Source organism: Pseudoalteromonas sp. N1230-9 (assembly GCF_032716425.1).
In the GTDB taxonomy this organism is placed as follows: Bacteria; Pseudomonadota; Gammaproteobacteria; order Enterobacterales; family Alteromonadaceae; genus Pseudoalteromonas.
On the sequence record NZ_CP090419.1, the window covers coordinates 135001 to 192671 of the forward strand.

Sequence of the window (57671 nt, forward strand, 5' to 3'; positions counted from 1 at the left end):
ACAGATGATTGTTAGTTAGCTAAACCGCTTGGTTTACCTAATTAATATGCTCTTTAAAAATTTGGAAAGCTGATATTAAAATTCTTATAGATAACATTGTTATTTATAAAGAGTTTTCAAAAGTAAAAAATATGCCATTAATCGACAGATTAATTGGTATCTACTTTAGTATTCTCATCATTATTTGATGAATTAACTTCTGGCGAAGTTAACAGCTGTCACTAACAAAGACCCGTTTGGGTTGTATGGTTAAGTGACTAAGCGTACACGGTGGATGCCTTGGCAGTTGGAGGCGATGAAGGACGTATTAACTTGCGATAAGCCTAGTCAAGCTAGTAAAAAGCGCTTGAGACTAGGATTTCCGAATGGGGAAACCCACCTGCTTGCAGGTATCTTGCACTGAATACATAGGTGTAAGAGGCGAACGCGGAGAACTGAAACATCTAAGTACCCGTAGGAACAGAAATCAACCGAGATTCCGGAAGTAGCGGCGAGCGAAACCGGACCAGCCCTTAAGCTTATTTTGTGTTAGTGAAACATTCTGGAAAGTTTGACGATACAGGGTGATAGTCCCGTACACGAAAATGCAATCTAAGTGAAATCGAGTAGGTCGGAGCACGTGAAACTTTGACTGAATATAGGTGGACCATCATCTAAGGCTAAATACTCCCAACTGACCGATAGTGAACCAGTACCGTGAGGGAAAGGCGAAAAGAACCCCTGTGAGGGGAGTGAAATAGAACCTGAAACCGTGTACGTACAAGCAGTAGGAGCCCTTCGAGGGTGACTGCGTACCTTTTGTATAATGGGTCAGCGACTTATATTTTGTAGCGAGGTTAACCGATTAGGGTAGCCGTAGTGAAAGCGAGCGTTAACTGCGCGTTGAGTTGCAAGGTATAGACCCGAAACCCGGTGATCTAGCCATGGGCAGGTTGAAGGTTGAGTAACATCAACTGGAGGACCGAACCCACTAACGTTGAAAAGTTAGGGGATGACCTGTGGCTAGGAGTGAAAGGCTAATCAAACCGGGAGATAGCTGGTTCTCCCCGAAATCTATTTAGGTAGAGCCTCGGACGAATACTTACGGGGGTAGAGCACTGTTAAGGCTAGGGGGTCATCCCGACTTACCAACCCTTTGCAAACTCCGAATACCGTAAAGTACTATCCGGGAGACACACGGCGGGTGCTAACGTCCGTCGTGAAGAGGGAAACAACCCAGACCGCCAGCTAAGGTCCCAAAGTCATAGTTAAGTGGGAAACGATGTGGAAAGGCCCAGACAGCCAGGAGGTTGGCTTAGAAGCAGCCATCCTTTAAAGAAAGCGTAATAGCTCACTGGTCGAGTCGGTCTGCGCGGAAGATGTAACGGGGCTAAACTATGCACCGAAGCTGCGGATTCAAACTTTGTTTGAGTGGTAGGGGAGCGTTCTGTAAGCCGTTGAAGGTGAACCGGGAGGTTTGCTGGAGGTATCAGAAGTGCGAATGCTGACATGAGTAACGATAATGCGGGTGAAAAACCCGCACGCCGGAAGACCAAGGGTTCCTATCCCATGTTAATCAGGGTAGGGTAAGTCGACCCCTAAGGCGAGGCCGAAAGGCGTAGTCGATGGGAAACGGGTTAATATTCCCGTACTTGGTATAATTGCGATGGGGGGACGGAGCAGGCTAAGCAAGCATGGCGTTGGTTGTCCATGTGAAAGTAAGTAGGTTGAGAGTTTAGGAAAATCCGGACTCTTAAGACTGAGATACGAGACGAGCACCCAAGGGTGTGAAGTTGCTGATGCCATACTTCCAGGAAAAGCCTCTAAGCTTCAGATTATACCGAATCGTACCCCAAACCGACACAGGTGGTCAGGTAGAGAATACTAAGGCGCTTGAGAGAACTCGGGTGAAGGAACTAGGCAAAATTGTACCGTAACTTCGGGAGAAGGTACGCTCCTATCTGTGATGAGATTTACTCTCTAAGCGGACGGGAGCCGCAGTGACCAGGTGGCTGGGACTGTTTATTAAAAACACAGCACTGTGCAAAATCGCAAGATGACGTATACGGTGTGACACCTGCCCGGTGCCGGAAGGTTAATTGATGGGGTTAGTTTTCGGACGAAGCTCTTGATCGAAGCCCCGGTAAACGGCGGCCGTAACTATAACGGTCCTAAGGTAGCGAAATTCCTTGTCGGGTAAGTTCCGACCTGCACGAATGGTGTAACCATGGCCACGCTGTCTCCACCCGAGACTCAGTGAAATTGAAATCGCAGTGAAGATGCTGTGTACCCGCGGCTAGACGGAAAGACCCCGTGAACCTTTACTACAGCTTGGCACTGAACATTGACCCTACATGTGTAGGATAGGTGGGAGGCTTTGAAGCAGAGACGCTAGTCTTTGTGGAGCCGTCCTTGAAATACCACCCTTGTAGTGTTGATGTTCTAACGTTGGTCCCTGATCGGGATTACGGACAGTGCCTGGTGGGTAGTTTGACTGGGGCGGTCTCCTCCCAAAGAGTAACGGAGGAGCACGAAGGTTGGCTAAGTACGGTCGGACATCGTACGGTTAGTGTAATGGTAGAAGCCAGCTTAACTGCGAGACAGACACGTCGAGCAGGTACGAAAGTAGGTCATAGTGATCCGGTGGTTCTGAATGGAAGGGCCATCGCTCAACGGATAAAAGGTACTCCGGGGATAACAGGCTGATACCGCCCAAGAGTTCATATCGACGGCGGTGTTTGGCACCTCGATGTCGGCTCATCACATCCTGGGGCTGAAGTCGGTCCCAAGGGTATGGCTGTTCGCCATTTAAAGTGGTACGCGAGCTGGGTTTAGAACGTCGTGAGACAGTTCGGTCCCTATCTGCCGTGGGCGTTTGAGAATTGAGAGGGGTTGCTCCTAGTACGAGAGGACCGGAGTGAACGAACCGCTGGTGTTCGGGTTGTCATGCCAATGGCACTGCCCGGTAGCTACGTTCGGAACTGATAAGCGCTGAAAGCATCTAAGCGCGAAGCAGGCCTCGAGATGAGTTCTCACTAGACTTTTAAAGTCTCTGAAGGGCCGTTGAAGACTACAACGTTGATAGGCAGGATGTGGAAGTGGTGTGAGCCATTAAGCTAACCTGTACTAATTACCCGTGAGGCTTAACCATACAACGCCAAACGCGTTTTGTGGCAGCGTAACAACGCAAAACAGAAGTTAAATTACTAAAGTAGAATTTACTTACAATCAGCATTCCGAATTTAGTAGTCGCGATTTTATATCGCGTTTACAACACATTTTGCTTGGTGACAATAGCGTTTTGGACCCACCTGACCCCATGCCGAACTCAGTAGTGAAACGAAACAGCGCCGATGATAGTGTGGCATTTGCCATGTGAAAGTAGGACATCGCCAGGCTCCTAATTAAAGAAACCCGTTGCAGCAATGCAGCGGGTTTTTTGCGTGTTTGTCTTCGCGCGCTATCCGCGAACAGACAACCCATGACGCGGGATAAACCCACTGCTATGCTCTAGTATTTTGATAGTGAAATGGCATATACCGTCCACCTCTGCCATTAAGGTCACTAAAATAAGCCGTAGGCCTCAGTTTCTTCCTCTTCTTGGTTGCTTAGATGTTCTGGGCGGAATATAGCGCTTGGGTCAATGAGTAACGTATGCTTATTTTTCATTTTTATTAAACCGCGCATCATATTTTTGGTTTGTGGGTCTACATCAAAGCCGACGGACGTTAACTTATCTAAGGGTTTAATATCCTCTTTTTTAACGTTGATGTTGTCTTCTACTTTATCAACCAGTAATCCTATATGTGGTGTGATGCCATCTTTAGTAGTGAAAATAATAATCGGTTTATAGTCGAGGATTATCTGTTCTCTAGCAGACTCAAATAAACGTATTAGTTGGTTAAAGATGTGCCTCTTTTTTTCTTCAAATATATGGATTAACTTATCTTTAGGAAGGTTCTTTTGTAATTCGAGTAACTCACCAGCCATTGCATGTAGTGCTCTGTGGGGAGTATCAAATTTGTTAAGAATGTTTTGCAAGTCTTCATTGTCTGTTTTGAAGCTATTATACCACCGGCCAAAAGCGCATTTGTCAGGATCGGTTGATTGTGTAAACGCAGCACCAGTGAGCAGGCTCTCTTCTAGTGCATTTAACCAGAGTTGGTGCTCTTTTTCTTTCTCAGCTAATAAATCTGTTAACGCAGCATTTGTTTTATGAGTCGATTGGTTATTAAGTACAATTCCTAAGTCAAATATAGGAGTGGGTGTATCCATGTAGTCTTTAACGCCAATAAAGCTTTTATTTTCATTAGGTAGGGACGTAAGGTTATTTTCGTAACGTTCCGTTAGAAGAATATCGAGTATTTTAAGTGAAATGGTTTTATGCCCAACACGAAAATTAATCAGATCCATATTTCCCTCAAAGCCTTATTAAGTCTTTAAAGCATAGAACATTATTCTGATTTAGCAGTAGTTAATCTTGATTACTTTTAAAATATGAGCGATAAATTTTTTTATCACTATTACCAGTCTGCTCACTAAATAACTTTGCGAAGTCAGTATCTTCATCAAATAGTGCATTTAACTTGGAAATTAAGCATTGATTATTTAAAGGGGGAGAGCACTTTTGAGCAGCATTAACCAGTGCAACTGCATTTAGATAACCTTCAAAAATTATGCGATTTGCCTTCCTTTGGTAGGGCTTAATGTCTTCATTGAATTGCACGCACCAAGCGTTATCACACCGATTAGGATCGGGGACGACTTCGGTGACCATAATATTGCTTGGATGCTTAATTCGCTTGTATAGTTCATGGCTTGATGCAAAAGAAACGGCGGTGTAGTCGGGTGTGAAACCCTGCTGATAGCCTGTATTGATAAACTCAGCTAACGGTTTGTATGTGCCTACCATACAGATTGCAGTCGCTTTACTTTGTTTAAGTTGCGTTAGTGCCTTTGCAATATCTTCGCTATTACGTTTAAATCGGGCAACTTCAATAGGTTTTATTTCATATTTTTCTAAAGCTAAAATTAAATTGCTTTCAACAACATAACCAAATTCGTCAGCTTGAATCATTAATGCAATTTTCTCATGCTGACGTTCTTTTACTAAATAATCGACTTGTTCAGACGCTTCATCTTGATAGCTTGCACGTAGGTTAAATACATTCGGCATTGAATTATTATGTAGGAAATCTGCGCCTGTAAAAGGCATCAGAAAGGGTGTACGATGCCTATCAAGCAAAGGTTTAATGGCATGTGCAGTCGGTGTTCCCATTGAACCAAAGATTGCGTGGATGTTGTCGCTAAATAAAAATTGCCGTGTATTTACAACCGTATTTTTTGGCTCATAACCATCGTCAGCAATTATCAGCTTGATATTTTGACCATTAATACCGCTATCAGCATTTATCTTATCGAAATAAATATTGCTGCCGAAAGCTAATTGCTCGCCAATTTCTTTTGCTGGCCCTGATAGTGCTGTAGACATACCTAATTTTATAGGGGGGAGAGTGTCTTCGGCATGACCCAAAGTGGATAAAAGTGAAAGAGATAACAATATGCTCTTAATTGTCGATATTATTGAGTAGTTTAAAGTGAGCATACCAACCTTGCACTGCGGCTTTGAATTGTGTGTTTAATTCTTTTTTTCCGGACAGATTTGCTTCACTAATGAAGTGATCGGTACAGGATTGTTGTAATATTAGCCGAATAAGTATGAATTTTGTATCTTGATTGAGCAAGTTTAGACTAATTGGTGTATGCCAGATCAGTTGCCACAGTAAGGGTTGAGCATTAAATAACGAAAATTCAGAATTTATAAGGCGCTCAGCCCTGCTTAATAATACAGTTGGACATTCGCTTTGTGGAAAATGGGGTAATAATTCAGCAATCAGTTGCCAAGGTAAGTGACTAAAGTGGCCTAAAAGTTGTAACGAGAAGTCGTGTTTAAACTCACCAATGAGCAGTGTGGCTGAATGTTTCGCTTGGCGGGTAAGTGGCTTTATAACTAAAGCCGAATGTTCCGCAGTTGCTTTGTCGTGGCTAAAACCCAACTTAATGACCTTAAAACCATTACTTTGCCAAAACTTAACTAGGGATGCATTTGCGCCAAAGCTCGCACCGAAATAGTCGCAATAATCTAGTTGTTTTTCGCAGTAATTTAATAGGGCTGAACCTATACCTTGTTGATGACACTCTGGTGCGACAGCTATTCTCACAACTCTTGCAGAGCGTTTACATAAATCTTCTGTACTCTGGCTCAGTTGAGTAATGGTTTGTGCCATTAAATGGCCATGTGGTCTGCGCTTACCTATTTTAACTTGTTCTGCGATCTTAGCCGTTAAACCACCCTCAACAGCCACCAAACAAACTGCTTTTAGTGCATTTTCTTGCTTACAGATAGACAGCTGTAACTCGGGCGCATCAAGCAGTTGGCGTAAATCATTCACTGTGGTTTGGTAATGAGCCAGCGCCAGTAATGCCATTATTTGGCTAAGTAGTTGCTCATCATCAACGAGTTGTTCTTTGCTTATGTTTGCAAATTGGAATGGCTCACTACTTTGCGTGCCTGGGTACTTTGCATCGAGTAATAATAGTTTGCGTAGGCTATTTTCTAAAGGATCATGTTTGGCAAAGCGAACTGGCTCATCCAAAGTGATAGTCTTTAGTGATTTAAATTGGCTACGTAAGTAATGTAGAAAACGTAACGTGTAACCTCGGCCATTTCCTTCATAACCAACCATAGTGCTAGCAAATACGATTCGCGGATAGCTTTTCAGGATCTGTAATAGCATAGGAACAGGAATCGCCGCTGCTTCGTCGACAAATAACAGATCGCAGTCAGGTTTTTCATGTAGGAGTGTATCTGGCGCAATATAGCTAAGGTTAGCTAGTTGCTTACAATTTTGCTCTTTAGTTATACCAAGCTCAGATGCTAAATGTTTAAAGCTTGTTTGTACGGCCTTGGCTTGCGTGGCACAAATAAGGATTTTTTTATCTTGAAGATTTGCTGCTGCAAGCCCTAAAGCAGCTGACTTACCACGACCCCGGTCTGCACTGATCACAAATGGGCGATTAGCGCGCCCTGTTGCGGTTTTAATAATTTGCTCAACACATGCTTGTTGTTGCTGATAATTTATCTCAGCAGTTGCTGGCGAAATGGATTGGTAAGTAGGAAGCGAGTGCTCAGTAAAATAATGTGGCTGCAATTTTAGCTTGGCGAAAAAACGCTGATTAAAAAAGCTGTGTTGAATCACTTCGCCATAAGAGGTAATACTTGTGAGTGCTGGGTCTTGCCACTTATCGTCATCGGGCAGCAAAAGTATCAGTACACCACCTGCTTTTACGGTACCTGCAAGCGCGGCTAGTTTATCGGCATATAAGCCGCTAAAACCATCAAAAATAGCGTGTTGAAACTCTTGGCCAAGAATTTGATGAGCATGTTTTGGAAACTTACTATTCGCTAATAGTGAGCTAGCGCTTAAAACATAGGTATTGTTAAGCGCTAATTGGTTTGCAAACTGATGGCACCAAGTTTCGCTGCCTTGCACAATGACAAGCTGGCGATGCTTTGCAATCACCAGCTCATTACACAGTGCTGTTATATACTCATTATAAGGCTTGAAGTCTTGCATACTGTGTTACAAGCCATTTGCTGCCTAGGTCATCAAAGTTCACTTGAATACGTGACTGTGCGCCACTACCTTCGTAATTGAGTACGGTTCCTGCACCGAACTTGGCGTGTAAGACGCGTTGTCCTAAGTTAAAGCCACTATCTTCAAATGCAGCATGGGTTACTGATGGACTAAAACGACCTGCAGCAGGCGGTCTTGAAACTTGTGTTTTAATTCGGATTTCTTCGATGCAGTCTTCAGGCATTTCACGTAAAAAGCGTGATGGGCTGTGGTATTTTTCTTGTCCGTATAAACGGCGACTTTCTGCATGGCTAATGTATAGTTTTTCCATCGCGCGAGTCATACCAACATAACATAGGCGGCGTTCTTCTTCTAAACGGCCAGACTCTTCATTACTTTGTTGTGACGGGAACATGCCCTCTTCAACACCAACCATAAATACCAGTGGGAATTCTAGGCCTTTTGCTGAGTGCAGAGTCATCATTTGCACCGCGTCTTCGTGCTCATCGGCTTGACCTTCGCCAGACTCTAGTGAGGTATAGGCCAAAAAGCCCTGTAGTGGCGAGCTGAACTCTTCATCTTCAGGGAGTTCATATTGACCACAAGCACTAATAAGCTCTTCTAAGTTTTCTACGCGGGCACGGCCTTTTTCACCTTTTTCAGCTTGATACATTGCCATTAACCCTGAGGTTTGAATGGCGTATTTCGCTTGCTCTTCTAAGGTGAGATCGCTGATCTTATCTTCGATATGCTCAACAAGTTCTAAGAATTTAGTGACAGCACTCGCCGCACGGCCAGATAAGTGCTGCTGCTCGATAATAGCTTTTGCGGCATACCAAAGTGGCAATGATTCATTGCGCGCGCAATCACGGATATGGCTTAGCGTTTTATCACCAATGCCGCGGGCAGGGGTGTTAATAACGCGCTCGAAAGCAGCATCATCTTGACGATTGCCCACTAAACGTAAATATGAAAGTGCATCTTTGATCTCTTGGCGCTCGAAGAAGCGCATACCGCCGTAAATACGGTATTTTAAACCTTCTTGTAGCATTGCTTCTTCGAGTACACGAGATTGCGCATTGTTACGGTATAAAATTGCGGCGTCTTGTAATGCATTACCCGCATTGAGCCAGCTGCGTAGTTTACTACTAACAAAGCGGGCTTCGTCTAATTCATTAAACGCAGCGTAAACAGAAATAGGCTCACCATCATTGCCATCTGTCCAAAGGCTCTTGCCCATGCGTTCAGCATTGTTTTTGATCAGCGCATTTGATGCTTTCAAGATTGTTGCCGTTGAGCGGTAATTTTGCTCAAGGCGAATGGTTTCGGCTTCGAAGTCGGTCAAAAAGCGTTTGATATTCTCAATTTTTGCGCCACGCCAGCCATAAATGCTTTGGTCATCATCACCCACGATCATAATACTATTCGTATTACCTGCAAGTAGCTTTAACCAAGCGTACTGAATTGTATTGGTATCTTGGAACTCGTCTACCAGCATGTGAGCAAAGCGCTGCTGATAATGACGTAAAAGTGTCGGGTTATTTTTAAGTACTTCGTAGCAACGCAGTAATATTTCAGCAAAGTCGATTAAACCAGCACGGTCGCACGCTTCTTGATATGCAGCATAGACTTTTAGCATCATCTGTTCATTAACATCGTAGGCTTGAATGTCTTTCGGGCGTAAGCCTTCGTCTTTTTTAGCGCTGATATACCAACCAAATTGTTTTGCAGGCCACTTTTTGTCATCGATGTTCATCGCTTTAAGTAAGCGTTTGATCATACGTTGTTGATCGTCAGAATCTAAGATTTGAAAGCTTTCAGGCAAGTTCGCTTCGCGATGGTGGGCACGCAAAATACGGTGAGATAAACCATGGAAAGTACCAATCCACATGCCACCAACTGGTGCTTTTAGCGTTTCTTCTACACGAGTACGCATTTCTTTCGCGGCTTTGTTAGTGAAGGTTACCGCAAAGATACTGTATGCTGAAGCTTGCTCAACTTGCATGAGCCATGCGATGCGATGAACAAGTACTCGAGTTTTACCAGAACCTGCACCTGCAAGTACTAGCATATTTTGCAATGGGGCTGCGACTGCATCCCGTTGTTTGTCATTTAAGCCATCGAGTAATTCAGAAACGTCCATCGTTACGCCTTTTCAATCTATAATGGGTGGAGTATAACAGGTGTTTATGCAAGGCTAAATAAAATACTGTTTTTATAAACAGCTATTTTGGCAAGTCATTAAAATCGTAAATAAAAATTGTGAATTTGACCGATTTTTAGCAAAAAGAACTAAAATCAAAATAACGGTATTTTTTAACACTTTGATTTGTAAGTCATAATAAGTTGGCATAAAGTGTGTTTATAAAAAGTATAATCATTAAAAACTACAGAGGTTAGTATGGCAGAGCAAGGTTCTGGCGGTAATGTAATCGCAGCAATATGTAATATCTTTTTTCCTGGTTTAGGACAATTGGTACAAGGTCGTTTAATGGCGGCGATTGCATTCTTTTTAGCATGGGTTATCAGTGGCGCGCTAATTTATGTTGCGATCGGTTTTGTATTACTGCCGATTGTCTATTTATGGGCAATTATTGATGCTGCTCGTTTTAAATCACGACTCTAGCTGTTTTACATAGCATAAACACGAGCGCCACTATGGCGCTCGTGTTGTTTAAGGCTGCAAAACTCGCCACGTTTAGCTGCAAACGGTATAATTAGCGCAATAACGTATTACGAGTACTCTTCATGGAATATCAATTTATCCGCGACCCAATTAGCGGTTTACGCATTAAAATCTCTTCTGAGCACGGTGTTATTGGCCGCTGGCTGAATGAAGAAATCGGTAAAGAAAAAGTCGCAATGGTGCAAGCTTTAATTGCTGCAGTGAAGAGCAGTCATGAGCCTTTAACCTTGCAAGGCCAAGAAATTGATTTGATTTTAAGTAAAGACGAAGCATTATTTGAAGCCCATGCACTACATCAAGACAACGAAGACTTAGTCGCCTACCAAGATGATGATTTAATGCTTGAAGAAGAAGGCTTATGCAGTGGCTGTGGTTTTGAAGACTTTGTTGATTTAATTGAATCTTGGCAAGAGTTTACGCAAGGGCGATAAGCAGAAACAGGTTCTGCTTATCAGTGGCTAGTTTATTGTTCATTGACTGATTTAACAGCTGCAAGTAATAAGTCTTCAGTTAAACGTACTTTATAATTTGGATTAGCATACTGAAAGTGAATTAACCCTTTTGTGTCAACCACAAAAACAGCAGGTACAGGTAAAGCCACCTTTGCTTCGCCATCTAGCGACACAAAGTTAACGCCAAGTTTATTACGATAGATTTTTGCGGTTTTATCATCCAGATAAAATGCCAATCCTAGTTGTTGGCTCAATGCCAAACTATCATCAGATAAAAGTTGATAGTTTGGGGAAGATATTTTGCTTTCCGCTAGCTTTTCTGGGCTATCTGGCGATATCGCGATAATTTGTGCATTGAGGCTTGCTAATTGCTTTTCAATTTTTTGCACACTGGCTAATTGCCTTGAACAATATGGGCACCAACCGCCACGATAAACAATTAATACCGTGGTTTTTTCTTTAAAACGTTCACCTAAAGAAACGCTTTTTCCAAACTGATCTTTTAAGTCAACACTTGGCATAGTTAAGCCTGGCAGTAATGGACTAACTTGCTCAGCTGAGTTTGCAATATTCGTTGCTGTAGCTGCAATTGCTTGGCTAGATAGTACAAGTAATGCAGTAATAAGTAGTGATCTAAACATTAGGATCCTTCATGATTCTTTCTCGATTTTACAAACGACCTGTTTATAAGTGTTTTTATTTCATCAATGCCAAATTTAACTGTAGTATATAGGCAAATAAAGAATGCAAGTTGGGATAAAAAATGTCTGCTAATTTACAAAAACTCGTTGTTATGCTCGAAATGCAAAATGCGATGAATACCAAAGTTCATGAGCAATGGTTTAGCCAAGGTTTTGAATGGTATCGTGCAATTTGGGTTGAGTGTGCTGAAATGCTTGATCACTATGGTTGGAAGTGGTGGAAAAAACAAACTCCAGATACCGAACAAGTTATTTTAGAGTTAGTTGATATTTTCCATTTTGGTTTATCTTTGCGCATTGATGGTGAAACCAGCTATGAGCAATTAGCCGCGCAACTTGAAGCGGAATTAAGTGCGCCAGTTCAAGCGGATGACTTTAAACAAACACTAGAGCAATTAGCTGCGTCAGCAGTCGCTGAAAAGAGTTTTAATGCCGCTGCATTTGCAGGTTGTATGGCGCAAATCGGTATGGATATTGATGATTTATACCGCGGCTACGTTGGTAAAAATACCTTGAACTTCTTCCGCCAAGACCATGGCTACAAAGACGGTAGTTATATCAAAGTGTGGAACGGCCAAGAAGATAACGAACACTTAGTTGAAGTAGTTAAAAGCCTAGATACAGAGCATGCTGATTTCGCCAAGCTTGTTTATCAAGGCTTGGAGCAGCGTTACCCGAAGTAATACCAATCCGCAATAATACTTAATCATCTTGAGGGATAAAACCTGTCGCTAGCTGCGTTAAAAATTTCTGATTTAGAACAACTAAATAACGAAATTTTTGCCTTGCTATCAACAAGGTTTTATTGCCTCAAAATAGACTACTTAATTAAGCGAATTGGTATTATTCAACGGGTATAAACTCGCGAAAATCGATGGTCGATAAAAAGCCATCGAACTGCTTATGCGGTTGTTGACTATCAGGGTTGGCAACTGCAAGTATATGGCCGATACCAAACTCTTTTGCCGCATCGAGCACGGCAGGGCTGTCATCCACAAATAAAGTCCGTTCCTTATCAAACTTCCACTCTTGATGTACTTGTTGCCATAATGGCTGATGCTCTTTACTCACGCCATATTGGTGAGTTGAAATTACCCCATCTAAGTAATTATCGATAGCCGTGTGTTCAAACTTTAACATGGCACAATCTGGGTGCGCGTTAGTGAGCATGATCAATTGCTTACCAGCTTTTCTAAGCTCAGTTAGAAATGGCGGTACGTCATCACGCACTTTTATTAAATGTTGAATGTCACGTTTTAGCGACATTATTGGCAAATCGAGTTGTTGTTGCCAATAGTCTAAGCAGTACCAATTAATTTGCCCATGAACTTGTTGATAACGATGCAAAATGTCAGCTTTTGCTGCGTCTAAACTGATTTTATGTTTACGTGCATATTGCTCGGGAATAACAGTAAGCCAGAAATAATTATCAAAATGCAAATCGAGTAGGGTGCCATCCATATCTAACAACACAGTATCGATTTTTGACCAATTTAACATAGGCAATTCACTTTAAAAGATTTATGATGAGCATAACTGCCATGATAGCAAATTAATGCCAATGACACAGAAAAAGCATCCTACACCACCGCAAATTTTGTCTAATGAAGTTGTCGCTAAGAGTCGACTGTTCACCGTTGAATCCCTTGAGCTGAAGTTCTCAAATAACGAGCAAAGGCAATACGAACGAATTCGTGGTGGTGGAAGAGGTGCCGTCATGATCGTGCCTGTAACGGCTGATAACGAGCTGTTATTGGTGCGAGAATATTGTGCTGGCACTAATGATTATCAACTGGGCTTTCCAAAAGGCTTAATTGATCCAGGTGAAACTCCCGAACAAGCAGCAAATCGTGAGCTTAAAGAAGAAGTAGGCTTTGGTGCTAACTATTTTGCCGCCCTTAAAAAAGTCAGCATGGCACCAAGTTACTTTAATGCCACTATGCATATTTTGTACGCCGAAGACCTCTACCCTGAAATCTTACCAGGTGATGAACCTGAGCCACTTGTTGTTGTGAAGTGGCCGATGAGTGATTGGCCGTCTTTATTGCAACAGGAGGACTTTACAGAAGCACGAAGTGTTGCAGCTTTGCTATTATTAACAAAGTACTTAGAGTCGGGAGCTACCAATGAGTAATTTTTTAGAGCCTTGCATTCGTCTAGCTGAACAAGCAGGTGATGCCATTATGGCTATTTATCAGCAAGATGATATTGGTGCCGAGCAAAAGTCCGATCATACGCCCGTAACTAAAGCTGATTTAGCATCAAATGAAGTATTGATGGCAGGATTAAAAGCGTTGGCGCCAGATATTCCTATTATGTCAGAGGAAACGCCAATCCCTGCACTTGCTGACAGAAAGCATTGGCAGCAATATTGGTTGCTAGATCCCATGGATGGTACGGGGGAGTTTATTTTAGAAAGTGGTGATTTTGCGGTTAATATCGCACTGATTGAAAATAATCGTCCAGTATTAGGTGTTATCCATTGGCCAGCGAAGCACGTTACTTATTTTGCAACTTATCAGCAAGGCGCGTTTAAGCGTGAAAATGGCCAAGATCAGAAAATTTCGGTTGCAACACCTGATAATTTAACTTTAGCAGTGAGTCGTCGACAAAAAATTGAAGCGGTAAGTCAGTATTTAAATACCCAATTCGCAACGGTCGCATTAGGCTCATGCTCATTAAAAGCGTGTATTATTGCAGAAGGTAAAGCGGATTGTTTTTTACGCATAGGGCCAACAGGTGAGTGGGATACAGGCGCATCTCAAGTGATTGTTGAAGAAGCGGGTGGCTGCATTACGGATGCTGAATTTAATCCTTTAACTTACAATCAACGAGAAAGCACAGAAAACCCAGATTTTATCGTTATGGGCCACCCTGATTGGGAGTGGCAAAAAATGATAAGTCCTCACCAACGAGCTTTTTAACAGCACTTTGTGTGCTTTTTGTTCGTTTGGTGGTGTTTTATTACTATAACTCTTGATTTCTAATCTTATTGCTATATGATAGCGCTCTCTTCGAAACAAGGCATCAATAACATGCTGTTGTTACTTAGAGATTACAGGCGTGGGATGGAGCAGAATGATAAATCATTCGTCGGACTCGCAAATACCTGAAGTCGAAGGTCGTCGGTTCAAATCCGGCTTCTGGGACTCTAAACATACAGGCGCGGGATGGAGCAGCCTGGTAGCTCGTCGGGCTCATAACCCGAAGGTCGTCGGTTCAAATCCGGCTCCCGCAACCACTTCTTAAATTAAGTGAGAAGTAAAACAAACTTAATATTCAGGCGCGGGATGGAGCAGCCTGGTAGCTCGTCGGGCTCATAACCCGAAGGTCGTCGGTTCAAATCCGGCTCCCGCAACCAATTTTCTTAATTGGCTGACTTCTTAAATTAAGTGAGAAGTAAAATAAACTTAATAATTTCAGGCGCGGGATGGAGCAGCCTGGTAGCTCGTCGGGCTCATAACCCGAAGGTCGTCGGTTCAAATCCGGCTCCCGCAACCAACTGAAATTAAAATTAATATGTAATACTAGACACGCTAAAGCGTGTTTTTTTATGCCTAAAATTCAGATTTATAGCCCAAAGGTCGTCGGTTCGCCCTCAAAGTTCACAGCTCCCGCAACCAACTGAAATTACATAATAGGCACGTGAAAGCGTGTTTTTTTACGCCTAAAATTCAGATTCATGACCCAAAGGTCGTCGGTTAGCTCTCAAAATTCACAGCTCCCGCAACCAACTGAAATTAAAATTAATATGTAATACTAGACACGCTAAAGCGTGTTTTTTATGCCTATAAAAAAGTGAAGATGCTCTTGAGGATCGAAAAAATCTTTTTATCTCATCATAATGTTTGTACTAATAGGCAATAATACGAAGTCATTGCCTATTAATAATATGGTTTCTTGCTTCAAAATAGTTCTCTTTATTAAACAGATTAATATTTTCCTTCTGCTACGTTTAGTGACTTGCATAATCTTCTCTTAAAAGATTGAAAAGTTTATGTTACAAGGTAGGTAAAATTACTTTTTAGTTACAAGTATGACTGAACTTTACCACTGGTTTGACTTAATTGGCGTGGCTGTATTTGCTGTATCAGGTACGCTGCTGGCCTATGATAAAAAAATGGATGGCTTTGGGGTTGTTGTACTTGCCACTGTAACGGCAATTGGTGGTGGTACGTTACGTGATTTAATCCTAGATGTTCCTGTTTTTTGGTTACATGATCAAAGCTATTTTTGGGCTATTTTATTTTCGGTATTTGTTACTACACGTTTAATTAATAAGCAGCGTTCGATTGAATTTAATACGCTACAGATAGCAGATGCATTTGGCCTAGCATTTTTTGCTGTTATGGGTGCTCAAAAAGCAATGTTGGCAGGTATGCCTGATACAACGGCTATTATAATGGGCGTTATTACAGGTTGCTTCGGCGGCATGATCCGTGATGTGCTCGCAGGTAATATGCCTATGCTATTAAAAGGTGAGTTATACGCAATTACCTGTATTGCAGGCGGAGTCGCTTATACGCTGGGTATTTCTTTTGGTTTTGTAACAGAGCTTGCGATGGTGATTGCAATGCTAGTGACGCTTGTTTTACGACTGGCGGCGATGAAATGGCGGCTAACGTTGCATATTTTTAAATATTCTGATTAAACTATAACTTAGGACTTGTTATAGGGACAGATTAAACGTGTCATTAGCTCGTATTTTTTCTCGTGCACAAATAGGCGTACAAGCACCTGAAGTTATAGTTGAAGTGCATTTAGGTAATGGTTTACCGGCTTTTCATATAGTTGGTCTACCCGAAACATCTGTGAAGGAAGCGAAAGATCGCGTAAGAAGCGCACTTGAAAACTCACAGTTTGGCTTTCCTGATCAGCGGATCACTGTTAATTTAGCGCCCGCAGACTTGCCTAAAGAGGGAGGGCGCTTTGATTTAGCCATCGCCGTAGGCATCTTGGTGGCATCAGGGCAGATTAGTTGTCCCGATATTCATCGTTATGAATTTTATGGTGAGCTTGCCTTAAATGGGGAAGTAAGAGGTGTGAATGCGATTTTGCCTTCCGTGCTCGGTGCTAAAGACAAAGGCCGTTGTTGCTTTCTTCCTGCCGATAATGACTCCTTGGCGAGTCTTGTTTCAGGGGTCGCACGAAAAGCAGTATATTCTATTCAGGATGTCTGGAACGATTTACTTAACCAGCAACCCCTTCCTTTGAATATTGAATACCCAGAGCAGGAATTAGATAGGGAATCTCTTCTCGATTTAAGCGATGTTAAAGGGCAACCAGGCGCGAAACGAGTATTAGAAATTGCAGCTGCTGGTGGGCATAATTTGCTATTTTTAGGCCCTCCAGGGACAGGTAAATCTATGCTCGCACAGCGTATGCCGACAATTATGCCTGCAATGTCTGACGATGAAGCGATTAGTACCGCAGCCCTCTATTCAATTATTGGTCAATCAGTCGATTTAGCGAATTGGCGGGAGCGTCCCTTTCGCAATCCTCATCATACGTGTTCAGCGGTCGCGCTTGTTGGTGGTTCGTCAAACCCAAAGCCAGGGGAAATTTCATTAGCCCACAATGGAGTGCTTTTCTTGGATGAGCTGCCTGAATTTGAGAGAAAAGTACTCGACTCATTGCGTGAACCTATGGAAACGGGCGTAGTAACGATATCAAGAGCTGCGAGGCAAATGGAGTTCCCTTCGCAATTTCAGTTGATTGCAGCCCTTAACCCAAGCCCAACAGGTAGCCACACAGATAAGCGAGCAACGCCTGATCAAGTGCTACGTTACTTATCTCGGGTGTCTGGGCCATTTATCGATCGTATTGATTTACAAATTGAGTTGCCAAGATTGACCAGTAGCCAACTACAAAGTATTGAAATAGAAGAAAGCAGTGAGCAAGTTCGCTCACGTGTTGAGCGTGCCTACGCAATTCAGCTTGAAAGACAAGGCAAAGTGAATGCGCGCTTGAATAATAAAGAAATGAATCGGTACTGTATTTTAGCACCTGCAGAACTTCAGTTTTTAGCTAAAGCCAGTGAAAAACTGGCTTTATCGCCTCGCTCTTATCATCGGGTGATTAAAGTGGCACGCACCATCAGCGATTTAAAAGCTCAGCCAAATATAACCTTAAGTGAACTAAAAGAAGCATTAAATTATCGGGCATTTGAGCGGCTAATTAGTCAGCTAACGCAACTCTAAAAGCTTAAATCGATAACATGTAACCTTTACCACGCACTGTAACAATACGCTTCTGATCCTTTTCATCACTTAATTTTTTACGTAGTCGACCAATCAATACATCGACGGTGCGATCACTAGGGCTCCAATCTGGTTGGCCAATCTCTTCTGAGATCTTTTCACGTGATGTTGCTTTACCTGCATTTGCAATTAAGCAAATAAGTACCTTGTGTTCAGCTTCTGTTAGGCGCGACTCTTCACCGTTAGGGGTAATCAAGGTTCGATTATCAGGGTGTAACTTGAAGTCGGCATATTCAATAAACTCTTCGCTTTCATCATCGTTTTGAGAGCTCTTGAGACGTTTGTGAAGTGCACGCATTCTAAGTTCGAGTTCAAGTAAGTCTACGGGCTTACATATGTAATCATCTGCACCTTGGGCAAGCCCTGCAATGCGATCGGCTTGAGAGTCTCTGCTTGATAGCATAATTACGCCAATTTCTGTGAGCGCATTGAGTTCTTTTGCTAATAGCAGACCATCACGTTTGGGCAGTACTATATCGATGATAGCTAAAGAGATTGCATTTTGTGAAGGGGCGCGAGATTGCACAATGCTCAGTGCATCGGCGCCTGTTGAGTCTACCTCAATCTCAAATTCAGTCTCTTTAAAATGGTTGAGAATACGTTTGACGAGTAGCTCATCATCTTCAACCAATAAAACTTGAATAGTCATTAGCTTCTATTTCACACTTGATTTGTTGTTATGTTAGCACTGTATGACAAAGAGTGAGAAGTGTAATGGATAGGTTTATAACTATTTCTTACAATTTAATTAGTTAGGTGTCGTAAAGTGAAAGAAAAGTTGAGTACTTTTGTAGTACTCAACTATATAAAAATCTACTTTTCAGCGTAAAGGTATTGCCACCATTGTGGCTGCTCTTTTAGATTTTTATCGAAATAAGCGAGCATGGTGTCCCACCAATCAAAGCGTTTGTCGCGTGCAAATATCTGATGGTCTGCGCCTTTGTACTCAATGAGTTCGACATCTTTTCCTAGTAACTTTAATGCCGTGTACATATTGTGACTTTCTCCAACCGGTACATTCGTATCCGAATCACCATGCAGTAATAATAATGGTGTGGTCACCTTGTCGGCATGAAAAACAGGACTATGTTGGCTGTAAAGGGTTGGATTATTCCAAGGGTAGCTATTTTTAGACGCCTCGTTAGAGTATAAGTACCCCCACCAGCCTTGGCCCCAATACGACGTAATATTAGAAATGCCAGCATGGGCGATTGAAGCACTAAACATATCTGTTTTGGTAGCCAGTAGCATAGTCATGAAGCCACCGTAGGACGCACCTAAGTTGCCAACACGTTTGCTATCTACGAAGTGATACTGGTTTAAAAACGCTTTTGTGCCATCGATGATATCGTTCGCGGTGTACTCACCCCATGCATTTACGTGTTTAGCTGATAACTCTTGGCCAAAGCCTGTTGCGCCCGTTGGTTGCACAACATAAACAACATAGCCATGCTCAGCCCACAAGTTAAATGGGTAGCGACCTGTAAAACCACGAGTAACAGGTGATGTACCGCCATAATAATAGACCAGTGCAGGGTACTTTTTGCTTTTATCTACGTTGTGCGGTAAGTAAACGCGGCCTTTAATTTCAATACCGTCTTTATTGGTAAAGTTAAACTCTTCAAGTGAGGCAATGGCAGTATCTTTATAGGCGATCGGTTTTGAATCCCATAATATTTTCGCGCGGCTTTTACCTAGGCTTAGTTGTTTCAATTGCTGAGGTGTTGAAGCTGTAGTGCCAGTGAGCAAAATGCTGGGATTACGTTCTTTTGAATAACTAAATTGCTCAACAACATCAAAGCCAGCGTTCACCTTATTAAAGCGCTTTTTACTGACATCATACTGGTAAAGTTGTACTGTATCTTGCTCTGTAACTTTTATAAGTGCATCACCATTTTCAAGTACATTGAGCTGGCCAATTGCAGGATTAAATTCTTTGCTTAACGCTGTGGCTTTTTTACCGTCCCGACTTAACAGGTAAAGTTGCCCATCGTAGTTATTAGCAAGCATGCCTTGTGGTAGGTTACGCCCTAAACCATTGTTAAAGTCAGGACCTGCCGTTACATAAATCCCCTCGTTTGTGTATTTAGCCTGATTAAAGGTTTTAAATTGGCCAAGTACATTCAGCGCTGATGTAGCTAGGTTTAATTCAACCAGCTCAGTTGCAGGCTCGGGTGATAGTTGCATAGCTTGTGCTGAGCGACTCATTAATATGCTGCCACGTTTGGCATCAAAGTCTTCAAGTGAGTGGCTAAGTGGGCCTTGGCTTACTATTTTGCTAAGACCTGTTGCGATATCGAGCAAATAGACTTGCGATGTCGTACGAGCATACGACCAGCGATCTTGTAGGCCTTGATAGTGCTTAGTGAGCTTACCATTATCTTCAGGTGATTTTGACCAGTTAAAGATCAAGCTGTTTGAGTCATAAAATTGAAAGCCGTTCGCTCCAGAGAGGTTTTTAGCGATGACACTCAGCTGCATGGTTTTTAGATTCAAGCGCTTAAGCTCACCATTTAATAGATACACTAAACGTTTGCTGTCAGGGCTCCAAGTTATACTACTTGGCTGAGCTGACTCGAAACGATACAAAGTATTGTTCTTGGCGTCTTTAAGCTCTGTAACATATTGAGCTTGATTGGCGGTGGCATCTTCGTAATGACGTTTGCTAGTGATGAAATAATCGCCATTGGGTGCCATTGACACAAAGTTAATTGTTGGCGCATCGAATAATTGCTTAGCCGATAAACCATGTTGCTGTTTAGCGCTAAATTGTAAAGCGTCTAGTTCAGATTTAGCTGTAAAATCAAGCTCAACCTGATTCCAGTTTGCGACTTGCTCCGTAATGATAACAATTTGATGATCGCCTTGGCTTAAGGCTAATTCATAGGCTTGATTTTTTTCTGTTTGTTTTTCGCCATCAATAAATAGCTGAGCGTTTTCAATGCCTTTTAAGGTCAATGTGCCTTGGCTGAATCGATCTGTTGAGGCTGTGAATTTAAGTGCTTGTAACCCACCAAGAGTTAACGCACTCACTTTGTCGAATGCTTGCCAGTCAACGTCATTACCAAACAAATGTATACTGTCACTGCTTGTTTGTAAGCTTGGCAATAAGTTTGCGATGATGGCATCGCGATGATCGGTTTGATACGGCTTAAGTTGCATATCTTCTGCAAGTGGGCCAATAAACTGAATGGCTGATTTGTCGATTGGGTCAGCCAAAGAGGTTGTGCTTAAGGCGCTGAGTACGAATGCACCAAGTGTTATTTTTAAATGGGTAGACTTATTCTGCCAAGTTCTTCTAAACGTCATAATTGAGCCTATAGTCGGTAATTTGAGCTAATATAGCACGCGCTAAAAAAGCCAAAAAGTGCTCTGCGTTAGAATGCAATCAGGGTTTGAGGTTAAGTCATACACTTGTTAAGGTGAGCAAGTTACCCCAAAGTGAGGATAGATAGTGACACTTTTACTTGTTTACATGGTCGTCGCCATTACGATTTCGTTTTTGTGCTCTGTGATGGAGGCGGTGTTATTAAGCATTACGCCCAGCTATGTTGCATTAATACGTAAACAACAGCCTCATTTGGCTAAACGTGTCTCTAAACTTAAAGATAATATAGATCAGCCGCTTGCCGCTATCTTAACTCTCAATACCATTGCGCATACCGCAGGTGCTGCGGGAGTTGGGGCTCAAGCAGCCGTGGTTTTTTCTGATGCCGCTGTGGGCGTTGCATCAGCTATTATGACGTTATTAGTGTTGGTGCTGTCTGAGATCATCCCTAAAACATTAGGCGCTAATTATTGGCGCGCTCTCACGCCTATTGTCAGCCTTGGCTTAGTTGGCTTGGTGTTTATGTTAAAACCCTTTGTGTGGTTTGCAGATATTCTTACTCGTTTCTTGGGTCGTAATTACGATGAGGCCTATTATATTCGTCAAGAAATTGAGGCTATGGCGGATATTGGAACGGAATCGGGAGCGCTTGGTCAGGATGAATCTGAAATAATAAGAAGCTTATTACACTTTCGCCACGCTAAGCTCGATACGATAATGACACCACGTACTGTATTGTTCAAAGTACATAAAGACTTAACCGTTAATCAGTACTTGTCTGAATATGGCTCTTCGTCATTTTCTCGTGTACTGGTGTATGATCAAAATGGCGATGACATTATTGGTTTTGTGCATAAGAACGATATTATGCTTGCTTACCACCGATTAGGTGAAGACTATAAAATCAGTAAGTTAGTAAAACCTATCTATACTGTGCCGGAAACATTACACGTGCCAACCCTGCTTGAAACACTGTTGACTGAACGCACTCATATTTGCCTAGTCGTGGATGAGTACGGGGATGTGCAGGGAATTGTCACGCTTGAAGATCTCATTGAAGCGTTGATGGGCCTCGAAATAGTTGATGAACATGATCAGTCAGCTAATATGCAGCATGTCGCCAAGCAGCGTTGGCGACAGCGCCTAGAAAGTAGCAATACGATTGTCAGTGATGATAAGCGTCAGCCTTAACGCCTATAGCCAGCTGCTGTTTTAACCATTTGCCGCCATGATAAAGACCAATTTAAAAAGTCGTCTTTGGATTTTGGTCGGCATAGTAAAAAACCTTGCATAAGAATAAACTCTTTATACCTATCAAGGTAATCAAGCTCTTCAACGCGCTCGATTCCCTCTGCAACAATCGATAAGTCCTCTTGTATAGCAATATTTACTAAACTACTGACGATAACTTGTGAAAATTGGTCGGTTTCAATATTGCTGATCAAGGTTCTATCTATTTTTATTTCAGTAAAGGGCAGCGTTTTTAGTTGCTGCACATTGGTAAAACCTGTACCAAAATCATCAAGGGATATGCCAAAGCCCCTCATGCGTAAGCGATTAAGCGTTTCTAACTGTGCCGCACTTCGTAAAGCATATTGTTCTGTTATTTCTAATATCACTTCACTGGGAGTGAGTTTATTAAGGTGTAGGATCAGGGCTAACTTATCAGGGCAGCTTAAGTCTTCTAACTGGGAAGGGGATAAATTAAATGCCAGTTTTAAGTTAGGGTCAAAATGCTCTTTTATCTCATTAAAGTCATTGGTTGCTTTTTCGAATAACTGAAAAGTGATGAGGTTAATGAGGTCTAAGTCTTCAGCAATGCAGATAAATCGATCAGGCAAGACGACTTCATCTTCTTTACTGGTGTTTATACGTGCCAATACCTCAATGCTTTCTACCCGATTATCATGGCGATTGATTTTGGGCTGATAGTAAGGAAGCACTTCATTGTGACTTATCGCATGCAAAAGCAACGACTCTGAAATAGGTGATTTTGTTCGTTCAATGTGAACAGAAAAATGCTCAAGCTTTTGCAGCAATAAATAAACCTGATTCAATTGTACAGGTTTTGAAATGTTGCCAATCAGGTGGGCGTTATGCTTACGTGCCAAATCTGCCGCTAAATCAATGACTTTTGGATCCATTTCAGAAATAATGGCTATCGCACCATTGTATTTCATTTCACCTAAGTGTCGAATAAGCTCCATACCATCCATATCTGGCATATTTAAATCTGTAAATACGGCATCAAAGTAATGGGGTGCTTTTTTGATTTTCTCCAACGCATCAGCTGCACTTAAGCAGGTTGTAATATTTGTTATCTCGAGCTCATTCAATATGGCTTGCATAACAATTAAAATTGCTTTGGAGTCATCTACTACAAGTATGTGTCGGTTTGATTTCACCTTATTCACTCCATGAATAAATTAATCTTCTTTAAAAGTAGTAGGAAAAAAGTAGTTCGTCATGTTTTATGCTGGTCAGTGATGAAAAAAAACGCTACTTTAGAAATATTGTCAGTAATCTGGAATTATGCTTTTTCTAAATGTAATAGCTTAATACAATAATAGCGTTTAAAATCATTATGATAACGATACAGCTAAGCCTAGCAGATGAAATTTTTACCGTGCACCTTAATGGTTCGCAATTAGTAGGACTTTTTCATCACCAACAAGCTATTGCCTTTGAGTCGCCCAAGCAGTATTTATATGAGTTTGACTTTCGAGGTGAGCGAGTCGGCTTAGATACGTGTAATGTTGATAACCGCTGCTTAGCTATTTACATAAATCAGCAGTTTGCTCACCGATTAGTGATACCCACGATGACACCGACCAAACCTAAAAGAAGCGTTATTGGCCTTGTCGCTTTAGCGTTTAAATTATTTAAAAGTGCAAAAGTTGTTAAAGCAGCACTTGCTGGAGCATCCGTAGCGGGTTATGCATGGCTATTCTCGATAGAGTTTGCGTTAATGCTAATAGGGTGCTTGGTTGTGCATGAATATGGGCATGTCAGAGCGATGAAGTATTTTGGTATAAAAACCAAAGGTATTTACTTAATTCCATTTGTCGGCGGGCTTGCTGTTTCAGACGATAAAATTACGACTCGTTGGCAAGATGTTGTTATCTCACTGATGGGGCCAGCATTTGGTTTGATCACATCAGTGCTTGGTGTGGTGCTTTATTACGCAACTGAGATGGAGATATTCGCGGGTGTAGCAGTATTAAGTGCATTGCTCAATCTCTTCAATTTATTACCAATTCTCCCTCTAGATGGAGGGCATGTGCTAAAAAGTATTAGTTTCTCAATGCGCTCGTGGATTGGCCTAACAATGTGTTTAGTGGGTGTGTTATTAGGCCTTTGGCTTAGCTACACTTTCGGACTGATGTTGTTAGTGTTTTTCTTGTTTATTGGTGCACTGGAAATACTTTTTGAGTGGCGTGAACGACATAATTCACATCTTGTACCATTAGATACTTATGGGCAAACCTTCTCGACTGTGATGTATGCGCTGGTGGTTGCAGGCCACGTAGCCGTAATGATGCACTTTGCTGATTCACAAAGCGCAATCTTAAGTCTGCCAATGAAAATCCTATCAAGTTAGTTTATAACGGAAGCCTGAGTCATGCTTCCGTTACTAGGAGCTAGGGATAAAAACTCAGCATTAGCGCAATAAACACACCGGTGATCACCAGTTGCACTAAACAAAAGCCCATAATATCTTTTGCTTTTAGTCCTGCAATTGCAAGTACAGGTAGGGCCCAAAAAGGCTGAATGAGGTTTGTCCATGCATCACCCCAAGCAACGGCCATAGCAACACGGGGTATGTCTGCACCGAGTGTTTGTGCCGCAGGTATGACGATAGGTGCTTGAACAGCCCATTGGCCTCCACCCGATGGCACAAATATATTCACAAAGCCAGCGCTTAAAAAACTCCAAAATGGCAGTGTTTCGGCTGTGGCTATTGCGATGAAGCCTTCGGAAATTTGCTGGGCAAGGCCCGTGTTAACCATGATAGCCATAATGCCTGCGTAAAATGGAAACTGCACTACGATTCCAGCACCGCTTGGGATTGCTTGCTGCAGGCTTGTGAGTAAGTTATGAGGTGTTTGGTGCAGTAAAATAGCACTGAATAAGAAAATGGCGATAACACTATTTAAATTTAAGCCACCGTTACTCAGTACAAAGTAATAAACTAGATAGCCAAGGCCGATGAGTCCCATTCCTATACCCAGTATACGGCTATGCTCAATCACCTCAGCAGGGCGGCTAGGGCTTACCGACTGAGTCGGTGCATCATCTAACTTTGCAGGGTCAATATATATACTGTCTTTGTTGCTTGGCAGCATGTAGCGGTTTACAAGTGGCATGACAATAAATAAGCCAATGACAATTGCGATATTAAACCCTGAAAAAATAGTACTGTCTGTACCTATTACGCCGATACTTTGCTCTGAAAAGTGCCCGTCAGTTGCGATAGTCAGTGGTACTGAGCCTGCTAAGCCACCATGCCAGACAATAAAGCCTGAATAAGCACTGGCAACGAGTAACCTGTAATCAACGCGGACTTGTTTGGCAATCGCTTTTGCAAACAAAGCACCTATTACTAAACCAAAGCCCCAGTTGAGCCAGCTTGCTAATAATGAAACGAACGTAACCAGTATAATTGCCTTGGCAGGTGTGCTAGCTAAGGCCGCAAGCTTGGTTAATAGATGTCGCATTACAGGCGTACTTGCCAGCATATAACCGGTTAGTAGTACTAACAGCATTTGCATGGCAAATTGTAATAAATTCCAAAAGCCGCTTCCCCAAGCCGTTAAAATTTGTACCGGTGTCGATGGTGTGAAAATACCCGCAACGATAAAGCTTAAAAAAGTTAATAAAATTACAAAAATAAATGGATCTGGCAGGTAACGCTCAACCAGTTTTGTGAATGGCTTTGCAACATGATTTAGCATAATTTTTATTGTTGTCAGTAAATTGATTGTGCCAATTAATCATGAAAACAACTAATTGGCAAATTGATACGTCGCGGTGGGGTTTAAACTGTGTACCTTAAAAAGTGCCCATCAGCATTTTTTGCGTTATTTAAAAGACAATTATTTAAAAGACTATTTTTGCTGCTCAAGTACAGCTCTTAAACGAGATTGTACTTCCTCGACAAGCAAAATAGGTTGGAACTTAGACAAGAACGCATTACACCCTACCTTTTCAACCATTGCTTGGTTAAAACTACCACTCAAAGAGGTATTCAAAACAATATGTAAGTTTTTCAGACGGCTGTCTTGGCGAATTTCGTGGGTGAGCCTATAACCATCCATTGCCGGCATTTCAGCATCGGTGATCACCATCAGTAATTCTTTTTCAACATCCTTGCCCTCGTCTGCCCAGCCTTTTAGCATCTCTAATGCTTCAAGACCATTACGTGCAGGAATTATTTCTATTCCTAATTGAGTGAGTGTATCACTTACTTGTTTGCGCGCAGTCGGGGAGTCATCGGCATGTAAAATTTTACGACCTGTGAACTCGTTGACTATATTTTGATCTAAAATGTCATCGCTGATTTGCACTTCGTATTCGATTATTTCAGCTAAGACTTTTTCAACATCGATAATTTCAACTAGGTGCTCTTGATTATCACGCTTAATTTTTGTCAGTGCAGTTAGGTAATGGTTTTTACCAATAGCGGTAGGTGGCGGCATTATGTCAGACCAGGTCATGTTGATAATCTGATCGACTTTGCCAATTAAAAAGCCCTGTACGGTGCGATTATACTCAGTAATTACTAAGTTAGTATCTTCAATGTGTTTCGCCTCTGGCATGTTAATCGCTTTACGCAAATCGATCACGGGAATAGATTCACCACGGATATCGACAACACCAGATACTTTCGGATGTGAATTAGGTATTTTGCTTAAGTGAGGAAGTTTAACAACCTCTTTTACTTTGAATACATTGAGCGCAAATAAGTGGCGGCTGTGTAGATAAAACAGCAAGAGCTCTAAACGATTTTCACCAACTAATTGTGTACGTTGATCGACTGAAGCTAGAACACCAGACATATTGCACCCTTAATACTTAATACAGAGAAAGTATAGTCTACTATTATTTTTCATCGACATGCATTAGGAATTTTCCACCAGTTGCTAAAACCTATGCATTACAGTACCGTATCGGTTAATTTCTTCTAAGATACATTGCAAGGATTATGCATCATATTTTTAACCGCTTAGTGGTACTTATACGCAGTCATATTGATCAGGTTAGCTGGCAGGCTGTGGTAATAACAACACTTTTCCATATGTTGCTTATTTGGTGGTTACTCGTGCTTGCAGGGGAGCAGGATCTCACGCCAATTAGCACCTACTTTTACTATTATGTTGTCACGACTTCTACAGTCGGTTATGGCGACTTTAGTGCCAGTACAGAGCTAGGACGCTGGATCGTTGCACTTCTACAAATTCCTTTTGGTTTGGCATTATTTGGTGTTCTGTTAGGAAAAACAGGGCAAACAGTTACTTACTTGATTAGGCGCGCTATGACGGGTGATAAAAGCTTCTCACATATTAACAATCATATAATTATCTTCGGTTGGCATGATACGCGGACAAAAAAGATGATTGACTATATTTTGGCAGATAACAAGCGTCTTGATCGACGCATATTGTTAGCAGTCACCGAGCAAATGGAACATCCATTTCTAGACAATACACATGTTGATTTTGCTCGCTTAAGTAGTTTTACCGATATTGATGAGTTAAAACGTGTGGCTATAGAGCGGGCAGATAAAATCATCATTGATGGTCAAGACGATGACCAAACATTCACAACGGCATTACGCATTAGTAAATTGGTCAATGAGCAGTGTCATATTAGTGCTCATTTTGATGATGAAACTAAAATTGAGATGCTACTTGAGCATTGTAATAATGTTGAATGCAGTAGTTCTAAGTCTGCAGAAATTCTTGTACGTTCGATGCAAGACCCAGGTTCAAGCCGTGTACAAGAAGAATTATTATCTACGCTACACGGTGACACGCAATTTAGCTTGCCAATACCTAAAGGTGTAAAAGCCATGACGTTTGGTAATTTATTCCATCACTTTAAACAAAGTCATGATGCGATTTTGCTTGGTGTGGCGCATAACTTGAGTGCTCAGAATATGGATTTAAATCCACCTCTTGATTATACCGTCAGTGAGGGGGATATTTTGCACTATATCGCTGTTGAACGTGTACTTAGTAATGAAGTTGATTGGTCTTCATTGGTGAGCGAATGAATGAAGTTGCGTTTTTAATCATTGTATTGAGTGCGTATATTTTGCCTGTAGTGATTGTTTTAAACAGCAAACGGACTCAGGGCCATGAAAAAAATGCATGGTTAATAGGGATTATCTTCTTTTCGTGGTTAGCACTCATCATGTACTTAACCATCGTGCCCAAGCATGGGCACGTTAAAAAAAATAAAAAGGTGAAAAGTAAACACTAAGTTATTTTAACTGTTTTAGTTTGTGTTCAATAACTGGATCGTCAGGAGCCAGTTGTTGCGCTACTTCAAGCAATTTTACTGCATCTTTAGGGTGTTGCTCTTGGTGTTTTAGAGCAACATCTAACAAAGGTTGCACATCAACGTTTTCTTGCTCTTCTTTTACATGCTCCGCTTTTTCATCAATTAAAATGTTATGGGCTGTACTCAATAGTGCCAAGCGGTGTGCAGAACTTGCATTCGCTTTGTTTAGACGGCGGTAGTAGTCTTCTTTAAAGCGCAATGTACGTGTTTGCTGGCGGAACTGCGCAATATCGACTTGCTGGTGGCGCATAAAGTCAACGGCGACATTTTTATAAAATCCAAACTTACTTAGGTAAGTGGCATGCACACTGTGTCCCATCCCGAATACCCTTAAATGATTAAGCTGTGGGTAGCGCTTAGCGTGGGCACGGTCGATGCGATTCGTTGGGTCGTAAATAATGTAGCCTTTAGCGTGGCCTAAATCTAAGTCATGGTAATCGCCGTTCCAATCAAATTTTTGTGCGATATCTGTGCTGGAGCGATCATCCCATGGCGCTTTATCTTTGTTTTTGGTGCTGACAGGGTGAAATAATAAAACTTTATCAAGCTTTAATAAGTTGGCAAAGGCGCCTACAGCAAACCCACCTCGGCTCAAACCATAACCTAACCGTTCTTTAAACCCACTAATGAGAGGCGCTAACTGTTCAATGAAAAACAACAGGTTACGGTGCCTAAACCAGTTGCTAATGCCTAAATGTTGAAAGGCGATAATATTTACATCTTGCTTTTTCGCGAGCTTATAAGCCCAAGGCGAAAAATCATCAGTAATATCATGTTCTTGATAATTTGTTCCAGCAGGAGAGAAGGTAATTAACAGGGGCTTGTTGGCATCAATGATATGATATTTTACATAAACATCGCCGAGCAAATCACCGCCAGCCATAGGCACAAGGCTTTGTTGCTCATCGCGGGGGAGGCTGGTCCATTCCTCTAACCAATATAATAATTTCATGCATGCCCCTTAGTACCTCTAAAATAAAGGGGCGAAATTATAGCAAAAATAGCAGCTCATTAAAAATGGCCACTACTTTATATGCTTAGCGCTCGCTCATTGCTATGATCTGTTGCCAGTCATGTTCGGTGACAGGCATGACTGACAATCGGCCGCCTTTTTTAAGGGCGATTTCGGTAATTGAGTCATTGGCTTTAATCGCTTGCAGGCTAACTAGCTTTTTAAGGTGTGCTTGATATTTCACATCGACCACAAACCAGCGCGGGTTATCAGCGGTTGCTTTGGCATCGTAGTAATCGCTATTTAAATCAAACTGTGTTGGGTCAGCATAGGCTTCGCGAGTCACCGTAGCGATACCTGCAACACCCACCTGTTTGCAACTTGAATGATAAATCATCACCAAGTCACCTTGCTTGATATCATCGCGAAGAAAGTTGCGGGCTTGATAATTGCGCACCCCATCCCACATAGAGGTTTGCTCAGGTGCGTTTTTTAGATCATCAATTGAAAATGCATCGGGTTCGGTTTTAAAAAGCCAATAAGCCATAATAAGGTGCTCTTACAAAGATTTACTTCCAATTAGTCTATAGTATCATTAAACGCTTGTCGGGATTGAGGATAAATAAATGAGCCAAGTATTAGATGATTTGCTGTCATTAATGGCGCTAGAAGAAATTGAACAAGGCTTGTATCGTGGCCAAAGCCAAGATTTAGGGTTTAGAGCCGTTTTTGGCGGTCAAGTAATGGGCCAAGCTTTATCGGCAGCCAAAGAAACGTTACCCGAGGGGCGTATTGTTCACTCTTTGCATTCTTACTTTTTACGCCCAGGCGATGCTGCTAAACCGATTGTTTATGATGTAGAGAATATTCGCGATGGTAAAAGTTTTAGTACTCGTCGAGTTAAAGCCATTCAATACGGTAAACCTATTTTTTATATGACGGCGTCCTTCCAAGGTGATGAAGAAGGGCTATCTCATCAAGCGCAAATGCCAAGTGTGCCACAGCCTGAAGAGCTAAAGTCGTCTCTTGAATTTTATCAAGCGAATGCCGAGCTTATTCCTGAACCTATACGCAATAAGTTCATTCGCGAAGTGCCGATTGAAATGCGCCCTGTGACTTTTCATAATCCATTTAAGCCACAAGTTATGGAGCCAGTGAAACATATTTGGTTTAAAGCCAATGGCGAAATGCCTGACGACCAGCGCATTCATAATTATTTACTTGCGTATGCATCGGATTTTGAATTTTTACCAACAGCCTTACAGCCCCACGGTGTATCGTTTATGCAGCCGAATATGCAGGTTGCGACGATTGACCATGCAATGTGGTTCCACCGCCCGTTTAGACTTGATGATTGGATTTTATATTCGATTGATAGCCCAAGTGCGAGCTCTGGGCGTGGTTTGGTGCGAGGCCAATTCTTTGACCGCCAAGGCAACTTGGTTGCCTCAACGATCCAAGAAGGGGTCATGCGTCAGCGTTAACCTTTTGAGTGCTTAGCTTGGCTTTGCACTATGTCGTCAATTGACTGCCAGACGCGTGCTGGCAGCAATGCCTTAAGGTATATATACACTTCACAGAGCTCACTGCTACCCGTTAAGCCTTGTTCTGTTTCAGTGATCAGCTTCTGCTCACGTAAACTTGTAATAAAACCAATGAGTACTTTCTTATCAAAGAATTCAGGGGTTTTAATGCCATGTAACGTCCCTAAACGCTCTGCCAATACTTGGCTTTCATGCTCAAGTTCAGCACGTTCAATGCCATGACTGGTTTGAATAAAACCAATAACGATTGCATAACGTTGTAAGGTTAAACTCAGTGCACGGCCTAGTATTTCTAGTTTTGCCAAGCAATCACTGCTGTTGGTGATTTTTATATTATCACCGTCAATTTCAATTAGGTCTTGATCAACAAAGCTGGCAAGAACACGAGTAATGTAGTTTTCATCTAACTCATGTAAGAACCACTCTTTGGCAAATAGTGGGTAAAAGCGTGCAATCAAGGCGTGGCAATCTGCCATCGTCGTTTTATGCGCTTTAAATAAATGCAGTGCAAGCAAGCTTGGCACAGCAAATAAGTGCAATACGTTATTACGGTAATAGTTGAATAACGTTTTCTCTTTGTCGTTGATAGCAATGATTTCACCAAACTCATCGCTGATAACATCAAATTTATTAAGCTTAAGCGCATGCTCTAATAGCTGCTCAGCCGTTTCGTCAGGTGTTGTTACTTTGTCGCTATAACTCGCGCTGCGTTGTAAATGTAGATAAAACTCAAGCTGAGCAATCAATTTAGGCTTACTTAACGCATGTTTATCATTAACCAATAAAATCATGGCCAGTAGATTCACCGCATTGAGTGCCGCGGCGCTATTAATATTAACCATGACTTTATCAGCAAGGTTGGCGACCTGTGGCCCAAGCCACTGTGGTTTTTGTACATCGGTTGGGTGAATAGATTCACGCCAATCAGGTTGCTGCTCATTCAGATATTGGTTTATCGAAATAGGATCGCCAAAGTTTAAGTAACCACGTCCATAGTTTTTCAGGTTTTTAATCGCTTTAAAGATACCTAATATCGACTCACCTTTTTTATCGTTACCGGCAAGTTCTTTTAAGTAGGTATTAATTTCCATTACGTGCTCATAACCTATGTATACAGGTACAATCGAAATAGGGCGATCAATACCGCGTAGCATGGCTTGCAACGTCATAGCGAGCATACCTGTTTTTGGCGGTAACAAACGACCAGTACGGCTACGGCCACCTTCAGTATAAAACTTTACTGAATAACCTTTGATAAACAGCTGACTCAGGTATTCTTTGAATACTGATGAATACAGTTTATTGCCCGCGAATGAGCGGCGAATAAAGAACGCACCGCTACGGCGGAATACACCACCTGCTGGGAAGAAGTTTAAGTTAATACCTGCAGCGATATGCGGCGGTACCAAACCTAAATGGTAAATAGAGTAGGTCAGTAATAAGTAGTCCATATGAGAGCGGTGACACGGCATATAAATAATCTCGTGGCCTTTATCAGTCAGCTCATTGACTTGTTCAGAAAACTTAATATCAATACCGTTGTAAAGCTTATTCCATAACCAAGTTAAAACGCGATCAGCAACTCGAATGGTTGCATCACTGTAATTTGCTGCTATTTCATCAAGAAGTTTCAGCGCATTTTGGCGTGCTTGCTGTTGGCTGATATTCTTTTCTTTTGCTTCAATTTGAATGGCTTTTTTAATTGTTGGTGAAGCAAGTAGCGAATTGAATAGCTGCTCTCGCGATGGCATTTTAGGGCCTGTCGCGGCCAGTTTTTGACGTTTGAAGTGAACGCGTGCAACACGCAGTAGTTTGTGTGGTAGCTCATCTACGTCTGCTTTTTCGTTCACTAGCAGTGATAAGTCCAAGGGCTGACTAAAACGAATAAAATTATCGCGCCCAGAGAATAGCAACACAAAGAACTTGCGGAACCAACTTGGTGTGAGTGAGTGAGATACTAACGTCCCTAAGCCCGGTTTTTCTTTACCAGGGTTACGACCCCATAAAATAGTAACAGGGATCACTTGTACGTTTTTCTCACCTGATTGCATCAGGTGGTCAATAATTTGTTTGCCTTGCTGCAGGGCATTGCTTGGTTTGCTTTTGTTACCAAATAGCGGTGGTGGGTTTTGAATACCGATAAAGCGATCAAGTTCCGCATTACCTAATAACTGCTCTTCGGTCGGGTTAGGTAAGCCGTATTTTTTACACACGCGTGCGAGTGCTGCCAAATCTGAGCGTGCATTAAGCTTAACTATATAGAAAGTCGGGTTAGCTGGGTTTAGGTTATATTGTTCAATCGGGTTGTCGGGCAGCACCTTGCTTCTTACAAACAAGCGGTTCATACCTGCTGACATAAAATTCAAACAACGATTAATGATACGCATCAACTCACCAAAGTAAATAAAGTAGTAATAGAGGCAAAAATAAGCGCAATAGAATAGCAATTATTAACTGGACTGACCATTTAAAAGCGATGCTTGCGCGCCTCAGACTGCACAAGTATAAAGTAAAGACGGCAATGTTATTGATAAAGTTCGAAAATTAAGCAAATTTTAATTGGGCCTGTGGATTTTTTCAAAATTGTTGTTGCATTTATCACCAATATCACTATAATACGCAGGCTTTCAAAATTCCCTCGGGAACTTGGAAGGAAAGATTAAGCTTGGATTTCAAGCTAATAAAACAGGAACTCCGATTTGGAGTTCAACGTAGATATAAGAAAGCAGCCGACATCTTAGTTAGTAAGATTGTTTCGGTCGTTTTTTTATGCTCTTTTTAAATGCTCTTTATATTGAGGTTTAAGAATGTCAAATCAACGCATTCGTATTCGCCTAAAAGCTTTTGACCACCGTTTGATTGACCAATCAACGGCGGAAATCGTGGAAACTGCGAAACGCACTGGCGCACAAGTACGTGGTCCAATCCCACTACCTACACGCTTTGAACGTTTTACTGTACTAACTTCACCGCACGTTAACAAAGACGCGCGTGATCAGTACGAAATCCGCACCCATAAACGTCTGATCGACATCGTAGAACCAACTGACAAGACTGTTGACGCTCTTATGCGTTTAGATCTTGCTGCTGGTGTTGATGTTCAAATCAGCCTGGGTTAATCGGAAGATTAGAGAGGTTTTAGGAAAATGGCATTAGGTCTAGTCGGTCGTAAAGTGGGTATGACACGTATCTTCACTGAAGATGGTGTATCTATCCCTGTGACAGTTATCGAAGCGACTCCTAACCGTATTGCTCAGATCAAATCTGAAGCAACTGACGGTTATAACGCGCTTCAAGTAACCGCAGGCACTAAAAAAGCAAGCCGTGTAAACAAAGCAGCAGCGGGTCACTTCGCTAAAGCTGGTGTTGAAGCGGGTCGCGGTCTGTGGGAATTCCGCCTAAATGGTGGTGAAGGCGATTTTGAAGTAGGCGCTGAGCTTACTGTTGAATTATTCAACGAAATCAACAAAGTTGACGTAACCGGTACTTCTAAAGGTAAAGGTTTCCAAGGTGGTGTTAAGCGCTGGAACTTCAGCATGCAAGACGCGACTCACGGTAACTCTCTATCTCACCGTGCTCCTGGTTCAATCGGTCAAAACCAATCACCTGGTAAGGTGTTTAAAGGTAAGAAAATGGCCGGTCACATGGGTGCTGAGCGTGTAACGACTCAAAACTTAGAACTAGTTCGCGTTGACGCTGAGCGTAACTTGCTTTTAGTTAAAGGTGCAGTACCTGGCGCTATCGGCGGTGACGTTATCGTTAAACCAGCTGTTAAAGCATAAGTCCTGGAGATTTAGTGATGGAATTAGCAATTAAAGACGCTTCTGGCGCTCTTGAAGTTTCTGAAGCTACTTTTGGACGTGAGTTTAACGAAGCATTAGTACACCAAGTAGTTGTTGCTTACGCAGCAGGTGCTCGTCAAGGTACTCGTGCTCAGAAGACACGTTCTGAAGTTAGCGGTGGTGGTAAAAAACCATGGTCTCAAAAAGGTACTGGCCGTGCACGTGCTGGTACAATTCGTAGCCCAATTTGGCGTTCAGGTGGCGTTAGCTTCGCAGCTAAACCACAAGATCACAGCCAAAAAGTAAACCGTAAAATGTACCGCGGTGCGATCAAAAGCATCTTATCTGAATTAGTTCGTCAAGAGCGTTTAATCGTTGTTGAACAGTTTGGTCTTGAAGCACCAAAAACTAAAGAACTAGTTGCTAAGCTTAAAGAACTTGAGCTTAAAGATGTTCTAATCGTGACTGAAGAAGTAGATGAGAATCTTTTCTTATCGGCACGTAACCTATACAAGGTTGACACGCGTGATGTAGCTGGTATCGATCCTGTAAGCCTAATCGCTTTCGATAAGGTACTTATTACAGCTGCTGCTGTTAAGCAACTTGAGGAGGCGCTAGCATGATCCGTGAAGAACGTCTTTTAAAAGTGATCCTTGCTCCACACATCTCTGAAAAAAGCACTATCGCTGCTGAAGAGAACAACACGATTGTTTTCAAAGTAGCTTCTGATGCAACTAAGGCTGAAATCAAAGCTGCAGCAGAAAAGCTTTTTGAAGTAGAAGTAACTGGTGTTCGCACACTAAACGTTAAGGGTAAAACAAAACGTACTGGCATGCGTTTCGGTCGTCGTTCAGACTGGAAGAAAGCTTACGTTACTCTTAAAGAAGGTAGCGAGCTAGACTTTGTCGGCGGCGCCGAGTAATAAGGGGAGTTAGAATTATGGCACTTCAAAAGTGTAAACCAACTTCTGCGGGTCGTCGTCACCTGGTTAAAGTGGTTAACCCAGATCTACATAAGGGTAAACCTTACGCACCACTACTAGAGAAAAACTCTAAGTCTGGTGGTCGTAATAACAAAGGTCGTATCACGGTTCGTCACATCGGTGGTGGTCACAAGCATCATTACCGTGTAATCGACTTTAAACGCACTAAAGATGGCATTCCAGCTGTTGTTGAGCGTCTAGAGTATGATCCAAACCGTAGCGCAAACATCGCTCTTGTATTATATGCAGACGGTGAGCGTCGTTACATTATTGCACCTAAAGGCTTAAAAGCTGGTGATTCAATCCAGTCTGGTGTTGATGCACCAATCAAAGCTGGTAACACATTACCAATGCGTAACATGCCTGTAGGTTCGACTGTTCACAACGTAGAATTAAAACCAGGTAAAGGCGCGCAAATCGCACGTTCTGCTGGTGCATACGTTCAAATCCTTGCACGTGAAGGTCAATACGTGACTCTACGTCTTCGTTCTGGCGAAGTTCGTAAAGTTCCAGCTGACTGTCGCGCAACACTTGGTGAAGTAGGCAATGCTGAGCATATGCTTCGTTCACTAGGTAAAGCTGGTGCAAATCGCTGGCGTGGTATCCGTCCGACAGTTCGTGGTGTTGCCATGAACCCGGTAGATCACCCGCACGGTGGTGGTGAAGGTCGTACATCTGGTGGTCGTCATCCTGTGTCTCCATGGGGTAAACCGACTAAAGGTGCTAAGACACGTAAGAACAAGCGTACTGATAAGTTTATCGTACGTCGTCGTACTAAATAATAGTTGAGGAATAGCCATGCCACGTTCTCTCAAGAAAGGTCCTTTTATTGACCTACACTTGCTGAAGAAGGTAGAGAAAGCGTTGGAAAGCGGTGACAAGAAGCCAATTAAAACTTGGAGCCGTCGTTCAATGATCATACCTAACATGATCGGATTGACCATCGCTGTCCATAATGGTCGTCAGCACGTTCCTGTGTTTATCACAGACGAAATGATCGGTCACAAACTGGGCGAATTTGCACCAACTCGTACTTACCGCGGTCACGCTGCGGATAAGAAAGCGAAGAAACGTTAAGAGGGGAATGATAAATGCAAGCATTAGCTAAACATAAATTCGCCTCTGGTTCGGCGCAAAAAGCTCGTCTAGTTGCAGATCAGATCCGCGGACTTCCGGTTGATCGCGCTCTAGAAATCCTGGCGTACAGCCCTAAAAAAGCGGCTGTATTAGTTAAGAAAGTACTTGAGTCTGCTATTGCTAACGCAGAGCATAACGAAGGTGCTGACATTGATGAGCTACGTGTAGCTACGATCTTTGTGGACGATGGTCCTACAATGAAGCGTATTATGCCACGTGCTAAAGGACGCGCAGATCGCATCCTTAAGCGTACAAGCCACATCACTGTTGTGGTTTCAGATAGCTAGGAGTATAAGTAATGGGACAAAAAGTTCATCCTACTGGTATTCGCCTAGGTATCTCTAAACCTTGGGTTTCTACCTGGTACGCGAATTCAAAAGATTTCTCTGATCAGCTTTTTGGCGATCACAAAGTACGTAAATTCCTTACTAAGGAATTAAAAGCGGCTTCTGTGTCTAAAATCGTTATTGAGCGTCCAGCTAAATCTATCCGTGTAACAATTCACACAGCTCGTCCTGGTGTTGTTATCGGTAAAAAAGGCGAAGACGTTGAAAAACTACGTCAAGCAGTAACTAAGATTGCAGGTGTTCCGGCTCAGATCAATATTTCTGAAGTTCGTAAGCCTGAACTTGATGCACAACTAGTAGCTGACGGTATTGCGTCACAGCTAGAGCGTCGTGTTATGTTCCGTCGCGCTATGAAGCGTTCGGTACAAAACGCAATGCGTATTGGTGCAAAGGGTATCAAAGTTGAAGTTAGCGGTCGTCTTGGCGGTGCTGAGATCGCACGTTCAGAATGGTATCGTGAAGGTCGTGTACCTCTACATACTTTACGTGCTGATATCGACTACGCAACTTCTGAAGCCTTAACCACTTATGGTATCATTGGTGTTAAAGTTTGGATCTTCAAAGGCGAAGTTATTGGTGGTTTACCACTAGTACAAGAGCAAGAGAAGCCAGCTAAACGCGCGCCAAAGAAAGCCAAAAAAAGTGCTAAGTAGAGGTAGCGAGTAATGTTACAGCCAAAACGTACAAAATTCCGTAAAATGCACAAAGGCCGCAACCGCGGTTTAGCGCAAAACGGTAACAAAGTAAGCTTCGGTACTTTCGGTTTGAAAGCTACTGGTCGTGGCCGTATGACTGCTCGTCAAATCGAAGCAGCTCGTCGTGCTATGACACGTCACGTAAAGCGTCAAGGTAAAATCTGGATCCGTGTATTCCCAGATAAGCCAATTACGAACAAACCATTAGAAGTTCGTATGGGTAAAGGTAAAGGTTCTGTTGAATATTGGGTTGCTGAAATTCAACCTGGTAAAGTACTTTACGAAATGGAAGGTGTTTCTGAAGAGCTTGCTCGTGAAGCATTTAACCTTGCAGCGCGTAAATTACCATTCACAACAACTTTCGTAACTCGGACGGTGATGTAATGAAAGCTAGCGAACTAAAAGACAAAAGCGTAGAAGAGCTAAACGCTGAACTTCTAGGACTTCTTCGTGAGCAGTTCAACCTGCGCATGCAAGCAAGCACTGGTCAGTTAGCTCAGACACACACGCTAAGAACAGTACGTCGCGATATCGCGCGTGTAAAAACAATTATTAACCAGAAGGCAGGTCAATAATGAGCGATAAAATCCGTACTCTTCAAGGCCGTGTAATCAGCGACAAGATGGATAAGTCTTTCACTGTTGCTATCGCACGTTACGTGAAGCACCCAGTATATGGGAAATTCATCAAACGTACGACTAAACTACACGTACATGACGAAAACAACACAGCTCAAACTGGTGACGTAGTTACTATCTCTGAGTGTGCTCCTATTTCTAAGACTAAGTCTTGGACTTTAGTAGACGTTGTTGAGCGTCCAAAGAAAGCTTAATTTTTAATTAAGTTTACTTTTAAAAAGCCCCGGCACTTGCTGGGGCTTTTTGTTTTCGAACTCTAAAAAACCATTTAGTCAGTGTTTACTGTAATTCATCTTGGTATGAAAAAGCTTGCGTGATTTGATTTGCAGCAATTCGCAATAGCGATCAAAAAATAGACCACTCAATTAAATAGAAAATAACTATTGAAGTAATAAAGTTAACCGTGTCGTTTTAAGAAAGAGATATTTAATCATCTTTTTTATAAGCGGCTCAAAATTTATTATTGCCAAAAATAAGTGATGAAATATTTTTTCAGAATCGTTCTTAAATAATGGGTTTATTTTTGAGCTATATTGTTACTTTGTTGTTTTATTTTTAATTTTATATGTGTTTTTTATCCAGATTTATGCTTTTGTAAATTTATTGTTTATATGTAATATTATAATTAATAATGTGAGGTGTGGAGATTTTTTGTTTTTTAACCTGTTGATTATATTGGTAATTTATTTGATTTACATATATTTACATATGTATAAATAGTTTTATTTAATTGTTCCTTTTTAAATTTATAATGAGCTTTGCGTTTATGTACCTTTATTGGTTATTGATATAGGTGTATTGATGTAAAACGCAAATAAAAAATAAAATAATCATTTGGAAGGGAAAATGAGCAAGTTAAACACATTATCATTTAATATAAAGGCTGCCCTATGTATAACAGGGCTTGGTTTATCACATGTTGCCACCGCTGCAGATGAAGCTAATGAGCAAGTTGAGCGTATTCAAGTTACGGGTTCAAAAATAAAGCGTATTGGTGATTTGTCTCCAACTCCTGTTACTGTTATTACGGGCGATGCGATGGTTAATGCGGGTATTACTAATGCCGCTGAACTATTAAGCGAGATGCCATCGGCTACAGTTGGTTTATCACCTGAGACAACAAACGATAACGTTTTTGCTAATGGCCTCAGTAATACAGACTTACGAGGTTTAGGTGCAGAACGTACGCTCGTACTTGTTAATGGACGCCGCTTTATTGCGGGTGCTCCTGGCAGTAGCGCCGTCGACTTAAATAATATTCCAACCGCAATGATTGAGCGTATGGAAATCTCAACAGGTGGCGCTTCTGCTGTATATGGCTCAGATGCGGTCGCTGGTGTGGTCAATATTATTACTAAGAAATCATTCCAAGGCTTTGAATTTGATGCATCAACATCGCAGCCTCAACAAGACGGCGGTGAGGAGTCTTATGTATCATTCACTTTTGGTAACGAAGGTGAAAAAGCAAGCTTTGTAACGAATATCTCTTATTCGGATTCAAAACAATTACGTGGCGATCAACGAGACTTTATTCGTAACGGTGTTATTTCTTTAGACCACCCTGATAACTTAAATGATGAAGATGGCATTCCTCGTCGAATCATTTATGATCAAACAGGTAACACAACGCTTGGCTTTTATAGTCCGACAGGTGATTTCTTCACATCTGATGGTCATTATATCTTTGCTGATGATGGTTCAATTCGTCCATTTGCAAGTGGCGAATATTTACCAGCAAGTTCAACGCCAGGTAGCCGTAATACGCAATATTATGTTGGTAACGAAGGCGATGGTTACCATTTCTTAAATCATAAATATGTGCGTACACCACTTGAGCGTTTAAATTTATCATCGAATGTGAACTATGAGTTTAGTGATGCTCATTCAATGGCATTTGAGCTTACGTATTCAAATACGCATGCCTATGGTGAAAGCTCGCCTGCATTCCATACTTTAAGTGGTATGCGTACAGATAATGCATTCTTTAGTGATGAGACAAAACAGTTTTTCTCTGATCGTGATATGGACACATATACAGCGTATATTACTACAGACGCACTAGGTAACCGCGTATACGATCAAAAGCGTCAGCTTATTCAAGGTGTTTTAAGCTTTGAAGGTGAAATAACTGATAACTGGTTTTACTCAGCTTATGTACAACGTGGCTCAGTACAAGCGGATACAACTTGGCACGGTGAAATGCTTGTCGACAATTTTAATAAGTCATTAGATGCCGTTGAAATTGATGGCGATATTGTCTGTGCCGATCGTTCTGGAGATGAAGTAACGGCTCGTGAAGGTTGTGTGCCTCTTAATATTTGGGGAACAGGTCTTGCCTCGCAAGAAGCGCTTGATTATGTAAAGACAGATGCAACTCGCCGTGCAACAGTTGATCAAACAACTTATGGTGTAACGTTTAGCGGTGATTTATTTGAGCTAGAAGCGGGACCAATTGCTACAGCATTTACCATTGAGCATCGTAAAGAAGCATCATCAACATTGCCTGATCCCGCTATGCGTAAAGGATTGATTTTTAACAATCAATCTGAGGCATTATCAGGTTCATTTGATGTCAGTGAGGCCGCAGCAGAGTTCTCTATTCCGCTTGTTGTAGATGCATCATTTGCCGATGAAATTTTCCTTGAAGCGGCATATCGTTACATGGATTACTCATCAACAGGCACTGATGACGCATGGAAGTTAAGTTTTAACTATGTACTTAATGATGATATTCGTTTCCGTATTAATAAGTCTAAATCAGTTCGTGCACCAAACATAAATGAGCTTTATCAAGCCCGTTCAGAGACTTTTAAAAGCTTTGATGACCCATGTGAACAAGGCCAAATTGATAATGCAGGTGAGTATAAAGAAAACATCACCAATAACTGTCGTTCGCAAGGCATTCCTGAAGGTTGGGTTCCAAGTGAAGACTGGAAGCGTACTAACCACTCTGGTTTCAATTTAGGTAATATTAATCTTGAAAATGAAAGTGCGCACGATTTAACTGTTGGTGTTATATACACACCTTCATTTGTTGACGGTTTAAGTATTACTCTTGATTATTGGGAGTTCGATCTTGAAGATATGATCCGTACACCTAAAGCAAAAACAGTGATTGAAAGCTGTTATGAATTTGAGAGTACAGATAATCCATATTGCCCACTTATTTATCGTAATAAAGATACCTTTGAAATTGATTCGTATGATCTGAAACCTATTAACTCTGCAAGTAACAGTATTGCGGGTACGGATATGGAAGTAACGTATTCATTTGATACAACATTTGGCTCATTCAGAATGAATATGCTTGCCACTTACATGTCTAAAAACGATGAAAACTTAACAGGTAAAGAAGCTGATAAACGTAATGCTGCAGGCGAGTATACAGATCCACGCTGGAAGGCACGTTTCACAACGAACTATACCTATGAAAACTTACAGGTAAATTTAATCGGTGCCTATCGCCACAGTACTGTTTGGTCAAACGACTGGGTAGCTGAAGATAGTAACTATAACGATATCTCATCTTATACGAAGTGGGATTTAACTGCGCGTTATAATATTACTGATGGCCTACAAGTGCGTGGTGGTATGTTAAATGTATTTGACCGCACTCCACCAAGACACCCAAGTCTTTATGATGACGGTGAATACTTTGATTTGAACGGTCGCACCTTCACACTAGGTGTTAACTATAAGTTTTAATCCTTAAGTGTTTAGACAGCCCCAGCAAATGCTGGGGCTTTTTGATTGCGTTAACTCACATACTCAAAAAGGTACTGTTTTTTGTATCTGTTAAAGCTTTGGGCACTGAACTATTTCGTTTTTTTAACACTCTTAAAATAAAAAATGAGGAGTTTAGGTGTTAAAGGGAAGCTACAAAGCATGGATGATTTCAATTGCGCTGCATGCTGTAATCTTGTTTTTATTTGCGCAGCATATGCGGTCTGTATCTCCTGTCTCTGATTCTGTGAATGTAATACACGCGTACGTTAGTGTTGATCTGACGGTTTTACCTAGTATAAAAAAAAGTGAAAAAATAACCTCAAAAGAAAAGCAGAATGACCCAAGGCTGAAACCGCAAACAAAAAAGGCTGAACCCAGTCATTTAGGACAGTCAGCTGATACAAAAGCGGCTAATCGCTCTTTGAAAGAGCCCAAAGCAGTTCAAGCTGTAGCCGCTAAACCCAGTAAAGGGGTAGAAACTTTAGCTGCTGAGCCTAAAACGAATAGTGAAAAAACAGCTGAAAAATCATTTAAAAAGCTGAATCCTTATGCACCAATCCCAGAACTTAAGTTTGAAAATGGCTTTTCTAATGCTTCAGCATTTGGTCAGGTTAATGCTGCAAATAATAATTTGCCTGTAGGCAGGGTTACAGTGCCTACACAATTAACAGTCTCTGATAAAGCAACAATACTTTGGCAAAATGGCAATGGCAGCAAGCGAACAGAAATGCTCAATGGGCTATGTTACGATATCGATTTCAATTCGGTGTTTGGTAAATCTGGAGTACCAAGCGGATCGCCCAGACCCTGTGAGGATAAAGAGGCTAAATTATTTAAGGAAATAATGAATAAATGGCGCAAAAAATAACAAAACACTTTACCTCAACTTAACTTGAGCTTTTAAAGTGGCGTTTTTAAAAGGACGCTATTATGAACTCATTAGAAAACTACTTATTAAGTTTGCAACTTAATAACTATAACACTTCAATTTCACAAATCGTCGAAATACAGATTCGTACTTGGCAGTCGCTGCAATCGAGATCGCTTTATGCTCGGGAGTTGTTAGAAACATTACAGGTCACGCATTATTCACTACAACAGCAACACCATGAGTTATTAAAGCACGTGCTGTCGCTACTTGGTTATCAGACCAAGCAGCAACACGACAACACGCTGTTGATAGAGCATAAACGACTCGCTCATTGGTTAAATTTATCTTGAATTGTCATTTACAAGTAACACTGTTAGCGTCAAATAAGCTGTTTTAAAAAGAGAGAAAAGTCGCTTAGTTTATGCAAGAGCAGCCAAAAATCATTATTTTAGGTAATGGTCCTATCAATACAGATCTTACTGAGCAAGTAAATAATTGCCCACGAGTGGTTAGGTTTAACCATTGTGCAGCAATGCCTGATTATTTAGGGCAACGTTGTACTGACTTGTGGTTGGTTGGGCGTGGCCGACAAGCCCTGAGTTTATTAAACACACCACAAATGTCTCTTGAAGGGCTGAGCCAAGTTATGATCACCGATCCAAATCCTAATCCTGTAGCGCAATGCTTTTTTAAATTGATACAACGTAAAAGTAAGGTAGATTTCGGGGAAGCTCTAATCTCAATCTATGCGCAAAAGTGCCAAGTAGAGCGTTTAACAGCACAGTTTCGCCAATCATTATTAAATGAATTATTAACCCTTGGTTCACCGATACATCGGCCTCGTTGTGTTAGTTCTGGTACTTTGGCAATTGCTTACTTTTTAGCGCAGTTTAAATACATACATATCGCTGGTTTTGGTTTTCAAGGTTGGAAGCGTCATCCTTGGAACCTCGAAAAACAATTTGTGGAGCAACTCGTCGCCGAAAAACAAGTTATATTGTTAGATAGTTAAACCAGACACCTAGCTGATCTAAGCGTCTGGCTTATGATGTTACCAAATCATCCCAACAAACTCAGGGTGATCGACAAATGGATTACGGTTACCTTGGTGCTCATATGCCGCTTGGTTGCGATCAAGCTCCAATTGGCTAACAGGGTCCTCGTTGTGCCATTTTAGTAGCATTGCGACTACCCAATTCTCAAATACTTGATTTGAAGTGCCGTTAAGTACAGCGTTACTGTAAGTAGTCTTATTTTGCCAACTTGCAATGACATTTTGATAGCGTGTTGCCATATAGAAATAGGCTCTTGCAAAATCGCCTTTAAACTCATCAATAGGTTCAAATACAGTACCTGAGTAATTTAAAGAACTCGCTGCGCTGCCCAGTTTACTACCATTACTAGAGGTATAGCTTGCGCTTCCTACTTCACCAAATGGGTAGTTACTGCGTTTAGAGTTTACATAACCATCGGTTGCGAAAATGTGGTGTACATCAGAGTTCATAGGCTCAACAGTGCCGCCAAACCAGCTTTTCGGAAAAGAGTGTTCACGGTTGTAGCAATCAGCTTCACTGTTATAAGTACCACATTGATCGCTTACGGCTACATAGTTGTAGCTATCTTGACCTGTCGGGTTTTCTGAGTAGCGGTCTAGAATTGAGTTATCGTTTTCAAAATACTTATCGCGTGAGGCAATGTCATAAAAACTCCAAATAGCAGAGTAACCTTGTGAGTTGTGATCTTTAATAATGTTGTACAACTCTGTTTTTAGAGCATAGCCTGTAAGGCCTTGTGTAGTTACATAATAGCCTGTGGGATCAGGTGGTGTTGTACCGCCATCATCACCGCCGCCAGCGCTATCGCCTAATGTAAACGGTGTAGCCTCTGAGCTTTGGAAGCTTGCGCCACTGGCAAGCACAGTTTGGCCTAGAGAGAGGTTGTAGCTGCCATTACCGAACGAGCAGCACATGCCATCACCGTAACTATCAAAAATAGTGAATGTGTAGTCACCATCAATTAAACAGGCTTGCTCATTATACTGAGCATTCGCTGCATAGCTGCCGCCAGATGCCACCGTACTGCCTTGGGCATTCGTTATTTGCCAACTTGTTTCTTCACCATAGTTGTCAGTTGTGAGCGCTAACGAAACTTGATTATCAGTGCAATTACCTGTCGGTGGTGGGGTTGTGCCTGTACTAGGTGCGAAATTATCAACATAAACCACTTCGCTGCCATCAAAACCTGCTACGTCGTAAAAACGTAAGCCAACATTAATAGCGGTTGTTGTTGGAGCTGTGTACTGGTAGCTAATTTTTTGCCATTGATTGGTTAATGCTGAATTTGAATAATCTTGATAGCCATCAACCACTAAGCGTGCTTTCACACCACCTTCGGTATGGTAAACCCAAGCAGAAAACTCGTAGCTTTCGCCCGCAACAACATCAACGAGCTGCTGTAAATCGGTATTGCTTTGTGTGCCAGTGTTAACTATGACTTGTGCTGAATACTCGCCAGAGTAAACCACATTGTTGTTAGCAGTAATGCTGATGCCACTATCAATCGTGCTCCAAGCTGTTGGTGTGTTTGCTGACCAAGTTTCAAAGTCTGCATTATGAATATTTGCAAACGCTGTGTTGCTTAAAAAAAGTAAGCTGCTAGTAAGTATGAGCTTTTTCTTAATCCCGTATGACATAGATTTTCCCTATTACGTGTTTTTAAATGGTGGACAATAGATGATAACAATGACAGGTTTTTTACAGAATTGATAATTTTTGGATTATTTTATATACGCATTTGTTAATTAAAATTTACATTTCTGCATTGTTTATATTTTGCTCACTTCCTGGTTTTGTTCCTATTTCGGGTTTGCCGTGTTACTTCTAAAAGCACTGTTATAGTTTTGTGGTGTAAAGATCACCCGACTTCAACAGCAATAATCAAATAATAACAGCTTGTTTAGGGGTCAAAATGAAGAAATATAATTTATTGGCGCATAGCGTTAAATTTGCTTTGTCATTAACTGCACTTTCTACTGTGGGTTATTCAGTCGCAGCTGAAGAGGGAGTAGATGAAGTCGAGCGAATTCAAGTCACAGGGTCTCGTATCGCAAAACCAAAGCTTTCTCAGCCTACGCCAATCGTAACAATTGGGGCTGCTGAAATAGCCAAAGCAGGTACACCAGATTTAGGGAGTATTCTAGCTGAGTTTCCGTCTATAGGCGCGACCGATACTCTCTTTGGTAATAATGATGACAACGCTGATGCAGGCATTAGCTCTGCTGATTTAAGGCGCCTAGGATCCACGCGTACACTTGTGTTGATTAATGGCAAGCGCCATGTCGCAGGGGCGCCAGGGTCATCTCAGGTAGACTTATCAACAATTCCAGCAGCACTCATTGACAGAATTGAAGTAATAACAGGAGGTGCATCGGCAGTATATGGTTCTGATGCGGTTTCCGGTGTTGTAAACGTGATTCTAAAAGACAATTTCGATGGTTTACAATTAAAGGCATCAGTTGGTAATTCAACCGAAGGAGTCGGCTCTAAAAATACCTCATTAAGTATTTTAGCGGGGACAGATATTGCCGGCGGTCGGGGTAATATCACTTTCTTTGCTGGCAAAGACCATATTAACGAAGTGATGGCAAATGACTTACGCCAGTCGGATAACTGGGGAACAGTTGATAATCCGCTCAGTCAAGGCGAGGAAGATGGTATCCCTGATCGTTTATCGAGGCCTCGTGTTTATTCGGATCGTATAAGTGAAAATGGTGTGCTAAACCCATTTGGTGCGCTTGGTGAAATTACCACGTTTTCAGATAATGGCACACCTGAATTAATGCCAATTCGTGAGTTCACAAATAGCTTTGCATTCGGTAATTTCCCTGATGGATGTGAGCACTGCTTTAAACTTCAAGACTATGAAAATGTATTACCTGAGCAGGATAAAATAACCATCGCATCAACACTTAATTATAATATTACTGACAACCATACATTTTACAGTGACTTTAAGTTCGTTCGCTCAGACATTAAACAACAGTTTCAGCCATCTTTTCGCTTTGGTGATATATTTATTAACGTAGCAGACAACCCTTACCTTGATGAAACGCTACGCCAGTCCTACCTTAACCAAGGTATTACAACAATAGAAATGTCTAAGTTTTTTGCTGAATTCGGTAATCGAAGTGCTGATAACCGCCGTGAGCTATTTCGATTTGTTGGTGGGGTGCAAGGCTTATTTACTCTAAGCCAAACTGATTTTAACTATGATGTTTACTATGTATATGGGCAAACAGATAACCGTCGGAACTCATTAAACGATTTAATTTCAGGTAATCTTGATGCTGCGCTTGATGCTGTTATTAACCCTGATACGGGCGAAATAGTATGTCGCAATCAAGTACCCGACTTACAATTACCAGATGAGGATGGAAATGAGTATGTTAACCCTGCCACTTTAAATCCCGCAGATTGTGTTCCATACAATGCGTTTGGTTTTGACCAAGCATCAGAGGCAGCAAAAGACTGGGTAACGGCCGATGTGTCGCGTACAGATGAAATAACGCAAGAATTAATTGGCGGTAATATAACATTTGATACTGGGGAGTTTTTTGAGCTACCTGGCGGGCCAATCGGTTTAGCTGCTGGTTTTGAATACCGTGAAGAAACATCAGAAACACGTACAGATGAGCTGACAAAATCAGGTGTTTTAGCACAGGCAGCTACACCCGATGCATTTGGTGAGTATGATGTAACTGAAGGTTTTATAGAGGTGAGCTTGCCTTTACTGGCAAACCTTGCTTACGCGAAAGAACTTACCTTAGATGCCGCATATCGTTATGCTGATTACTCGCATGCTGGCGATACTGACGCGTGGAAGGTTGGTGTGTTGTATCAGCCTATTGAGGATATTCGTTTGCGAGGTACTTATGGTCAAGCGGTGCGTGCGCCGAATATAGCCGAAGCCTTCTCACCGATCTCTCCAGGCTTTGGCCGTGTTGCCGATCCATGCGATGCTGATAGTATTCTCGATAACCCTAATCGCGTTGCTAATTGTGCCGCAATCGGCATACCAGCAGGCTTTGAAGCAAACGATAATGCGAGTATAGATACTATTAGTGGTGGTAACTCTGAACTTGAATCTGAAACCTCAACCTCATTTACGGCAGGCATTGTTTGGACACCGAGCTTTTTTGAAAACTTTTCAATGACTCTAGATTATTATGATATTGAAATAGAAGACGCAATTTCATTTATCGCGACACAAAGTATTGCTGATAATTGTGTGGATGCCCCAGGAGGCCCGGACGAAAGTTTTTGCTCGCAAGTTGAGCGAGACCCAACAACGAATAATGTGACTTTAGTTCGATCTGGCTTTTTAAATGCAGCAGCTTTGACAACTAGAGGCCTTGAAGCTGACTTTGATTACAGTATGAAGCTGTCTGATTATGGTTTGGCAGGGGATTTAAGTTTAAACTTATTTGTAAATCATCTTTTAGAGCTAGAGGTTTTTGAGTTCCAAAGTCGACCAGATAAAGTAAATGTGGAAGACGGTGAAGTGGGGGATCCTGAGTGGCAAGCTCGCTTTTCAGCAACCTATGCTATTAACGATTTAGTTGTAAACTGGTCATCACGTTTAATAGATCGTTCTGCTCGTATCGACCTATCACCTGAAGGGGATATACCTGAAGATTTGAGCCCTGCCTTTGTGGGATCAATCGTGACCCATGACTTGTCTGCTAGCTACCAGTTATTTCAAAACACGCGAGTTGGTTTAGGTATTCGTAATTTAACCGATAAATTACCACCTGCTTATATTGCAGCCAGTGGAGCTAATGATGCAATTTACGATGCTATTGGTCGTCGTTTTTTTGCAAATGTTGTTATTGATTTTTAAGTAAAAATCCGTTTAAACAAAAAGACACTTACTTATATGTTAGTGTCTTTTTTTTAGTTATTTATAAAATTAATAACTAAATGGAATATCAAAGCAGATTCTATTCTTTTTTAATCGCGCGAGACCTCGTTATTCTTCACGCTCAGATAAACCTTTAAAGCGTTTTTATTTAGTCTTTAAAGTCGAAAAAATTGTTCGCGAAATGACAGTAGCAAGTTCGTTTCGCAGTTAACTTTTCAGGGTTACGAGGAATAAATTCATGTTGTTAAGTCAACTAAATGCAGCGGCGAGCCCGCTATCGCAAGAGCAAGTACAAAAGCTGCAAGGCTTAGTGGCTGAACTTAATCCAATTCAGCAAGCGTGGGTAAGTGGTTACTTAGCTGCGAGTGCCAACGCAGGCGCATTAACCGGTGGTGTTGCTGCCGCTCCAGCTGCGGGTGATGCTGCACCGCTAACTATTTTATACGGTTCGCAAACGGGTAACGCTAAAGGCGTGGCGAGCAAGTTAAAAGAACAAGCAGAGTCACGTGGTCTATCGGTTAAGCTAGTCAACATGGCTGACTACAAGCCAACTGCCCTGAAAAAAGAAAAGTTCATCATGGTTGTTGTTTCAACTTACGGTGAGGGTGAGCCACCTGAAGATGCTGAAAGCCTGCATGAGTTTTTAGCGACTAAAAAAGCACCAAAACTAGATGGTGTTAAAGTTGCTGTGATTGGCTTAGGTGACTCAAGCTACGAATTCTTTTGCCAAACAGCAAAAGATTTTGAAGAGCGTTTTAACAAGCTTGGCGCAGAAACTATTTTCCAGCGTGCCGACTTAGATGTTGATTACGATGATGAAGCTGCTAAGTGGATTGATGGTGCACTTGATGCGTTTGAACCTGATCTTAAAGCGCAGCAACAAGCAAGCGGTGGTCAAGTTGTGGCTATGCCATTTGGTGCAGCGGCACCAGCAGCAAGCCAATACACCAAGCAAAACCCATTTGCTGCAGAGCTAAGCGTTGTGCAAAAAATTACCGGTCGTGATTCAACCAAAGATGTGCGTCATGTAGAAATCTCATTAGAAGGTTCAGACATTACCTATACACCGGGTGATTCGCTAGGCGTTTACTTCTTAAATGACGAAGTACTTGTTGATGAAGTACTTACGCTTACACAAATCGATGCATCTAGCACGGTTAAACTAGGCGATGAAGAGCTAACTATTCGTGATGCATTAATCGAAAAATTAGAGTTAACCCAGTCATACCCCGGTTTTGTTGAAAAATATGCAACAGCAACTGGCAATCCTGAATTATTAAAGTTAGTTGAAGATAAAGCGGCAATGCGTGAGTACATCGAACCTCGCCAAATCTTCGATATTATTCGTCAAAACCCAGCTCAGCTTGAAGCACAAACCTTAGTAGACTGCTTACGTAAACTACAAGCACGTTTATATTCGATTGCATCTAGCCAAGCAGAAGTTGAAGAAGAAGTTCACTTAACTGTGGGTCTGGTTGAGTTTGATGTATTTGGTAGTGAGCACTTAGGTGGTTGTTCTGGTTATTTAGCACGTCGTGCTGAAGAAGGCTGCAAAGTAAAAGTATTTAGCGAGCACAACGATAACTTCCGTTTACCGGCTAATGATGAAACGCCCATTATCATGGTCGGTCCGGGGACGGGTATTGCCCCATTCCGTGCGTTTTTACAAGAGCGTGATGCTCGTGAAGCAAGTGGTAAAAACTGGTTATTCTTTGGTAACCCACACTTTACTCAAGACTTCTTATATCAAGTTGAAATTCAAGGTTACTTGAAGTCAGGTTTACTGACTAAAGTGGATGTGGCGTTTAGCCGTGACCAAGCGGAAAAAGTATATGTTCAAGACAAACTTCGCAAAAACAGCCAAGAAGTATTTGCTTGGTTAGAAGCAGGTGCACATTTGTATATCTGTGGTGATGCAAACCGTATGGCGAAAGATGTTCATCAGGCGCTTGTAGACATTATCAAAGAAAATAGCGGCAAAGATGATGAACAAGCTGAGCAATACTTAAAAGATTTACGTAGCGCAAATCGCTATCAGAAAGACGTGTACTAATCACGTTTAAAGCTAACAGCCGTCACTGTAACAAATTTAGGAAATACCATGAGCGAACAAGACAAAAACGTAAAGCTTTCTGATAACGAGCGTTTGAAAAGAGAAAGTAACTTTTTACGTGGCACAATTGAGCAAGATTTAAAAGACGAGATCACCGGTGGTTTCACTGCTGATAACTTCCAACTGATCCGTTTCCACGGCATGTATCAGCAAGATGACCGTGATATTCGCCCTGAACGCGCTAAACAAAAATTAGAGCCGTTACATAATGTTATGTTACGTGCTCGTATGCCTGGCGGTATCATCAAGCCAGAGCAATGGTTAGCGATTGATAAGTTTGCTGAAGAGAAAACCAGCTATGGCAGCATTCGTTTAACCACGCGTCAAACGTTCCAGTTCCATGGTGTGCTTAAGCCAAATATTAAAGGCATGCACCAAATGCTTAATAGCGTGGGCATTGACTCAATTGCAACGGCGGGCGACGTAAACCGAAACGTATTATGTACTACGAACCCAGTTGAATCTGAGCTTCACCAAGAAGCGTACGAGTGGGCAGCGAAGATCTCTGAGCACCTATTACCAAAAACCAAAGCATACGCTGAAATCTGGTTAGATGGTGAAAAGAGTGAAACCACAGAAGAGCCAATTTTAGGTTCAACTTACTTACCGCGTAAGTTTAAAACCACAGTAACAATTCCACCGAACAATGAAGTGGATGTGCATGCGAACGACTTAAACTTCGTGGCAATTGCAGAAAACGGCAAGTTAGTTGGTTTTAACGTGTTAGTGGGGGGTGGTCTTGCGATGACTCACGGTGATACAGCAACGTATCCACGTAAAGCGGATGACTTTGGTTTCATTCCACTTGAGCACACATTGAAAATTGCTGAGCACGTGGTGTCTGTACAACGTGATTGGGGTAACCGCTCAAACCGTAAAAATGCAAAAACTAAGTACACACTTGACCGTGTAGGTTCTGATGTATTTAAAGCTGAAGTTGAAAAACGTGCCGGTGTTCAATTTGAACAGAGCCGCCCGTATGAGTTCACTCACCGTGGTGACCGTATCGGTTGGGTTGAAGGTATTGATGGTAAGCACCACTTAACGCTGTTTATCCAAAGTGGTCGTATTTTAGATTACCCAAATCAACCTCTTAAAACAGGCTGCCGTAAAATTGCTGAAATTCACCAAGGTGATTTCCGCATGACTGCAAACCAAAACTTAATCATCGCAGGTGTTCCGGCTGATCAAAAAGCGGTAATCGAAGAAATTGCTCGCAACCATGGCTTAATTGATGACAGCCATACAGAGCAGCGTAAAAACTCAATGGCGTGTGTGGCATTACCAACCTGTCCGTTAGCGATGGCTGAAGCAGAGCGTTATTTACCAAGCTTAATTGAGAAAACGGAAGCGTTATTAGCGAAACATGGTATTGGCGATGACAACATCATTATGCGTGTTGTGGGTTGTCCGAATGGCTGTGGCCGCGCCATGTTGGCAGAAGCAGGTCTTGTTGGTAAAGGTCCGGGTAAATACAACGTGTACTTAGGTGGTAACCGTGAAGGCACGCGTATTCCTAAATTGTATTTAGAAAATGTTGGCGAAGACATCTACCTAGAGGCATTCGATAAGCTTATTGGCCAATGGGCAAGTGAGCGTAATGAAGGCGAGTGTTTTGGTGATTTTGTAATTCGCAAAGGCATTGTTGCTGAAGTTAAAGTTTCAGTAACCGATTTTCACGCATAATTTTATAAGCGACACCGCTTTAAGGTTTGGAATTAACCATGAGTGAATTTAAAAACATCTTAACGATGAGCAAAGAAGACCAAACAGCTATGCTGGCTGATATTAATGGTCTTCTGGCTGATAAAAGCGCAGAGGAGCGTGTTGCGTGGGCACTTGAAAACTTACCAAGCACGCACTTTTTGTCGTCGAGCTTTGGTATTCAAGCGGCGGTGATGCTGCATTTAGTGACATCGCAGCAGCCAGATATTCCTGTGGTACTGACTGACACTGGTTATTTGTTCCCTGAAACCTATCAGTTCATCGAGCAAATGACGGAGCGACTTTCGCTTAATCTTAAAGTTTATAAAGCCCAGCTTAGCCCAGCGTGGCAAGAAGCGAAGTTTGGTAAACTTTGGGAACAAGGTGAAGCCGGTATTAAGCAGTACAATCAACTGAATAAAGTTGAGCCGATGACCCGTGCTTTAAACGAGCTTGAAGCGGGTACGTGGTTTAGTGGTTTGCGCCGCGGGCAATCATCTAGTCGTGCTGACAAGCAAATTGTTGAAATTAGCCGTGGTACTGTGAAAGTGTATCCACTTATTGAGTGGAACAACCGAGATATTTATCAGTATCTAACTAAACATGATTTACCCTATCACCCACTTTGGGAGCAAGGTTATGTATCTATGGGCGATGTTCATACAACCCGTAAACTTGAACCAGGCATGACAGAAGAAGAGACGCGTTTCTTCGGTTTAAACCGTGAATGTGGCTTGCACATTGATGGTGATGGTATTTAATCCTATTTTCCTATCAGAAAATTCATAAAGCGCGACTTAGGTTGCGCTTTTTTTGTGTCTTTTGTGTACAATTCGCGGCTTAGTAGTAGCATGGGGTCGTCGATGAGTCGTTTTGTAGTTTTCTTATTTTTTGTAGTACCGTTTTGCCAGTCAGAAGTATTGCGGGTTGGGCTACCAGACAGCGATTACCCTCCCTATCATTTTATGAATGCCGAACAAGGCGGTATTGTTCAGGACATACTGCAACGCTTTAGTGAGCAATATGCTATTGAGGTACAGTATTCGTATGCGCCAGAAAAGCGCTCGCAGAAAATGCTTGATGATGGGTTACTCGATGGGCGCATTGAATCTATAGATTGGTATACAGGGAGTAACCAGTACTATTGGAGTGAGGCGATTAGCTTTGTAGAGGATGTGTTAGTCATGCCATATGGCTGCCATATACCACCCATAGATGAGCTAATAGGCTATGTATTTATGGGTCGTTATGCTTATACTTATCCCGAATTTGAGCATTATTTTGACAGCGGGGTGATGCACCGTGAGAATTTTTATTCAGAACGAGAGATGCTCTTAGCATTAATGGACTGGGATCATAATCAGCGTATTGCCGTTATTTCTCTAGATGCATTAAACTGGTATGTGAGCCGAGATGAAGTATTCAAAAAATTAACTGTAAGCACCTATAACGTGGGAAAAGCGCCACTTCAATTACAGTTTTCAGCAACAGCAAAAACATCTTTAATCAAAGAGCAGTTTAATGACTTTATAAAAAGTCTTAAAGCCTCAGGAGAATTTGCTAAGATTGTAAGTCGCTATCAATAGTAGGTAAATGGAAGGATGAAGCGTTTTTGTTATTTTGCAGTCATGTTGCTGCTGATTAGTGTTGCGCTGCTATTTTATATTAAAAAGCCAGATGGTAAGCCTTACTTAGAACTTAGTATGTTCGAACGTTACTCTGAAAAAGTGAGTGGTAATGTGAGTGATTTTGCTTCGCAAGGTGCCGATGCATTAAGTACACAAGCTAAAAAGTTAACCGAGAAATTGAGCTTTAGCAAAGACGCACATACACCTGTTGTCGTGTATAAATGGCAAGATGAACATGGTCAGTGGCACTATGCTGATACTCCTCACCCTAATTACGTAAGTACTGCGGTAAGTTTAGATCCTAACGACATAACAGTGTTACCCGCAGAGACTTTTCAGGCAAATGAGAAGCAACCAGCAACTGCTAAAGCTGACGAAGCTCCTTCAGCGCTTGGCGTATACGACCCTAAAAACGTACAAAAAATGATGAAAGACGCAGAGCAAGTAAAACAGCTTATGGAGCAGCGTACCAAGCAACTTGAGCAGCAGCTAAAAGAGCAAGGTGGGAATTAACTTTGTTTGTTTTGTGCTGTGAGGTCGCTTTCTATTTTCATCAGTAAAATAGTGAGATAAATTTTGGTGGGCAAAGAGAACAGCACGCCAACAGCAATACACGCTGCGCTGATCATAATGCCATGCACACCCATGCTATCACCTAAGTAATTACCAGCTAATAAAGAATGCCCCAGTACAATTAGGCAAATACCTAAAATAATAAAGGTTTTTAAGATTCGAATGATGGTTTGTTCAGTCATACAAGCACCTCACTTTAGCCTTAATTAAAGTGTAGGTGCTGTTGTCATTAATAGGATTGTTCTAAATCAAGCAATTGTCGGTTATTTGTCCAATTTTACTGGGCCGTTGATGTTATCGATACTTAAATCGCCTGAACCCGCTTCGATAATTGTCAGGCCAAGTGTGTCATTCACATAAATGCTGCCAGAGCCATCGGTAATGGTAACCAGCCCTTTGATTTGTCTTACATCTATATCACCAGAGCCATCTTCGATAGTAAGCGCACCAGCCAATGTTTTAACGCTGATACTACCTGATTCATCAATAATACGTGCAGGGCCTTGGCTGTTTTCGATGCCGATATCACCAGAGTCATCTTCAATATCAATACGCCCTTGGCCTTGGTCTATCATAATTGAGCCAGAATCGTCTTCAATGCTGATATTGCCGCTGACATTGCTAATGCGAATATCCCCCGAGTCATCATCAATATTAATAGTGCGACCCCCTTCGATCACAATTGATCCTGAGTCATCATCAATGCTGATATCGTTTTGCATAGCACGAATCACGATATCACCTGAGTCATCATCGATATCCAGTTTAACCTTGTTAGGCACAGAGACAATTAAATCAATATGAGGGGATGAGCCACTGTAAAACGACAAGCTTCCATTATTGAGCTTGCTGATAAGCTCAGCCCTGTCGCCGTGCTTTTCGAGTGTTAATGTATAGGTCTCATCGCCTTTAGCTGCATAAATATTAGCATTCACTGTGATAGCCGTGGCGTTGCTGTCGCCTTTGATGATCAGTGAACCTGCTTCGGCATCAATTTTTAATTCGCTGATATTTGCAGACGACACGCTTAAGTCTTGTTGTTTTTGTTCTGCGATTTGACCCGGAGAGACATGAATAACACAGCCTGTTAATAATAAACTTGATGAGATGGCCGTTGCGCAAATTGCGCGTTTAAATGATGCAATAGTCATATGGATTCCAAAATTATTATGGTTGTTATCTGGTTAGCATTTGCAAACTATGGTCCAGTTTTAACATGCTGATTTTTATTTGTTTTTTATTTTTTGTAAATAAGTGTGTTGGTCTAAACTGCAATTTATACCAATTCGCTTAATTAAGTGGTCTATTTTGAGGCAATAAAACCTCGTTGATAACAAGGCAAAAATTTCGTTATTTAGTTGTTCTAAATCAGAAATTTTTAACGCAGGTAGCGACAGGTTTAATCCCTCAAAATGATTAAGTATTATTGCGGATTGGTATTGTTAGTGTTTTAAACAAAAAAGGGGCTGAAAATTCAGCCCCTTAGTTAACTTAACAGCAATTACTGCTCAGCCAGCATATTACGCAGTACATACTGTAAAATACCGCCGTGTTTGTAGTAATCCCACTCTTTCGGGGTATCTATACGCACATCAACACTAAAGCTAACTTGTTTGCCTTCACTGTTAGTCGCAATCACACTGACTTCATTGGTTTTGTCATATAAGCCTTCAAAGTCGAATGACTCATGACCCGTTAGACCCAATGACTCATAGCTCTCACCTTCTTTAAATTGTAGGGGTAAAACACCCATACCAATCAGGTTTGAACGGTGAATACGCTCATAGCTTTGTGCAATAACGGCTTTAACACCAAGCAGAAGTGAACCTTTAGCAGCCCAGTCCCGTGATGAGCCTGTGCCATACTCCGCGCCCGCTAAAATAATCAGTGGCGTGCCATCTTGCTGATATTGCATCGCTGCATCATAAATGCTGGCAAGCTCATCGCTTGGCTGCATACGGGTCACACCGCCTTCGGTGCCTGGGGCTAATAGATTACGTAAACGTACATTAGCAAAAGTACCGCGCATCATCACTTCGTGGTTACCACGACGCGAACCATACGAGTTAAATTGTGCCTTTTGCACACCGTGCTCTTGCAAGTAAAGACCTGCTGGGGCATCCGCTTTAATCGCACCTGCTGGCGAGACGTGGTCAGTGGTTACTGAGTCACCTAATTTTGCTAAACAGCGTGCACCACTAATGCTCGGAATACCTGGAGGCTCAATTTCCATACCATCAAAGAAGGGCGCTTTTTTGATGTAGGTTGACGCATCATCCCAATCATAAAGTTTGCCATCAGGAATTTGAATTTTCTGCCAGCGATCATCGCCTTGATACACATTGCCATAGCTTGATGCGAACATTTCTTTGGTCACGGTCTCTTTTACTAATTCATTGACTTCACTGACACTCGGCCAGATATTTTTCAGGTAAATGTCATTCCCATTAG

The 57671-nt window shown here is 41.8% G+C and carries 51 protein-coding genes, 3 tRNA genes and 2 rRNA genes (1 of these 56 running past the window's edge); 38 read left to right on the forward strand and 18 right to left on the reverse strand.

What is annotated here, in order from left to right; translation table 11 throughout:
- Positions 1-247 precede the first annotated feature (247 nt).
- Positions 248-3130, forward strand: a 23S ribosomal RNA gene (locus LY624_RS00685).
- Positions 3131-3262: 132 nt separating this feature from the next.
- Positions 3263-3377 (forward strand): 5S ribosomal RNA (gene rrf / locus LY624_RS00690).
- Positions 3378-3543: 166 nt separating this feature from the next.
- Here the strand turns inward: rrf and LY624_RS00695 are convergent.
- The 4 genes from LY624_RS00695 to uvrD form a co-directional block, all read right to left on the reverse strand.
- A complete protein-coding gene (locus LY624_RS00695; protein ID WP_341803645.1) occupies positions 3544-4392 on the reverse strand; it encodes a CZB domain-containing protein in 849 nt (282 codons plus the stop codon).
- Positions 4393-4453: 61 nt separating this feature from the next.
- On the reverse strand, positions 4454-5470 hold the full coding sequence (locus LY624_RS00700; protein WP_445936716.1) for an ABC transporter substrate-binding protein: 1017 nt from the start codon (positions 5468-5470) through the stop codon (positions 4454-4456).
- 76 nt (positions 5471-5546) lie between these two features.
- A complete protein-coding gene (locus LY624_RS00705; RefSeq protein ID WP_341803647.1) occupies positions 5547-7616 on the reverse strand; it encodes a GNAT family N-acetyltransferase in 2070 nt (689 codons plus the stop codon).
- Entirely contained in the window at positions 7594-9759 is a 2166-nt protein-coding gene (gene uvrD, locus LY624_RS00710) for a DNA helicase II (RefSeq protein WP_341803648.1), read from the reverse strand. The genes LY624_RS00705 and uvrD overlap by 23 nt, the downstream gene beginning before the upstream one ends.
- 258 nt (positions 9760-10017) lie before the next feature.
- Between uvrD and LY624_RS00715 the strand changes: the two genes are divergently transcribed.
- Positions 10018-10242, forward strand: coding sequence for a hypothetical protein (locus LY624_RS00715; protein WP_130149110.1), 225 nt, complete (start codon positions 10018-10020; stop codon positions 10240-10242).
- A gap of 122 nt (positions 10243-10364) precedes the next feature.
- Positions 10365-10733 (forward strand): YacL family protein, encoded by a 369-nt coding sequence (locus LY624_RS00720; RefSeq protein WP_130149109.1) that lies wholly within the window; start codon positions 10365-10367, stop codon positions 10731-10733.
- Between the two features lie 32 nt (positions 10734-10765).
- Here the strand turns inward: LY624_RS00720 and LY624_RS00725 are convergent, their stop codons facing one another.
- Entirely contained in the window at positions 10766-11395 is a 630-nt protein-coding gene (locus LY624_RS00725) for a peroxiredoxin-like family protein (protein ID WP_130149108.1), read from the reverse strand.
- Positions 11396-11517: 122 nt separating this feature from the next.
- Between LY624_RS00725 and LY624_RS00730 the strand changes: the two genes are divergently transcribed.
- On the forward strand, positions 11518-12138 hold the full coding sequence (locus LY624_RS00730) for a dUTP diphosphatase (protein WP_130149107.1): 621 nt from the start codon (positions 11518-11520) through the stop codon (positions 12136-12138).
- Positions 12139-12298: 160 nt separating this feature from the next.
- Here LY624_RS00730 and yrfG read toward each other — a convergent pair whose 3' ends face one another.
- Positions 12299-12955: a GMP/IMP nucleotidase gene (yrfG, locus tag LY624_RS00735; protein WP_341803649.1), complete on the reverse strand. Its 657-nt coding sequence runs from the start codon at positions 12953-12955 to the stop codon at positions 12299-12301.
- 61 nt (positions 12956-13016) lie between these two features.
- On the opposite strand from yrfG, the gene nudE reads away from it, so the two are divergent.
- The 7 genes from nudE (at position 13017) to LY624_RS00770 (ending at position 17655) form a co-directional block, all read left to right on the forward strand.
- A complete protein-coding gene (nudE, locus tag LY624_RS00740; RefSeq protein ID WP_237119889.1) occupies positions 13017-13589 on the forward strand; it encodes an ADP compounds hydrolase NudE in 573 nt (190 codons plus the stop codon).
- On the forward strand, positions 13582-14379 hold the full coding sequence (gene cysQ / locus LY624_RS00745) for a 3'(2'),5'-bisphosphate nucleotidase CysQ (protein ID WP_237119888.1): 798 nt from the start codon (positions 13582-13584) through the stop codon (positions 14377-14379). The genes nudE and cysQ overlap by 8 nt, the downstream gene beginning before the upstream one ends.
- A 240-nt stretch (positions 14380-14619) precedes the next feature.
- Positions 14620-14696: transfer RNA gene (locus tag LY624_RS00750), tRNA-Met, on the forward strand.
- Between the two features lie 43 nt (positions 14697-14739).
- Positions 14740-14816, forward strand: a tRNA-Met gene (locus tag LY624_RS00755).
- A 63-nt stretch (positions 14817-14879) separates the two neighbouring features.
- Positions 14880-14956 (forward strand) — tRNA-Met (locus tag LY624_RS00760).
- A 535-nt stretch (positions 14957-15491) separates the two neighbouring features.
- Positions 15492-16106, forward strand: a complete 615-nt coding sequence (locus LY624_RS00765; protein WP_062568185.1) for a trimeric intracellular cation channel family protein — start codon at positions 15492-15494, stop codon at positions 16104-16106.
- A gap of 37 nt (positions 16107-16143) precedes the next feature.
- Positions 16144-17655 carry a YifB family Mg chelatase-like AAA ATPase gene (locus LY624_RS00770; protein ID WP_341803650.1) on the forward strand — a complete coding sequence of 504 codons (1512 nt, stop codon included), beginning with the start codon at positions 16144-16146 and terminating at the stop codon, positions 17653-17655.
- Positions 17656-17659: 4 nt separating this feature from the next.
- Here the strand turns inward: LY624_RS00770 and LY624_RS00775 are convergent, their stop codons facing one another.
- Positions 17660-18364, reverse strand: a complete 705-nt coding sequence (locus LY624_RS00775) for a response regulator transcription factor (protein ID WP_130151457.1) — start codon at positions 18362-18364, stop codon at positions 17660-17662.
- A 164-nt stretch (positions 18365-18528) separates the two neighbouring features.
- On the reverse strand, positions 18529-21024 hold the full coding sequence (locus LY624_RS00780; RefSeq protein WP_341803651.1) for an alpha/beta hydrolase family protein: 2496 nt from the start codon (positions 21022-21024) through the stop codon (positions 18529-18531).
- Positions 21025-21169: 145 nt separating this feature from the next.
- Between LY624_RS00780 and LY624_RS00785 the strand changes: the two genes are divergently transcribed.
- A complete protein-coding gene (locus tag LY624_RS00785; protein WP_130151459.1) occupies positions 21170-22234 on the forward strand; it encodes a hemolysin family protein in 1065 nt (354 codons plus the stop codon).
- On the opposite strand, the gene LY624_RS00790 is transcribed toward LY624_RS00785, so the two are convergent.
- Positions 22231-23391, reverse strand: coding sequence for an EAL domain-containing response regulator (locus LY624_RS00790; protein WP_237119900.1), 1161 nt, complete (start codon positions 23389-23391; stop codon positions 22231-22233). The two genes, LY624_RS00785 and LY624_RS00790, sit on opposite strands and share 4 nt — an antisense overlap.
- A gap of 239 nt (positions 23392-23630) precedes the next feature.
- Here LY624_RS00790 and LY624_RS00795 point away from each other — a divergent pair, with 239 nt between their 5' ends.
- Positions 23631-24644: a metalloprotease gene (locus LY624_RS00795; protein WP_371354398.1), complete on the forward strand. Its 1014-nt coding sequence runs from the start codon at positions 23631-23633 to the stop codon at positions 24642-24644.
- 40 nt (positions 24645-24684) lie between these two features.
- On the opposite strand, the gene LY624_RS00800 is transcribed toward LY624_RS00795, so the two are convergent.
- Positions 24685-25998, reverse strand: coding sequence for a short-chain fatty acid transporter (locus tag LY624_RS00800; RefSeq protein WP_341803652.1), 1314 nt, complete (start codon positions 25996-25998; stop codon positions 24685-24687).
- Between the two features lie 153 nt (positions 25999-26151).
- The gene (locus LY624_RS00805) at positions 26152-27102 is read right to left on the reverse strand and encodes a chemotaxis protein CheV (RefSeq protein WP_237114693.1); all 951 of its coding nucleotides are present in this window, start codon (positions 27100-27102) and stop codon (positions 26152-26154) included.
- A gap of 146 nt (positions 27103-27248) precedes the next feature.
- Here LY624_RS00805 and LY624_RS00810 point away from each other — a divergent pair, with 146 nt between their 5' ends.
- Together LY624_RS00810 and LY624_RS00815 are read left to right on the forward strand one after the other, a co-directional pair.
- Entirely contained in the window at positions 27249-28319 is a 1071-nt protein-coding gene (locus tag LY624_RS00810) for a potassium channel family protein (RefSeq protein ID WP_130151464.1), read from the forward strand.
- Positions 28316-28528, forward strand: a complete 213-nt coding sequence (locus tag LY624_RS00815; protein WP_130151465.1) for a PLDc N-terminal domain-containing protein — start codon at positions 28316-28318, stop codon at positions 28526-28528. Before LY624_RS00810 ends, LY624_RS00815 begins: the two co-directional genes overlap by 4 nt.
- Position 28529: 1 nt before the next feature.
- On the opposite strand, the gene LY624_RS00820 is transcribed toward LY624_RS00815, so the two are convergent.
- Both LY624_RS00820 and LY624_RS00825 read right to left on the reverse strand, forming a co-directional pair.
- Positions 28530-29561: a cytosolic protein gene (locus tag LY624_RS00820; RefSeq protein ID WP_130151466.1), complete on the reverse strand. Its 1032-nt coding sequence runs from the start codon at positions 29559-29561 to the stop codon at positions 28530-28532.
- Positions 29562-29646: 85 nt separating this feature from the next.
- Positions 29647-30108, reverse strand: a complete 462-nt coding sequence (locus tag LY624_RS00825; protein WP_341803653.1) for an EVE domain-containing protein — start codon at positions 30106-30108, stop codon at positions 29647-29649.
- A 79-nt stretch (positions 30109-30187) separates the two neighbouring features.
- Between LY624_RS00825 and tesB the strand changes: the two genes are divergently transcribed.
- Entirely contained in the window at positions 30188-31045 is an 858-nt protein-coding gene (gene tesB / locus LY624_RS00830; protein WP_130151468.1) for an acyl-CoA thioesterase II, read from the forward strand.
- Here tesB and plsB read toward each other — a convergent pair.
- Positions 31042-33492, reverse strand: coding sequence for a glycerol-3-phosphate 1-O-acyltransferase PlsB (gene plsB, locus LY624_RS00835; RefSeq protein WP_130151469.1), 2451 nt, complete (start codon positions 33490-33492; stop codon positions 31042-31044). The two genes, tesB and plsB, sit on opposite strands and share 4 nt — an antisense overlap.
- Positions 33493-33912: 420 nt before the next feature.
- Between plsB and rpsJ the strand changes: the two genes are divergently transcribed.
- The 15 genes from rpsJ (at position 33913) to LY624_RS00910 (ending at position 44295) form a co-directional block, all read left to right on the forward strand.
- Entirely contained in the window at positions 33913-34224 is a 312-nt protein-coding gene (rpsJ, locus tag LY624_RS00840) for a 30S ribosomal protein S10 (RefSeq protein ID WP_002957900.1), read from the forward strand.
- A 27-nt stretch (positions 34225-34251) separates the two neighbouring features.
- Positions 34252-34887 carry a 50S ribosomal protein L3 gene (rplC, locus tag LY624_RS00845; protein WP_036974218.1) on the forward strand — a complete coding sequence of 212 codons (636 nt, stop codon included), beginning with the start codon at positions 34252-34254 and terminating at the stop codon, positions 34885-34887.
- A 17-nt stretch (positions 34888-34904) separates the two neighbouring features.
- Positions 34905-35510 carry a 50S ribosomal protein L4 gene (gene rplD, locus LY624_RS00850; protein WP_062568199.1) on the forward strand — a complete coding sequence of 202 codons (606 nt, stop codon included), beginning with the start codon at positions 34905-34907 and terminating at the stop codon, positions 35508-35510.
- Entirely contained in the window at positions 35507-35809 is a 303-nt protein-coding gene (gene rplW, locus LY624_RS00855; RefSeq protein ID WP_054552368.1) for a 50S ribosomal protein L23, read from the forward strand. The genes rplD and rplW overlap by 4 nt, the downstream gene beginning before the upstream one ends.
- A gap of 17 nt (positions 35810-35826) precedes the next feature.
- On the forward strand, positions 35827-36651 hold the full coding sequence (rplB, locus tag LY624_RS00860) for a 50S ribosomal protein L2 (protein ID WP_036974212.1): 825 nt from the start codon (positions 35827-35829) through the stop codon (positions 36649-36651).
- Positions 36652-36667: 16 nt separating this feature from the next.
- Entirely contained in the window at positions 36668-36946 is a 279-nt protein-coding gene (gene rpsS / locus LY624_RS00865; protein ID WP_010376377.1) for a 30S ribosomal protein S19, read from the forward strand.
- A 14-nt stretch (positions 36947-36960) separates the two neighbouring features.
- Positions 36961-37293 (forward strand): 50S ribosomal protein L22, encoded by a 333-nt coding sequence (gene rplV, locus LY624_RS00870; protein ID WP_055016519.1) that lies wholly within the window; start codon positions 36961-36963, stop codon positions 37291-37293.
- Positions 37294-37304: 11 nt separating this feature from the next.
- Positions 37305-38006, forward strand: a complete 702-nt coding sequence (gene rpsC / locus LY624_RS00875; RefSeq protein ID WP_062568200.1) for a 30S ribosomal protein S3 — start codon at positions 37305-37307, stop codon at positions 38004-38006.
- Between the two features lie 12 nt (positions 38007-38018).
- Entirely contained in the window at positions 38019-38432 is a 414-nt protein-coding gene (gene rplP, locus LY624_RS00880) for a 50S ribosomal protein L16 (RefSeq protein WP_036974208.1), read from the forward strand.
- Positions 38432-38623 (forward strand): 50S ribosomal protein L29, encoded by a 192-nt coding sequence (gene rpmC, locus LY624_RS00885; RefSeq protein ID WP_004588692.1) that lies wholly within the window; start codon positions 38432-38434, stop codon positions 38621-38623. The genes rplP and rpmC overlap by 1 nt, the downstream gene beginning before the upstream one ends.
- Positions 38623-38880, forward strand: a complete 258-nt coding sequence (rpsQ, locus tag LY624_RS00890; RefSeq protein ID WP_054552372.1) for a 30S ribosomal protein S17 — start codon at positions 38623-38625, stop codon at positions 38878-38880. The genes rpmC and rpsQ overlap by 1 nt, the downstream gene beginning before the upstream one ends.
- A gap of 652 nt (positions 38881-39532) precedes the next feature.
- Positions 39533-42391: a TonB-dependent receptor plug domain-containing protein gene (locus LY624_RS00895; RefSeq protein ID WP_130151470.1), complete on the forward strand. Its 2859-nt coding sequence runs from the start codon at positions 39533-39535 to the stop codon at positions 42389-42391.
- A gap of 184 nt (positions 42392-42575) precedes the next feature.
- Positions 42576-43280, forward strand: coding sequence for a hypothetical protein (locus LY624_RS00900; RefSeq protein ID WP_341803654.1), 705 nt, complete (start codon positions 42576-42578; stop codon positions 43278-43280).
- A 62-nt stretch (positions 43281-43342) separates the two neighbouring features.
- The gene (locus LY624_RS00905; protein WP_341803655.1) at positions 43343-43633 is read left to right on the forward strand and encodes a hypothetical protein; all 291 of its coding nucleotides are present in this window, start codon (positions 43343-43345) and stop codon (positions 43631-43633) included.
- 71 nt (positions 43634-43704) lie between these two features.
- Complete coding sequence (locus LY624_RS00910) at positions 43705-44295, forward strand: hypothetical protein (RefSeq protein ID WP_341803656.1); 591 nt, start codon at positions 43705-43707, stop codon at positions 44293-44295.
- A gap of 39 nt (positions 44296-44334) precedes the next feature.
- Here LY624_RS00910 and LY624_RS00915 read toward each other — a convergent pair whose 3' ends face one another.
- Positions 44335-45975 carry an endonuclease gene (locus tag LY624_RS00915; protein ID WP_341803657.1) on the reverse strand — a complete coding sequence of 547 codons (1641 nt, stop codon included), beginning with the start codon at positions 45973-45975 and terminating at the stop codon, positions 44335-44337.
- Between the two features lie 275 nt (positions 45976-46250).
- Here LY624_RS00915 and LY624_RS00920 point away from each other — a divergent pair, with 275 nt between their 5' ends.
- From LY624_RS00920 to LY624_RS00945, 6 genes are all read left to right on the forward strand, one after another.
- Complete coding sequence (locus tag LY624_RS00920; RefSeq protein WP_341803658.1) at positions 46251-49181, forward strand: TonB-dependent receptor domain-containing protein; 2931 nt, start codon at positions 46251-46253, stop codon at positions 49179-49181.
- Positions 49182-49440: 259 nt separating this feature from the next.
- Complete coding sequence (locus LY624_RS00925; protein WP_341803659.1) at positions 49441-51255, forward strand: assimilatory sulfite reductase (NADPH) flavoprotein subunit; 1815 nt, start codon at positions 49441-49443, stop codon at positions 51253-51255.
- A 48-nt stretch (positions 51256-51303) separates the two neighbouring features.
- The gene (cysI, locus tag LY624_RS00930; RefSeq protein WP_341803660.1) at positions 51304-53001 is read left to right on the forward strand and encodes an assimilatory sulfite reductase (NADPH) hemoprotein subunit; all 1698 of its coding nucleotides are present in this window, start codon (positions 51304-51306) and stop codon (positions 52999-53001) included.
- Between the two features lie 38 nt (positions 53002-53039).
- Positions 53040-53780, forward strand: coding sequence for a phosphoadenylyl-sulfate reductase (locus LY624_RS00935; protein WP_237119874.1), 741 nt, complete (start codon positions 53040-53042; stop codon positions 53778-53780).
- A 102-nt stretch (positions 53781-53882) separates the two neighbouring features.
- Positions 53883-54605: a transporter substrate-binding domain-containing protein gene (locus LY624_RS00940; RefSeq protein ID WP_130151479.1), complete on the forward strand. Its 723-nt coding sequence runs from the start codon at positions 53883-53885 to the stop codon at positions 54603-54605.
- 15 nt (positions 54606-54620) lie between these two features.
- On the forward strand, positions 54621-55160 hold the full coding sequence (locus LY624_RS00945) for a DUF4124 domain-containing protein (RefSeq protein ID WP_341803661.1): 540 nt from the start codon (positions 54621-54623) through the stop codon (positions 55158-55160).
- Here LY624_RS00945 and LY624_RS00950 read toward each other — a convergent pair.
- The 3 genes from LY624_RS00950 to acnA all read right to left on the reverse strand — a co-directional run.
- Entirely contained in the window at positions 55157-55402 is a 246-nt protein-coding gene (locus LY624_RS00950; RefSeq protein WP_341803662.1) for a hypothetical protein, read from the reverse strand. The two genes, LY624_RS00945 and LY624_RS00950, sit on opposite strands and share 4 nt — an antisense overlap.
- 81 nt (positions 55403-55483) lie before the next feature.
- Complete coding sequence (locus LY624_RS00955) at positions 55484-56371, reverse strand: hypothetical protein (protein WP_341803663.1); 888 nt, start codon at positions 56369-56371, stop codon at positions 55484-55486.
- 350 nt (positions 56372-56721) lie between these two features.
- A protein-coding gene (gene acnA, locus LY624_RS00960) for an aconitate hydratase AcnA (protein WP_341803664.1) crosses the window boundary here: on the reverse strand, positions 56722-57671 show its 3' end. It continues 1801 nt past the right edge of the window; the window shows 950 of its 2751 coding nt (coding positions 1802-2751); its start codon lies beyond the right edge, outside the window; the stop codon is at positions 56722-56724.

Coding starts and splice junctions, on each gene's coding strand:
- LY624_RS00695 (WP_341803645.1), bottom strand. CDS start 4,392: ATGGATCTGATTAATTTTCGTGTTGGGCATAAAACCATTTCACTTAAA.
- LY624_RS00700 (WP_445936716.1), bottom strand. CDS start 5,470: ATGTCTACAGCACTATCAGGGCCAGCAAAAGAAATTGGCGAGCAATTA.
- LY624_RS00705 (WP_341803647.1), bottom strand. CDS start 7,616: ATGCAAGACTTCAAGCCTTATAATGAGTATATAACAGCACTGTGTAAT.
- uvrD (WP_341803648.1), bottom strand. CDS start 9,759: ATGGACGTTTCTGAATTACTCGATGGCTTAAATGACAAACAACGGGAT.
- LY624_RS00715 (WP_130149110.1), top strand. CDS start 10,018: ATGGCAGAGCAAGGTTCTGGCGGTAATGTAATCGCAGCAATATGTAAT.
- LY624_RS00720 (WP_130149109.1), top strand. CDS start 10,365: ATGGAATATCAATTTATCCGCGACCCAATTAGCGGTTTACGCATTAAA.
- LY624_RS00725 (WP_130149108.1), bottom strand. CDS start 11,395: ATGTTTAGATCACTACTTATTACTGCATTACTTGTACTATCTAGCCAA.
- LY624_RS00730 (WP_130149107.1), top strand. CDS start 11,518: ATGTCTGCTAATTTACAAAAACTCGTTGTTATGCTCGAAATGCAAAAT.
- yrfG (WP_341803649.1), bottom strand. CDS start 12,955: ATGTTAAATTGGTCAAAAATCGATACTGTGTTGTTAGATATGGATGGC.
- nudE (WP_237119889.1), top strand. CDS start 13,017: ATGACACAGAAAAAGCATCCTACACCACCGCAAATTTTGTCTAATGAA.
- cysQ (WP_237119888.1), top strand. CDS start 13,582: ATGAGTAATTTTTTAGAGCCTTGCATTCGTCTAGCTGAACAAGCAGGT.
- LY624_RS00765 (WP_062568185.1), top strand. CDS start 15,492: ATGACTGAACTTTACCACTGGTTTGACTTAATTGGCGTGGCTGTATTT.
- LY624_RS00775 (WP_130151457.1), bottom strand. CDS start 18,364: ATGACTATTCAAGTTTTATTGGTTGAAGATGATGAGCTACTCGTCAAA.
- LY624_RS00780 (WP_341803651.1), bottom strand. CDS start 21,024: ATGACGTTTAGAAGAACTTGGCAGAATAAGTCTACCCATTTAAAAATA.
- LY624_RS00790 (WP_237119900.1), bottom strand. CDS start 23,391: ATGCAAGCCATATTGAATGAGCTCGAGATAACAAATATTACAACCTGC.
- LY624_RS00800 (WP_341803652.1), bottom strand. CDS start 25,998: ATGCTAAATCATGTTGCAAAGCCATTCACAAAACTGGTTGAGCGTTAC.
- LY624_RS00805 (WP_237114693.1), bottom strand. CDS start 27,102: ATGTCTGGTGTTCTAGCTTCAGTCGATCAACGTACACAATTAGTTGGT.
- LY624_RS00810 (WP_130151464.1), top strand. CDS start 27,249: ATGCATCATATTTTTAACCGCTTAGTGGTACTTATACGCAGTCATATT.
- LY624_RS00815 (WP_130151465.1), top strand. CDS start 28,316: ATGAATGAAGTTGCGTTTTTAATCATTGTATTGAGTGCGTATATTTTG.
- LY624_RS00820 (WP_130151466.1), bottom strand. CDS start 29,561: ATGAAATTATTATATTGGTTAGAGGAATGGACCAGCCTCCCCCGCGAT.
- LY624_RS00825 (WP_341803653.1), bottom strand. CDS start 30,108: ATGGCTTATTGGCTTTTTAAAACCGAACCCGATGCATTTTCAATTGAT.
- tesB (WP_130151468.1), top strand. CDS start 30,188: ATGAGCCAAGTATTAGATGATTTGCTGTCATTAATGGCGCTAGAAGAA.
- plsB (WP_130151469.1), bottom strand. CDS start 33,492: ATGCGTATCATTAATCGTTGTTTGAATTTTATGTCAGCAGGTATGAAC.
- rpsJ (WP_002957900.1), top strand. CDS start 33,913: ATGTCAAATCAACGCATTCGTATTCGCCTAAAAGCTTTTGACCACCGT.
- rplC (WP_036974218.1), top strand. CDS start 34,252: ATGGCATTAGGTCTAGTCGGTCGTAAAGTGGGTATGACACGTATCTTC.
- rplD (WP_062568199.1), top strand. CDS start 34,905: ATGGAATTAGCAATTAAAGACGCTTCTGGCGCTCTTGAAGTTTCTGAA.
- rplW (WP_054552368.1), top strand. CDS start 35,507: ATGATCCGTGAAGAACGTCTTTTAAAAGTGATCCTTGCTCCACACATC.
- rplB (WP_036974212.1), top strand. CDS start 35,827: ATGGCACTTCAAAAGTGTAAACCAACTTCTGCGGGTCGTCGTCACCTG.
- rpsS (WP_010376377.1), top strand. CDS start 36,668: ATGCCACGTTCTCTCAAGAAAGGTCCTTTTATTGACCTACACTTGCTG.
- rplV (WP_055016519.1), top strand. CDS start 36,961: ATGCAAGCATTAGCTAAACATAAATTCGCCTCTGGTTCGGCGCAAAAA.
- rpsC (WP_062568200.1), top strand. CDS start 37,305: ATGGGACAAAAAGTTCATCCTACTGGTATTCGCCTAGGTATCTCTAAA.
- rplP (WP_036974208.1), top strand. CDS start 38,019: ATGTTACAGCCAAAACGTACAAAATTCCGTAAAATGCACAAAGGCCGC.
- rpmC (WP_004588692.1), top strand. CDS start 38,432: ATGAAAGCTAGCGAACTAAAAGACAAAAGCGTAGAAGAGCTAAACGCT.
- rpsQ (WP_054552372.1), top strand. CDS start 38,623: ATGAGCGATAAAATCCGTACTCTTCAAGGCCGTGTAATCAGCGACAAG.
- LY624_RS00895 (WP_130151470.1), top strand. CDS start 39,533: ATGAGCAAGTTAAACACATTATCATTTAATATAAAGGCTGCCCTATGT.
- LY624_RS00900 (WP_341803654.1), top strand. CDS start 42,576: ATGATTTCAATTGCGCTGCATGCTGTAATCTTGTTTTTATTTGCGCAG.
- LY624_RS00905 (WP_341803655.1), top strand. CDS start 43,343: ATGAACTCATTAGAAAACTACTTATTAAGTTTGCAACTTAATAACTAT.
- LY624_RS00910 (WP_341803656.1), top strand. CDS start 43,705: ATGCAAGAGCAGCCAAAAATCATTATTTTAGGTAATGGTCCTATCAAT.
- LY624_RS00915 (WP_341803657.1), bottom strand. CDS start 45,975: ATGTCATACGGGATTAAGAAAAAGCTCATACTTACTAGCAGCTTACTT.
- LY624_RS00920 (WP_341803658.1), top strand. CDS start 46,251: ATGAAGAAATATAATTTATTGGCGCATAGCGTTAAATTTGCTTTGTCA.
- LY624_RS00925 (WP_341803659.1), top strand. CDS start 49,441: ATGTTGTTAAGTCAACTAAATGCAGCGGCGAGCCCGCTATCGCAAGAG.
- cysI (WP_341803660.1), top strand. CDS start 51,304: ATGAGCGAACAAGACAAAAACGTAAAGCTTTCTGATAACGAGCGTTTG.
- LY624_RS00935 (WP_237119874.1), top strand. CDS start 53,040: ATGAGTGAATTTAAAAACATCTTAACGATGAGCAAAGAAGACCAAACA.
- LY624_RS00940 (WP_130151479.1), top strand. CDS start 53,883: ATGAGTCGTTTTGTAGTTTTCTTATTTTTTGTAGTACCGTTTTGCCAG.
- LY624_RS00945 (WP_341803661.1), top strand. CDS start 54,621: ATGAAGCGTTTTTGTTATTTTGCAGTCATGTTGCTGCTGATTAGTGTT.
- LY624_RS00950 (WP_341803662.1), bottom strand. CDS start 55,402: ATGACTGAACAAACCATCATTCGAATCTTAAAAACCTTTATTATTTTA.
- LY624_RS00955 (WP_341803663.1), bottom strand. CDS start 56,371: ATGACTATTGCATCATTTAAACGCGCAATTTGCGCAACGGCCATCTCA.